Annotated in this window: 57 protein-coding genes (1 of these 57 running past the window's edge); 30 read left to right on the forward strand and 27 right to left on the reverse strand. The window is 42.3% G+C overall.

The features are described 5' to 3' along the window. Positions 1-432: 432 nt before the first annotated feature. The 3 genes from IQ244_RS19895 to radA all read right to left on the reverse strand — a co-directional run bounded on the left by IQ244_RS19895 (position 433) and on the right by radA (position 3,550). Positions 433-1,017 carry an acyltransferase gene (locus IQ244_RS19895; RefSeq protein ID WP_193897281.1) on the reverse strand — a complete coding sequence of 195 codons (585 nt, stop codon included), beginning with the start codon at positions 1,015-1,017 and terminating at the stop codon, positions 433-435. A gap of 154 nt (positions 1,018-1,171) precedes the next feature. Next, on the reverse strand, positions 1,172-1,906 hold the full coding sequence (locus tag IQ244_RS19900; RefSeq protein ID WP_193897283.1) for a Uma2 family endonuclease: 735 nt from the start codon (positions 1,904-1,906) through the stop codon (positions 1,172-1,174). A gap of 63 nt (positions 1,907-1,969) precedes the next feature. Further along, positions 1,970-3,550: a DNA repair protein RadA gene (gene radA / locus IQ244_RS19905; RefSeq protein ID WP_193897285.1), complete on the reverse strand. Its 1,581-nt coding sequence runs from the start codon at positions 3,548-3,550 to the stop codon at positions 1,970-1,972. A gap of 176 nt (positions 3,551-3,726) precedes the next feature. Here radA and rpaB point away from each other — a divergent pair, with 176 nt between their 5' ends. From rpaB to IQ244_RS19930, 5 genes are all read left to right on the forward strand, one after another. Next, positions 3,727-4,455 (forward strand): response regulator transcription factor RpaB, encoded by a 729-nt coding sequence (gene rpaB, locus IQ244_RS19910; protein ID WP_011318678.1) that lies wholly within the window; start codon positions 3,727-3,729, stop codon positions 4,453-4,455. Between the two features lie 114 nt (positions 4,456-4,569). After that, entirely contained in the window at positions 4,570-5,226 is a 657-nt protein-coding gene (locus IQ244_RS19915; protein ID WP_193897287.1) for a cofactor assembly of complex C subunit B, read from the forward strand. An 88-nt stretch (positions 5,227-5,314) separates the two neighbouring features. Continuing rightward, positions 5,315-5,833 (forward strand): DUF456 domain-containing protein, encoded by a 519-nt coding sequence (locus IQ244_RS19920; RefSeq protein WP_193897290.1) that lies wholly within the window; start codon positions 5,315-5,317, stop codon positions 5,831-5,833. Positions 5,834-6,153: 320 nt separating this feature from the next. Continuing rightward, the gene (locus IQ244_RS19925; RefSeq protein WP_193897292.1) at positions 6,154-8,247 is read left to right on the forward strand and encodes a serine/threonine-protein kinase; all 2,094 of its coding nucleotides are present in this window, start codon (positions 6,154-6,156) and stop codon (positions 8,245-8,247) included. A 199-nt stretch (positions 8,248-8,446) separates the two neighbouring features. After that, positions 8,447-9,055, forward strand: coding sequence for a Uma2 family endonuclease (locus IQ244_RS19930; protein WP_193897294.1), 609 nt, complete (start codon positions 8,447-8,449; stop codon positions 9,053-9,055). A gap of 320 nt (positions 9,056-9,375) precedes the next feature. Here the strand turns inward: IQ244_RS19930 and nblB are convergent, their stop codons facing one another. The 7 genes from nblB to IQ244_RS19970 all read right to left on the reverse strand — a co-directional run bounded on the left by nblB (position 9,376) and on the right by IQ244_RS19970 (position 18,276). After that, entirely contained in the window at positions 9,376-10,041 is a 666-nt protein-coding gene (gene nblB / locus IQ244_RS19940; RefSeq protein ID WP_193897296.1) for a phycobilisome degradation protein NblB, read from the reverse strand. A 121-nt stretch (positions 10,042-10,162) separates the two neighbouring features. Continuing rightward, complete coding sequence (locus IQ244_RS19945) at positions 10,163-10,621, reverse strand: CBS domain-containing protein (RefSeq protein ID WP_193897298.1); 459 nt, start codon at positions 10,619-10,621, stop codon at positions 10,163-10,165. A 197-nt stretch (positions 10,622-10,818) separates the two neighbouring features. Next, positions 10,819-11,232, reverse strand: a complete 414-nt coding sequence (gene mutT / locus IQ244_RS19950) for an 8-oxo-dGTP diphosphatase MutT (protein WP_193897300.1) — start codon at positions 11,230-11,232, stop codon at positions 10,819-10,821. Between the two features lie 324 nt (positions 11,233-11,556). Continuing rightward, positions 11,557-11,907: a DUF760 domain-containing protein gene (locus IQ244_RS19955; RefSeq protein WP_193897302.1), complete on the reverse strand. Its 351-nt coding sequence runs from the start codon at positions 11,905-11,907 to the stop codon at positions 11,557-11,559. 248 nt (positions 11,908-12,155) lie between these two features. After that, positions 12,156-13,112, reverse strand: a complete 957-nt coding sequence (locus IQ244_RS19960; RefSeq protein ID WP_193897405.1) for an RNA polymerase sigma factor, RpoD/SigA family — start codon at positions 13,110-13,112, stop codon at positions 12,156-12,158. A 753-nt stretch (positions 13,113-13,865) separates the two neighbouring features. Next, entirely contained in the window at positions 13,866-17,132 is a 3,267-nt protein-coding gene (gene carB / locus IQ244_RS19965) for a carbamoyl-phosphate synthase large subunit (protein ID WP_193897309.1), read from the reverse strand. Positions 17,133-17,721: 589 nt separating this feature from the next. Continuing rightward, positions 17,722-18,276, reverse strand: coding sequence for a Dps family protein (locus tag IQ244_RS19970; RefSeq protein ID WP_193897310.1), 555 nt, complete (start codon positions 18,274-18,276; stop codon positions 17,722-17,724). 542 nt (positions 18,277-18,818) lie between these two features. On the opposite strand from IQ244_RS19970, the gene IQ244_RS19975 reads away from it, so the two are divergent. Together IQ244_RS19975 and IQ244_RS19980 are read left to right on the forward strand one after the other, a co-directional pair. Then, complete coding sequence (locus tag IQ244_RS19975; protein ID WP_193897311.1) at positions 18,819-19,079, forward strand: Asr1405/Asl0597 family protein; 261 nt, start codon at positions 18,819-18,821, stop codon at positions 19,077-19,079. A gap of 73 nt (positions 19,080-19,152) precedes the next feature. Further along, the gene (locus IQ244_RS19980; RefSeq protein WP_193897312.1) at positions 19,153-19,836 is read left to right on the forward strand and encodes a (2Fe-2S) ferredoxin domain-containing protein; all 684 of its coding nucleotides are present in this window, start codon (positions 19,153-19,155) and stop codon (positions 19,834-19,836) included. 339 nt (positions 19,837-20,175) lie between these two features. On the opposite strand, the gene phnE is transcribed toward IQ244_RS19980, so the two are convergent. Then, a complete protein-coding gene (phnE, locus tag IQ244_RS19985; protein WP_193897313.1) occupies positions 20,176-20,961 on the reverse strand; it encodes a phosphonate ABC transporter, permease protein PhnE in 786 nt (261 codons plus the stop codon). Next, entirely contained in the window at positions 20,955-21,680 is a 726-nt protein-coding gene (locus IQ244_RS19990; protein WP_193897314.1) for a phosphonate ABC transporter ATP-binding protein, read from the reverse strand. Before IQ244_RS19990 ends, phnE begins: the two co-directional genes overlap by 7 nt. Positions 21,681-21,795: 115 nt before the next feature. Between IQ244_RS19990 and IQ244_RS19995 the strand changes: the two genes are divergently transcribed. Next, on the forward strand, positions 21,796-22,080 hold the full coding sequence (locus IQ244_RS19995; RefSeq protein ID WP_193897315.1) for a hypothetical protein: 285 nt from the start codon (positions 21,796-21,798) through the stop codon (positions 22,078-22,080). Positions 22,081-22,135: 55 nt separating this feature from the next. On the opposite strand, the gene IQ244_RS20000 is transcribed toward IQ244_RS19995, so the two are convergent. Next, positions 22,136-23,122 carry a phosphate/phosphite/phosphonate ABC transporter substrate-binding protein gene (locus IQ244_RS20000; protein WP_193897316.1) on the reverse strand — a complete coding sequence of 329 codons (987 nt, stop codon included), beginning with the start codon at positions 23,120-23,122 and terminating at the stop codon, positions 22,136-22,138. A 469-nt stretch (positions 23,123-23,591) separates the two neighbouring features. On the opposite strand from IQ244_RS20000, the gene IQ244_RS20005 reads away from it, so the two are divergent. Both IQ244_RS20005 and IQ244_RS20010 read left to right on the forward strand, forming a co-directional pair. After that, entirely contained in the window at positions 23,592-24,371 is a 780-nt protein-coding gene (locus IQ244_RS20005) for a Uma2 family endonuclease (RefSeq protein WP_193897406.1), read from the forward strand. A gap of 78 nt (positions 24,372-24,449) precedes the next feature. Continuing rightward, entirely contained in the window at positions 24,450-25,346 is an 897-nt protein-coding gene (locus tag IQ244_RS20010; RefSeq protein ID WP_193897317.1) for an SDH family Clp fold serine proteinase, read from the forward strand. A gap of 121 nt (positions 25,347-25,467) precedes the next feature. Here IQ244_RS20010 and IQ244_RS20015 read toward each other — a convergent pair whose 3' ends face one another. Continuing rightward, complete coding sequence (locus tag IQ244_RS20015; RefSeq protein WP_193897318.1) at positions 25,468-26,136, reverse strand: peptidoglycan-binding protein; 669 nt, start codon at positions 26,134-26,136, stop codon at positions 25,468-25,470. 239 nt (positions 26,137-26,375) lie between these two features. On the opposite strand from IQ244_RS20015, the gene IQ244_RS20020 reads away from it, so the two are divergent. The 9 genes from IQ244_RS20020 (at position 26,376) to IQ244_RS20060 (ending at position 36,644) form a co-directional block, all read left to right on the forward strand. Next, positions 26,376-27,827: a hypothetical protein gene (locus IQ244_RS20020; protein ID WP_193897319.1), complete on the forward strand. Its 1,452-nt coding sequence runs from the start codon at positions 26,376-26,378 to the stop codon at positions 27,825-27,827. Between the two features lie 182 nt (positions 27,828-28,009). Further along, positions 28,010-28,471 carry a ribosome maturation factor RimP gene (rimP, locus tag IQ244_RS20025; RefSeq protein ID WP_193897320.1) on the forward strand — a complete coding sequence of 154 codons (462 nt, stop codon included), beginning with the start codon at positions 28,010-28,012 and terminating at the stop codon, positions 28,469-28,471. A 150-nt stretch (positions 28,472-28,621) separates the two neighbouring features. Then, positions 28,622-29,932, forward strand: a complete 1,311-nt coding sequence (gene nusA, locus IQ244_RS20030; RefSeq protein ID WP_193897321.1) for a transcription termination factor NusA — start codon at positions 28,622-28,624, stop codon at positions 29,930-29,932. Between the two features lie 223 nt (positions 29,933-30,155). Next, a complete protein-coding gene (locus tag IQ244_RS20035; RefSeq protein WP_193897322.1) occupies positions 30,156-30,431 on the forward strand; it encodes a YlxR family protein in 276 nt (91 codons plus the stop codon). A gap of 465 nt (positions 30,432-30,896) precedes the next feature. Continuing rightward, entirely contained in the window at positions 30,897-34,013 is a 3,117-nt protein-coding gene (gene infB / locus IQ244_RS20040; RefSeq protein ID WP_193897323.1) for a translation initiation factor IF-2, read from the forward strand. Between the two features lie 149 nt (positions 34,014-34,162). Continuing rightward, entirely contained in the window at positions 34,163-34,792 is a 630-nt protein-coding gene (locus IQ244_RS20045; RefSeq protein ID WP_193897324.1) for a low-complexity tail membrane protein, read from the forward strand. Positions 34,793-34,904: 112 nt separating this feature from the next. After that, complete coding sequence (locus tag IQ244_RS20050; protein ID WP_193897325.1) at positions 34,905-35,102, forward strand: hypothetical protein; 198 nt, start codon at positions 34,905-34,907, stop codon at positions 35,100-35,102. Between the two features lie 551 nt (positions 35,103-35,653). After that, positions 35,654-35,851 (forward strand): hypothetical protein, encoded by a 198-nt coding sequence (locus IQ244_RS20055; RefSeq protein WP_193897326.1) that lies wholly within the window; start codon positions 35,654-35,656, stop codon positions 35,849-35,851. A gap of 187 nt (positions 35,852-36,038) precedes the next feature. Next, on the forward strand, positions 36,039-36,644 hold the full coding sequence (locus IQ244_RS20060; RefSeq protein WP_193897327.1) for a hypothetical protein: 606 nt from the start codon (positions 36,039-36,041) through the stop codon (positions 36,642-36,644). An 86-nt stretch (positions 36,645-36,730) separates the two neighbouring features. Here the strand turns inward: IQ244_RS20060 and IQ244_RS20065 are convergent, their stop codons facing one another. Beyond that, positions 36,731-40,309 (reverse strand): NB-ARC domain-containing protein, encoded by a 3,579-nt coding sequence (locus IQ244_RS20065; RefSeq protein WP_193897328.1) that lies wholly within the window; start codon positions 40,307-40,309, stop codon positions 36,731-36,733. 211 nt (positions 40,310-40,520) lie between these two features. On the opposite strand from IQ244_RS20065, the gene IQ244_RS20070 reads away from it, so the two are divergent. Continuing rightward, entirely contained in the window at positions 40,521-41,900 is a 1,380-nt protein-coding gene (locus tag IQ244_RS20070; protein WP_193897329.1) for an S-layer homology domain-containing protein, read from the forward strand. A 211-nt stretch (positions 41,901-42,111) separates the two neighbouring features. Further along, positions 42,112-43,161 carry an SGNH/GDSL hydrolase family protein gene (locus IQ244_RS20075; RefSeq protein WP_193897331.1) on the forward strand — a complete coding sequence of 350 codons (1,050 nt, stop codon included), beginning with the start codon at positions 42,112-42,114 and terminating at the stop codon, positions 43,159-43,161. Here IQ244_RS20075 and IQ244_RS20080 read toward each other — a convergent pair. Next, positions 43,103-43,879 carry a class II aldolase/adducin family protein gene (locus IQ244_RS20080; protein ID WP_193897333.1) on the reverse strand — a complete coding sequence of 259 codons (777 nt, stop codon included), beginning with the start codon at positions 43,877-43,879 and terminating at the stop codon, positions 43,103-43,105. The two genes, IQ244_RS20075 and IQ244_RS20080, sit on opposite strands and share 59 nt — an antisense overlap. 62 nt (positions 43,880-43,941) lie before the next feature. On the opposite strand from IQ244_RS20080, the gene IQ244_RS20085 reads away from it, so the two are divergent. Continuing rightward, positions 43,942-44,985, forward strand: a complete 1,044-nt coding sequence (locus IQ244_RS20085) for a M42 family metallopeptidase (RefSeq protein WP_193897335.1) — start codon at positions 43,942-43,944, stop codon at positions 44,983-44,985. Positions 44,986-45,027: 42 nt separating this feature from the next. Here IQ244_RS20085 and IQ244_RS20090 read toward each other — a convergent pair whose 3' ends face one another. From IQ244_RS20090 to IQ244_RS20130, 9 genes are all read right to left on the reverse strand, one after another. Further along, positions 45,028-46,134: a site-specific integrase gene (locus tag IQ244_RS20090; protein WP_193897337.1), complete on the reverse strand. Its 1,107-nt coding sequence runs from the start codon at positions 46,132-46,134 to the stop codon at positions 45,028-45,030. After that, positions 46,131-46,586, reverse strand: a complete 456-nt coding sequence (locus IQ244_RS20095; RefSeq protein ID WP_193897339.1) for a hypothetical protein — start codon at positions 46,584-46,586, stop codon at positions 46,131-46,133. The genes IQ244_RS20090 and IQ244_RS20095 overlap by 4 nt, the downstream gene beginning before the upstream one ends. A 322-nt stretch (positions 46,587-46,908) precedes the next feature. Continuing rightward, positions 46,909-48,153: a type IV secretory system conjugative DNA transfer family protein gene (locus tag IQ244_RS20100; RefSeq protein WP_193897342.1), complete on the reverse strand. Its 1,245-nt coding sequence runs from the start codon at positions 48,151-48,153 to the stop codon at positions 46,909-46,911. Next, positions 48,150-48,512 carry a hypothetical protein gene (locus IQ244_RS20105; RefSeq protein ID WP_193897344.1) on the reverse strand — a complete coding sequence of 121 codons (363 nt, stop codon included), beginning with the start codon at positions 48,510-48,512 and terminating at the stop codon, positions 48,150-48,152. The genes IQ244_RS20100 and IQ244_RS20105 overlap by 4 nt, the downstream gene beginning before the upstream one ends. Then, complete coding sequence (locus tag IQ244_RS20110; RefSeq protein WP_193897346.1) at positions 48,502-48,687, reverse strand: hypothetical protein; 186 nt, start codon at positions 48,685-48,687, stop codon at positions 48,502-48,504. The genes IQ244_RS20105 and IQ244_RS20110 overlap by 11 nt, the downstream gene beginning before the upstream one ends. A 2-nt stretch (positions 48,688-48,689) precedes the next feature. Continuing rightward, positions 48,690-48,872, reverse strand: coding sequence for a hypothetical protein (locus tag IQ244_RS20115; protein ID WP_193897348.1), 183 nt, complete (start codon positions 48,870-48,872; stop codon positions 48,690-48,692). Positions 48,873-48,897: 25 nt separating this feature from the next. Further along, positions 48,898-49,116 carry a hypothetical protein gene (locus tag IQ244_RS20120; protein WP_193897350.1) on the reverse strand — a complete coding sequence of 73 codons (219 nt, stop codon included), beginning with the start codon at positions 49,114-49,116 and terminating at the stop codon, positions 48,898-48,900. Between the two features lie 76 nt (positions 49,117-49,192). Further along, positions 49,193-49,558: a hypothetical protein gene (locus IQ244_RS20125; RefSeq protein ID WP_193897352.1), complete on the reverse strand. Its 366-nt coding sequence runs from the start codon at positions 49,556-49,558 to the stop codon at positions 49,193-49,195. A 43-nt stretch (positions 49,559-49,601) separates the two neighbouring features. Next, complete coding sequence (locus IQ244_RS20130; RefSeq protein WP_193897354.1) at positions 49,602-49,922, reverse strand: hypothetical protein; 321 nt, start codon at positions 49,920-49,922, stop codon at positions 49,602-49,604. Between the two features lie 227 nt (positions 49,923-50,149). On the opposite strand from IQ244_RS20130, the gene IQ244_RS33400 reads away from it, so the two are divergent. Both IQ244_RS33400 and IQ244_RS33405 read left to right on the forward strand, forming a co-directional pair. Beyond that, positions 50,150-50,353 (forward strand): CopG family transcriptional regulator, encoded by a 204-nt coding sequence (locus tag IQ244_RS33400; RefSeq protein ID WP_193897356.1) that lies wholly within the window; start codon positions 50,150-50,152, stop codon positions 50,351-50,353. Beyond that, a complete protein-coding gene (locus IQ244_RS33405; protein ID WP_193897358.1) occupies positions 50,338-50,481 on the forward strand; it encodes a hypothetical protein in 144 nt (47 codons plus the stop codon). Before IQ244_RS33400 ends, IQ244_RS33405 begins: the two co-directional genes overlap by 16 nt. A gap of 101 nt (positions 50,482-50,582) precedes the next feature. Here IQ244_RS33405 and IQ244_RS20145 read toward each other — a convergent pair whose 3' ends face one another. After that, positions 50,583-50,915, reverse strand: coding sequence for a KGK domain-containing protein (locus IQ244_RS20145; protein WP_193897360.1), 333 nt, complete (start codon positions 50,913-50,915; stop codon positions 50,583-50,585). 83 nt (positions 50,916-50,998) lie between these two features. Here IQ244_RS20145 and IQ244_RS20150 point away from each other — a divergent pair, with 83 nt between their 5' ends. The 6 genes from IQ244_RS20150 (at position 50,999) to IQ244_RS20175 (ending at position 57,624) form a co-directional block, all read left to right on the forward strand. Then, a complete protein-coding gene (locus IQ244_RS20150; RefSeq protein WP_193897362.1) occupies positions 50,999-51,247 on the forward strand; it encodes a hypothetical protein in 249 nt (82 codons plus the stop codon). Next, a complete protein-coding gene (locus IQ244_RS20155) occupies positions 51,244-51,525 on the forward strand; it encodes a hypothetical protein (RefSeq protein ID WP_193897364.1) in 282 nt (93 codons plus the stop codon). Before IQ244_RS20150 ends, IQ244_RS20155 begins: the two co-directional genes overlap by 4 nt. A 142-nt stretch (positions 51,526-51,667) precedes the next feature. Beyond that, positions 51,668-54,202, forward strand: a complete 2,535-nt coding sequence (locus IQ244_RS20160) for a VapE domain-containing protein (protein ID WP_193897366.1) — start codon at positions 51,668-51,670, stop codon at positions 54,200-54,202. An 83-nt stretch (positions 54,203-54,285) separates the two neighbouring features. Beyond that, complete coding sequence (locus IQ244_RS20165; RefSeq protein ID WP_193897368.1) at positions 54,286-55,095, forward strand: hypothetical protein; 810 nt, start codon at positions 54,286-54,288, stop codon at positions 55,093-55,095. Positions 55,096-55,103: 8 nt separating this feature from the next. Beyond that, positions 55,104-55,424: a hypothetical protein gene (locus IQ244_RS20170; RefSeq protein ID WP_193897370.1), complete on the forward strand. Its 321-nt coding sequence runs from the start codon at positions 55,104-55,106 to the stop codon at positions 55,422-55,424. 133 nt (positions 55,425-55,557) lie between these two features. Beyond that, on the forward strand, positions 55,558-57,624 hold the full coding sequence (locus IQ244_RS20175; RefSeq protein ID WP_193897372.1) for a hypothetical protein: 2,067 nt from the start codon (positions 55,558-55,560) through the stop codon (positions 57,622-57,624). Between the two features lie 10 nt (positions 57,625-57,634). On the opposite strand, the gene IQ244_RS20180 is transcribed toward IQ244_RS20175, so the two are convergent. Then, positions 57,635-57,671, reverse strand: the end of a protein-coding gene (locus IQ244_RS20180) for a hypothetical protein (protein WP_193897373.1). Its footprint extends 161 nt past the window's final position; 37 of the gene's 198 nt are visible here — the last part of the coding sequence; the start codon falls outside the window, past its right edge; its stop codon occupies positions 57,635-57,637.

Here is a 57,671-nt window from a genome sequence, read left to right on the forward strand (position 1 = left end):
CAAACGCTTTACAGAAATCATCTACATGACAGAACAAAGCATCTAAACTAAACATAGGACAGGCTGCTGGATTTGTTGTTATTTTCAGCTTACTACCTGTCCTTTTTCTTATCCCGAACTCAGGTTAGATAACCACCTAAATATAAAAGTGATGTAGCCCCGATTAAACTACCTATAATTGCTGCTACATATCCATCTCTGTTGTTTCTAGATAACTGCATATTTTTCTGCAAAAATATAATTAATTTGAAGTTAATAATATTAGTACTTACACAATTATTTGAGTTGCCCTACTCAATTCGTGAATTAGGAAACTTCAAAAATCCAGTTTCTTGGTTTTCGCTAATTATTACTATAGATACAACATTGATAGAGCCGTTTTCGGAATTTATTTATGTATTACCCTTCTACACGGGAATTTATAGATAAAAATTAACTTTGATTTACTTGCTCTTTAGCAAGGCGTTCATAGTGTTCTTTATCTCTATATTTAATGATTCTACTAGGTTGACCACCTACAATTGCTAAAGGTTCCACGTTAGAAGTTACAACTGTACCTGCTGCGATAATTGCTCCGTCTCCAATGACAATACCAGGAATAATTAAGACGTTGGCTCCAATCCAAACATTCTGACCAATTACTACAGGTTTATGAATGTAAACATCATGCTCGTAAGGTAGAGCGTTACTTTGATAATCGTGATTTGCTGATAAGATGACAACGTTAAATCCGATTGTCGTGTTGTCACCAATTGTAATTCCCCCACGACCATCTAATACAACATTCATCCCAATGTAAATTTTATTGCCAAAGGAAACATTTTGCGGATGATCAATCCGAATATCATCTCTAAATCGCACACGAGAACCTACAGATTTTAATTGTTGTTTTAGTTGTTGATGTTTATATTGCTTGATTTTAGTTTGCCAATATTCTTCCCACTTGACAATGTGAGGGATAAAAGATATTAATATTCGCTCTAATTTATTTTTAATTTTATGGCTAATTTGTTTCATGGGTTTTTTGAAAGACTATTTTATTAGTATTCCCTTGAAAGTTAGCGATCGCTTGTAGTTTCAAAAATATTAAAATTGCCAGTACACCCACCCATCCAATAAGAAAGGCGGGATAGTGTAGTTCAATTTAAGCGAAAAGGTATTCATCAGAACTCTAATCTTGTGGTTCAATACCTGCTGCACGTAATTGTGCGGCTAGTCGTTCAGCGCGTTGATGTTCTTGTTCTGCTCGTTCTCGCTCTTGTTCTGCTAACTCAAAACCCCAGAGTAATAGCTTTCCTTGCTCATCCCACCACCGCAACCAATGGCCTGTGCGATTTTCACGAGTACCTTGCCAAACGCTCAGGTAAAGATTTATTTCGCTGATCAAGTAATGTTGATTCTCGTTAGGGGTTTGGATGGTGTATCTGCCTGTATTGTTATCTAGGCGATAAACTTCTAAGTTCCCGCTATCAGGCTCAAATATGGCATAGTTTGGCACTTTTAAGATGCGTTCGTAGAAAAACCATTTGCCTGGCGGATAGGTTGGTTTGGCAGAATACTCTGTTCCTTCTGTATCGGAAATAAATTCCATCACAATTACAGGGATGTCGCCTTGGAGTTGGGGAGTGTAACTGCGGATTACTTCTGTTTTATCAACGGTAATTTTGGGAATATATGCCCAATCAGGGGCTTTAATGACCATTTTTCCATCTAAAGTGGCACAAATCCCATAATTTGTGGATGTAAAGGCATTTTCAGGGATTTTTCCGGTGATTTGTAAGCTTTCGGTAAGGGCTGCGGCTATGGCTGGTTGGTTGATGTTATCCACTGGCTCATCTGGAAGAATGTAATCATCGGGTAGTTTTTCCCAACTGACTTGGTAGTTTTGGGTGATGATGGCTGTCATGTTGAGTAGGGGTGTGGGGGGATAAAGAGTGTAGGGGAGATTTTATAATCTGTCCCCTATTACCTATTCGTCGTCGTCGGACTCGAAATCGCTATCTTCTAGTGTTTGATGTGGTATCGCGGCAATAATGGCATCAATTACTTTGGATACTGGTAAGATTTCCAGATTAAGATCAGGAAATTTTGTTCCTTTTGGGACGATCGCGCGTTTGAATCCCAATTTAGCTGCTTCTTTTAACCGCAGTTCCATTTGGGAAACCGATCGCACTTGTCCCCCTAACCCAACTTCCCCAATCAAAACTGTCCCTGGATCAACAATGCGATCACGGAAACTCGCAACAATGGCGATCGCCACTCCTAAATCTACGGCTGGTTCAACTACACTCAAGCCACCCGCCGAAGCCACATAAGAGTCTAGCTTTGACATAGGAATTCCGACGCGTTTTTCTAAAACAGCGAGAATTTGGACTAAGCGGTTGTAGTCTACACCAGTTCCAGCCCGTCGGGGTGAGGGGTAACTTGTCGGACTAACAAGGGCTTGTAATTCCACCACAATCGGGCGTGTACCTTCGCAGGCGACGACAATGGCTGTACCTGGCGCGGGATCATCACGATTGCCTAAAAATAACTCGGAAGGGTTAGAAACTTCTCGCAGTCCGTGTTCTACCATTTCAAAGATACCGATTTCGTGGGTTGCTCCGAAACGGTTTTTCACGGTTCTTAATAAGCGGTGGGAGGCAAAGCGATCGCCTTCAAAGTACAATACTGTATCTACTAAGTGTTCTAGGACTTTCGGCCCGGCGATCGCTCCTTCTTTGGTGACGTGTCCTACAATTAACATCGTAATGTCTTCGTGTTTCGCCACTTTCATCAAGGCTGCGGTACATTCTCTCACCTGAGCTACTGAACCGGGTGCAGATGTCAGGGCGGGAAAAAATACGGTTTGAATACTATCAATCACCGCTACATTTGGTCTAAGAGAATCTATTTCCCGTAAAATTTCTTCTAAATCAGTTTCTGGTAAGACATATAAATCTGCACCTAGGCGCTCAGATTGATCTATTTCTGTTGCTACTTCTAATACTTCGGCATTTACGGTGACTGCTGCTTCGTCTATATCTAAAGCTGCTTCTGCTGCTTTACCATTCCCATTACCAACCACACTCACCGATTTGGAAACACCCAAACGCAACGCCCGCAATTTGACTTGCTGTCCTGATTCTTCTCCCGAAACATAGAGAATGCGGTATCTCTGCGCTAATTGATTTGATACTTGCAACAATAATGTTGATTTACCAATCCCCGGATCACCGCCAATTAATACCATTGAACCGGGAACAATCCCACCACCTAACACCCGATCTAATTCTCCGTAGCCAGATTCCCAGCGCGTGACTTGGCGATCGCTAATTTGGTCAAATGTCAGCGAAGCCCGTGCTTTGGCTGGTTTAGTATGAGATTTCCCATTATTCTGCTCCTTATGCCAACTGCCTACTCCTCCTCTGGAGGGTACATCAACGGAAGATTGAATGGCAATTTGTTCTTCTAAAGAATTGAAGGTTCCGCAATTAGGACATTTACCAAACCACTGGGGAGATTCTGCACCACATTCGTTACAAATGTAAAAGGTTTTAGGCTTAGGCATTCTTAAATCTTAATTAAGTTAATTAATCTTAATTTTTTCTTAATTCTTACAAAAAACCAAAGTCAAAGAAAACTGGTTTTTCCAGCATTTTTCAAATCAATTGAGGGAATGATATCTTAATATTATGGTATTAAAAATTAATCATGAAAAATTTTAGTTAAGGAGCGTTGAGAAACTTGGAAAGTCATAAAGAAAAAATCCTGGTGGTAGACGATGAAGCCAGCATTCGCCGGATTTTAGAAACGCGCCTTTCTATGATTGGCTACGATGTTGTGACTGCTGGCGACGGCGAGGAAGCGTTGGAAACTTTTCGCAAATCCGATCCTGATTTAGTGGTTTTGGATGTAATGATGCCAAAGCTGGATGGCTACGGCGTGTGTCAAGAATTACGTAAAGAGTCAGATGTTCCTATTATTATGCTAACAGCCTTGGGGGACGTTGCCGATCGCATCACTGGGTTAGAATTGGGTGCTGATGACTACGTAGTTAAGCCATTCTCCCCCAAAGAGCTAGAAGCGCGGATTCGCTCAGTATTACGCCGTGTAGATAAAACCGGTGCTTCGGGAATTCCCAGTTCTGGGGTAATTCACGTAGGAAATATCAAAATCGATACCAACAAGCGACAAGTTTACAAAGGTGATGAGCGTATTCGCTTGACGGGAATGGAATTCAGCTTACTAGAGTTGCTGGTTAGCCGTTCTGGAGAAGCTTTTTCCCGTTCTGAGATTTTGCAGGAAGTTTGGGGATATACACCAGAACGTCATGTAGATACGCGGGTGGTAGATGTGCATATATCTCGGTTAAGGGCAAAATTAGAAGACGATCCCAGTAACCCAGAATTAATCCTAACTGCACGTGGTACGGGTTATTTGTTTCAACGCATAATTGAACCTGGAGAAGAATAAGGGAAAGTATGAAGTGTGAAGTGTGAAGTATGAAATGTTATGACTTTCAAGCCTGTTCCTCATTCTGTACCATATTTTTCAGACTTCAGACTTTAGACTTCAGAATTTAGAAAGATGACTAAACCTGATCCCAATCGAGTTGTGCGCCGTTTACCCATAGTTGTCGGTGGGTTAGGCGCTATACTTTTGCTGATTAACCGTTTATTAACACCAGAACTAACAGAATCTCAATCTCGTGGTGATGTGTTGGGTGTAATTTTGAGTGCCGTGTTAATTTTAACGGGTTTAATTTGGCAGCAAGTACAGCCGCGATCGCCTGATGTTGTCGAACTGATTGGAGAAGAAGGTTTTATACTGTTAGACAATTTACCAGAAGCCGTGAAAACAGAACTAGCCTGGGCATCTCGGATGATATTAACTAACACCGTCACGCGATCGCTGGTAGTTTTATATCAAGGCAAAGTTTTGTTACGTCGCGGTATTCTGGGACTTAAATCTGAAGTCGTACCAGGGGCAATCTTAAAACGAGTACTGGAAAAACAACAGCCCGTTTATTTAGTTAATTTAAATATATATCCCGGCAAAATAGAATTTGATTACTTACCCGAAAATACTCAAGGGGTAATTTGTCAACCTATCGGGGATAAAGGCGTGATGATTTTAGGAGCAAATGCACCGAGAAGTTACACCAAACAAGATGAATATTGGATTGCTGGCATTGCTGACAAATTAGCTGTAACTCTCCAACAATCAATAGTTGATGCTGAATAATTATCCAACTGAAACCCGGTTAAAATCTTGACTGATGACAAACAACACCCTTCACTAATTAGCTTTATTGGCGACGAATTACTGAATTATGCAAATTATCTATTGGTTACTAATTGCCTTAATGGCTGTCGGAGTTATTGGTGCTGTAGTCCCGGCAATTCCTGGTAGCAGTTTAATTTTAATTGCCATTATTATTTGGGGATTTGTGAGTGGTTCTTTTGCCGCAATTAAAATACCCTTAATCATCACAATTCTGGTTTTGCTGTTAAGTGTCGGAGTTGATTTTTTAGCCAGTTATATAGGAGCAAAACAAGCCGGGGCTAGTAAATGGGGGCAAATTGGTGCAGTTGTTGGCTTAGTTTTAGGCATCTTGGGATTTTTACCAGCTTTACCCTTTGGCGGGCCATTGTTAGGAATGTTATTCGGGCCGCTAATAGGCGCAATTATTGGTGAATTTATTTTCCGCCGAGAATTATGGCCAGCAGTAAAAGCAGGTATTGGAATTGTCGTTGGTACATTAGTCGGAAATTTAATTCAGGGATTGTTAGCAGTGACAGCCGTTGCAGTTTTTATAGTCACAACTTGGCCGCAAGTATTTAGTGGATGACTAAGTAGGTATTTGATAACAGTTGGTAGACAAGCACACAGGCTTGTGATTGTTCCTTCGTTGGATTTATCGTCTGTCTCTCAATTTTGAAATAGATAATCATCAGTCCTGCCAGTAGCTTGAATGAAGCGATGTCTTCTCTACGAGACGCTCCGCGAATGACTGGCTTTGCCTACGCATAACCCAACACATGGAATAAGCATAATATTGGCTTGACTTACCTAAACTTAACACTCAATATATTAATTATTTTGCGGTATCTACTCAGATTAGGTCGTGCTTAAGCGATAATAACTACAACCCCAGACAGATGCACAGTTATGACCTGCTGCCTAGATCCGGCTTGCCAAAACCCACCTCATTTTGATGGCGTAGAGTACTGCTCTAGCTGTGGAGCGCCATTAATCGCCTTGAGAAACCGCTATCGTCCAATTCAATCCATAGGTGGCGGGGGATTTGGGAAAACTTATCTAGCAGAAGATATCGACAAACTCAATGAGCCTTGTGTCATTAAGCAATTTGCACCGCAAGTCCAGGGAACAGGCGCACTCAAAAAAGCTACAGAACTATTTGAACAAGAAGCAAAGCGACTGCAACAGTTAGGCAAACATCCGCAAATTCCCACACTGTTAGCGTATTTTAATGAAGATAAACGCCTGTACTTGGTACAGGAATTTATTGAAGGACAGAATTTATTGAAAGAATTACAACAGCAAGGAAATTTCACAGAGGATAAAGTTAGGGAATTATTGCTGGATTTATTAGATATTCTCAAAACAGTTCATCAACAAAAAGTTATTCACCGCGATATTAAGCCAGAGAATATTATTCGCCATAGTAATGGCAAGTTAGTACTGATTGATTTTGGTGCATCCAAGCAACTGACCGCAACAGCAGTGACGCAAGCTGGAACTCAAATTGGTTCTTTTGGTTATGCACCTATGGAACAAATGCAAGGTGGTGAAGCTTTACCCTCCAGTGATTTATATAGTGTTGGTGCAACTTGCTTTCACCTATTGAGTGGAACCCACCCTTGGGAGTTGTGGAAACGACAAGGTTATGGCTGGGTTTTTAGTTGGAGAAATCATTTACGACAAGGGGTGAGTCAAGAATTTGGGCGGATGTTAGATAAATTATTGCAAGAAGAATCTCATCACCGTTATGAGTCGGTGGAAGAATTATTAAAAGATTTAAATCCACAATCACAGCCTTCTATAACCAAAATCCAGCAAGACTTTGCAGACTTACCACCAACACAATTACCAATACATCAACAACTAGTTTCGTTTTCACCAGCCTTAGTATCTTCTCAGGATCAAGTACTCACAAAAGAAAAATTAGTAGAGCCACTAGTAAATTCAGAAGTATCACCACAGCCATCGAGACAATATACTAAGTTAGCAAAATACTTGCTGCTGGGTGTTGCTATTACCTTAGTGGGAATTCAAATATATAGTTATGTTCGTTATGGCTTATTTCCGACTAATCCGATATCTGTAATTACCCGTGAATTAACTGGTAAAACTAGCGAAATGTTCTTAACAGGAACTCTTACAGGTCATGTGAAGTCAGTTCGTTCCGTCGTTTTTAGCCCAGATAGCAAAAGCCTTATTAGTGCTAGTCGTGACAACACCATCAAAGTTTGGGATCTTGCAACAGGAAAAGAAATCCGCACTCTGAAAGGTCATACAAATGGGGTTAGTTCTGTTGTTATCAGTCCAGATGGTCAAACTCTTGTCAGTGCTAGTCGTGATAACACCATCAAAGTTTGGAATTTTGCAACAGGAAAAGAAATCCGCACCCTTGAAGGTCATACAAATGGGGTTAGTTCTGTTGTTATCAGTCCAGATGGTCAAACTCTTGTCAGTGGTAGCCGTGACAAAAGCATCAAGGTGTGGAAACTGGAAACAGGACAGTTAATCCGCAATCTTGAAGGCCATACCGACTCAGTTAGTTCTGTTACCATCAGCCCAGATGGCACAACTTTTGTCAGTGCTAGTGCTGATAAAACCATCAAAGTTTGGAATCTCGCAACAGGACAGCTAATCCGCACCCAGGAAGGTCATTCTGACGGGGTTAGTTCTGTTGCCATCAGCCCAGATGGACAAACCCTTGTCAGTGCTAGTGCTGACAAAACCATCAAAGTTTGGAATCTTTCAACAGGAAAGGAAATCCGTACCCTTACAGGTCATTTAGGATCTGTTAGTTCCATTGCCATCAGCCCAGATGGCAAAAAACTGGCTAGTGCGAGTGGAGACCAAACTATCAAAGTTTGGAATCTTGCAACAGGAAGAGAAATCCGCTCCCTCACATCTTCTTCCGACGGGTTTAGTTCTGTTGCCATCAGCCCAGATGGTAAAACTCTCGCCCGTGGTAGTATAAACAACACCATCAAAATTTGGCGGCTACCGTAGCGATGATTGACCTACGCTAAAATCAAGACAGTTTAACCACGCAGGGTGAGAATTGCAAAATAACAACAGAAACAATTACTCTGCAAATTTCAGAAATACTATATCAGCGTTTAGTCAACACCGCCCACGCTCAACTTCACCTCATTAAAGACTAATATTAGGTTTTATCATAGAAAAAAGCCACGCTATGGTTTAGCTTATGTCTTCCCTTGTCTTGGAACAACCTAGTAATGCTGAGACTTCCTACGTTCTTCTGTACAATGTCAGTTGGGAAAAGTTAGAACAGCTTGATGTTGCCCTTACTGGGACAAGCGCAAGGCTAACTTATTTAGACGGTCTTCTAGAAATTATGTCACCCCTGTCTGATGATCACGAGGATAATAAAAAAACTCTGGCGATGTTACTAGAAGTCTATATGCGGATGAAGAATATCCGGTTTTATGGACGTGGAAGTGCAACTATAGGTAATAAGGAAGACAATACACGACGAGAACCTGATGAGTCTTATAATTTAGGAACAAAAAAACCAATTCCCGATTTAATTTTGGAAATAACTGTTACAAGTGGTGGAATTAATAAGCTAAAAATTTATCAGCGTTTAGGAGTACCTGAAGTTTGGTTTTGGGAAGATGGTTTGTTATCACTTTATTGTTTGCAAGGTGACAGCTATATAAAAGCTACTAAAAGCAATTTATTGCCTGAGTTAAATTTAGATTTATTAGCAAAATATGCGCGAATGACTGACCAATATGATGCTGTGAATGAATATATTCAGATAATAACTAAGGAATATAACAACCCTATTTAATTTATAAAAGAAGGAGTGAAGGTAGGAAATAGGGACTAGGAAGTAATTTTTTGTAACTCCTACTAGTTAGCTCTGATTATTCTTGTATAGCTGGATTTTTTGAGCGATCGCTTCCTCAATTATCGGAATATTATCTTCTATGGGTTGACCATCTTCAGTAAACATTGATGGATAGATAATTGCTTCTGAATCAGGAGTCCGGCGATTAGTGGGATATATATTCTTTCGCTCGATTGTGATACAAATTATCTTCAGACTTTTAGGGTGGGGAAAGCGATCGCACCATAGTTAATTTCAGGTGCGATCTACTTGACGAATAACTAAACAGTCTGCAACGATTTCTGTGCTTCTATGGCGACGGCTTCGACTTCATCATTTACCAAAGTTTCTAATATCGATTTGGCTTCTGCGCCACCTAACCGCGCTAAAGCTTGAACAACTCTATAGCGCATTTGCCAGTCAGGGCTGGTAGAGTATGGAGCTAATAAAGGAATAGCATCGATATTTCCTAATTCTCCAAAGGAACTAATCGCTGCGGTTTGGACTAATTCGTTCTCGGATGAAAGTGCTTTTGTGAGTAATTCAAAAGAACGCGGATCACCTAACTCGCCTAATGTGGCAATAATGCTGAATTGGACTAACCACTCACCAGTAGAGTGATAAAGCTGCTCTAAATCTACAAACGCATCGTGTAGTTTTAGCGCCCCTAAACAGTCGGCGGCGGCGGCTTGCACATCAGCTTCGGGGTCATTGAGCAAGCGATCGCGTAAAATATCCAAAGATAATTGCAAATCCTGTGTACCGAGTGTATCCATTTGACTCACGGCTGAGTAACGCACTCTAGAGTTGCTATCACCTATAGCAATTTGCACCAGTTCCAAACCAATAGCCGGTTCTAAGTCGCGAATTTGATTGACAGCACGCAAGCGATCGCCCAAATCCTCAGAACTGAGCATTTGTCTTACCGACTCAGGAGTAATACTCATTTAATTATCCTAATTTCAAAGATGTTTTAAAAAATAGTCCATAGTTAATAGTCAAATGTCCATAGTCAATAGTCAAGAAACTCTTAACTATTGACCAATGACTATTGATTCTTGACTACTATTAACTCGCTGCCATTTCCCGAATCACATCACCACGGGTAAGAATACCAACTACTTGACCTTCAGTATCTAATACAGGTAAGCGATGCACATTGCGATCGTGCATCATTTGTGCTGCTTCTTTTAATGTTTTATTTGGAGCAATAGTTACGGGATTTTTGCTCATAACTTCCCCAACTGTTTGCCCTAATGCTTTGTGTAAATCGCGATCGTAAGTAGCAGGATTTTTTAAATAGATGACACTATCCAAAAACATGATATAAGCAGGCGGAGTTACACCAGTTTCTTGCCACATCAAATCTGTTTCGGAGATAATTCCCACCAATTTACCGACATCATCCACCACAGGTAGCCCGCTGATGCGTTTCTCTGCCAAAATTTGAATGGCTTCCTTCAGAGGAGTTTCTGCGCGAACAACAATCGGATCGCGACTCATTACGTCGGCAACAGTTTTAGACATTTGCTTGCTGACACCATTTTTTACAGTCCCTGCGATTATTGTAGAAAATTGCTGGACTGAACTGAATTGAGTTAATACATTGTTACTTGTGGACAATGTTTATTTGCCAATTAGCGATCGCAGTTATTCATCCCCGGAAATGGAGAAGACATAATTAAGGAAAACGTGAAAAGTCAAAAAACGGCTTTACTCAGCACTCAGCACTCAGAACTTTTTAAAGCGGCAATAATTTGTCCGTTAGCTTGGGGAAAGGCGTAATTTTCTAGCTCATCTAAGCTAACCCAGCGGATTTCATCACATTCTAAGGGTTGGGGAATACCTGCGAGGAAGTGACAGTGATGCACGGTTAAAGTCACACGCAAATGAGTATAAGTATGGTCAATGGTTATGAGATGGTCTTTGACGGCAATTTCTATACCCAATTCTTCGGCTATTTCCCGTCGGATACATTCTTCAATTGTTTCTCCTGGTTCAATTTTGCCACCAGGAAATTCCCATAAGCCACCCATTGCACCTTGTGGACGACGGCGGTCAATTAAAATTTGCTGCTGGTCGTTCCAAATTACGGCGACACCAATAATTTTATGGGGAATCGAACTAATTTCACTCATAGTTGATCGGGATGATAGATAACTAATCAAAAAACTCGGCAAGCTAATTTAGTGTCTGCCGAGTTTATTAGATTGATAGTCAAAATTACTTTAATTTATTAAATATTTTCCCAGATTTCGTAGAAATTCACAAGTTATGATCAGATTTCTCCGAGAAATCCGATATATATTTTGAATGAGCAAATCCTAACTGCGTTAGCGATGAGTAGTGATATTGAGGATGTCGCTAACGCATTACAGGGATTTGGAGTTTAGATAAGGTACGCTGTCAGGATTCCGCCCAAGACCAATAGAAGTTATGTACCTTGGCTGAGATAAACTCAATTACTCTTCAATTTCTTGATTATTGGTTTCCGTACCTTGTAATGCTATTTCAAAGTCCATGCGTTGTTCAGCGTTACGCAAGAAATAACCACTAATCATTGCGGAAGCCAACAAACGACCAAGACTCTCACGACTGGTAGTAATGGTCATATTGAAATGTTCTGGTGGTAAGTTGCCTAACAAACCTCCAATATTGCGTTCCATTACTTGGAAAACTTCGGGAGATGTTGGTTTAGATAACTGGCTAACCGTTTCTGGACTTAAAGATTTAACATATTGCCACAGAAAGTTGTTGCTTTCCGACGCATCACTGTCAAAAAATTCTGACACTCGATTGGATTGGTTACTCACGTTTTACCTCCTGTACTACCGTTGCTGGCTGCTATGTTTGCAACTGAGATAATAAGTGCCTGCTTTTGTTTGTTTAACTTAGCTGCCGTTTTGATGTTCCTGTTAAATAATTTAACAGGCACAGTCTCACTTGGAAGTCGGTGTAACCGTACCAAAATCAGAGTATTTTCTCGCCCAATAGTCATTAATCAATGGTCAACAGTCAATAGTTGATATTTTGGGGCAAGTTTTTGACCATTGACCATTGACTAACTTGCCAAATACTCATTCATCGCCGCTTTAGATTTGCGAAGTTTGTTTAAGGCTTCTCTTTCGATTTGGCGAACTCGTTCACGGCTGATATTTAAGATTTCACCGATTCTGGCCAGAGTTAAAGCTTGACCATCAATCAACCCAAAGCGTAAGGTGATTACTTCTCGCTGCTGGGGAGTGAGTTCTTCCATGACTCGCTCTAAATCAGATGAAAGAGAGGTTTGCATGACGAATTCTTCGGGAGAAGCGCCGGGATCTTCCAGCATTTCGCCAAGTTCAGTGTCGTAGTTATCTCCCAAGCGCAAATCTAAGGAAAGAGGTAAACGGGCTTTTTCGAGATATTCGCGTACCTGTTTGGGCGTTAGGTCTAGTTCTGTTGCCAATTCTCCGACAGAGGGAGCGCGTCCGAGCTTTTGCGATAACTGACGCTGGGCTTTTTTGATTTTATTGAGTTTTTCGGTAATGTGAATGGGTAGGCGAATGGTACGGGCTTTTTCGGCGATCGCCCGTGTAATTGCTTGGCGAATCCACCAATAAGCATAAGTGGAAAATCGATAACCTTTGGTGGGGTCAAATTTTTCCACACCGCGCTGCATTCCAATGCTTCCTTCTTGAATCAGGTCAAGTAAATCAACGTTACGCTTGATATACTTCTTCGCTACGGATACTACTAAACGCAAATTGGCTTCCACCATTCTCCGTTTCGCAATTTCACCATCGGCGATCGCTTCGTTCAAATCGGCTATGTCTAGTTTCGACTCTTTTGCCCACTCTTCTAAAGTCGGTTCGCGCCCCAACTGACTAGCTAAAGATTCTCTGACTTCTTGTAAAGCGCTGGAACGCTGCACTTGTTTGCCATAACGAATCTCTTCTTCATGAGTTAACAGTGGTACACGGCCGATCTCACGCAGGTAAGTCCGCACGAGGTCTGTGGCTGTCGGAGCGGTCTTCATGGCGCTACTCATTGGTGGTGTTGGGTTGATTGCTTGAGTCATTCAACTAGTAGATAACTGATAAATAGATGTTTGTTGGGCGTGCTGTCCAGTTTGACTGGGAACACATACTAGGTTTACGATTTACGCGTCCGTTGGTGTCGGCTGCTTTTATTAATCAAAAATTACGCTCTTAACTGCTAGACGTTACAGTTTTTTATGAGTTTATACAAGTATCTACGGATAGATAAAGGTAGCTAGAACAACACCTTTTCTCTTTAAGCTTTATTAAAAATTGTAACATTTATGAGAAATATTGAAAAGCCCTACAGCCGGAAAACTATTGGATTTGAGAATGGTTGTGATAGGTTAACCTCCTTGGTTAATAAACCTTTGCGGCTTGTCCAGTAATTATGAGAACTGTAGACTATGGTTAAGGGAGATAGAAAAGTCATTTGTTTACTTTTGCTGTGGTGTTAAGGCGGAAACTCCTACAAATCAAGCTTTTGGCATAAGTATAATTACTTCATATAGCTGAGAGCGATCGCTCCCGATTAATTAATAAATATTCGCAGAGAGAAAAAATAGTTTACTCATATTTGTTAAAATATCGCAATAGTAACTATAATGTTTCTTCTATAATAATTACTTAATTTTCCTTGTAAATACTGCTTAAAGCAGATTCATAAAAAAAGGGTAGGAGACAAGCCAAATCTTTATACTGTCTCCCAACCCCTCATACTCCAGTTAAATTCAGTGCCACGCCGGGCAAAGTTACGACAAACTCTTCATGGAATAATCTTGGAGGGCTTTTACGTCCAAAGTAGTATTTTGCAGAGAACGGATAGCAGCAACGGTAGCCTTAGCGCCAGCAATAGTAGTGATGATGGGGATTTTGTAGGCTAAAGCTGTGCGGCGGATGAGTCTAGCATCAGTTTGTGCTTCTTCGCCAGAAGGGGTGTTGATAATTAGTTGAATCTTCTGGTTTTTAATCGCATCAAGGACGTGGGGACGACCTTCATGGAGTTTCAGCACCAACTCAACACTTAAGTTATTTTCCCGCAGCACCTGGCGAGTCCCAAAGGTCGCCATGACGGTAAAGCCTAAGTCAATAAATTCCTTGACTACAGAAACAGCTGCTGATTTGTCGCGATCGCTCATAGAGACAAATACAGTACCATTTAGGGGTAAACGCTCACCGGCTGCTAATTCTGCCTTGGCAAAGGCGCGGCCAAAGTCGCTATCTATGCCCATCACCTCACCTGTTGAGCGCATCTCCGGGCCTAATATTGTATCTGTACCGGGGAATTTATTAAACGGTAGAACTGCTTCTTTCACGGCAATATGTGAGGGTATGACTTCCTCAGTAAAGCCTAATTCCTCAAGAGTTTTACCCGACATAATTAAGGATGCCAACTTCGCCAATTGCACACCTGTAGCTTTAGAAACAAAAGGTACAGTCCGGGAGGCGCGGGGGTTAGCTTCGAGAATGTAAACTTGGGGAGAGTAGGAACCGACACCCACAACCGCAAACTGAATATTCATTAACCCGATAACTGACAAAGCTTGCGCCAGTTGGACAGTCCAAGTGCGGATTTGATTAAGAACTGCGGGAGGAAGAGAAATTGATGGTAAAGAACAAGCAGAGTCTCCTGAATGGATTCCGGCTTGTTCAATATGTTCCATGATGCCACCAATCACCACCCGTCCAGTATGATCGGCGATCGCATCTACATCAACTTCGATGGCATTTTCTAAGAACTTATCAATTAAAATCGGATGTTCTGGTTCTACCTGTACCGCAAAGGTCATGTAGCGTTCCAGTTCTGTATCAGAGTAGACAATTTCCATTGCCCGTCCACCTAATACATAACTAGGACGCACCACCACTGGATAACCAATGCGTCTAGCCACAATTAACGCATCTTCATAACTCCGCGCAATTCCATTAGGTGGTTGTGCAATATTTAATTGCTTGAGAATCTTCTCAAATCGTTCTCTGTCTTCAGCGGTGTCGATGGAGTCGGGTGATGTACCCCAGATTTTAGTGTTGAAGGCTGAGGGATGAATACTCAGTGCTTGTTGCAGAGGTAGCGATAACTTGAGAGGGGTTTGTCCGCCGAATTGGACGATGATTCCTACGGGATTTTCGGCTTCGATGATGTTGAGAACATCTTCTTTGGTTAATGGTTCAAAGTAGAGGCGATCGCTAGTATCGTAGTCAGTAGAAACTGTCTCTGGGTTGGAGTTGACCATGATGGTTTCATAGCCTGCACCTTTTAAAGCATAAGCAGCATGACAACAACAATAGTCAAACTCAATTCCTTGACCGATCCGGTTCGGCCCACCACCCAAAATCATCACTTTGGGTTTATCTGAGGGTAAAACTTCGGTTTCTAATTCGTAGGTGGAATAGTAGTAGGGAGTGAAGGCCTCAAACTCAGCTGCACAGGTATCAACAGTTTTGTAAGCTGGGACAATCCCCAATTCTTGACGATAGGAGCGAACTTCATCTTCTGTAGTTTTGGTGGCGAAAGCAATTTGGCGATCGCTATAGCCTTCCCGTTTTACTGCATACAGTTGCTCTTTCGTCAACTGTTTTAACGGCGTGCGCTTGATGAATTTTTCAGTTTCCAACAATTGCTGCATTTTATCTAAAAACCAAGGGTCAATCCCTGTCAGTTCATAGATTTCGTCAATAGTTAGCCCGACTTGCATGGCGTGACGCACAGCAAAAATGCGATCGGGATTCGGTGTCCGCAATAAGGCGCGGATTTGTTCACCACTGGGTAATTTTTCGGCTTTGTCACAACCCCAACCCGCGCGTCCGGTTTCTAAAGAACGCAGCGCCTTTTGGAAGGATTCATTAAATGTCCGGCCAATCGCCATTGCTTCCCCAACAGACTTCATCTGTGTTGTCAGCACTGGTTCGGAACCGGGGAATTTTTCAAAAGCAAAGCGGGGAATTTTGGTGACTACATAATCTATCGTTGGTTCAAAGGATGCGGGGGTTTTCTTGGTGATGTCGTTTTTAATTTCATCCAAGGTGTAACCCACAGCTAATTTCGCCGCCATTTTCGCAATTGGGAAACCTGTAGCTTTAGAAGCCAGTGCGGAACTGCGAGAAACGCGGGGGTTCATTTCAATGACAACGACATCCCCAGTCACCGGATTAACGGCAAACTGAATATTAGAACCGCCAGTTTCTACGCCAATCTCGCGGATGATTTTAATGGACATATCCCGCAACCGCTGATATTCTTTGTCGGTGAGGGTTTGGGCGGGTGCAACGGTGATAGAGTCGCCTGTGTGGATACCCATCGGGTCGATATTTTCGATGGAACAGATAATCACCACGTTATCTGCTAAATCGCGCATCACTTCTAATTCATATTCTTTCCAGCCGAGGAGAGATTGGTCAATGAGAATTTGCGATACAGGACTCGCATCAATCCCCACTTGCGCCATCTCTTCAAATTCTTCTTGGTTGTAGGCAATACCACCACCAGTTCCCCCCATTGTAAAGGCGGGACGGATAATGAGGGGATAACTGCCAATTTTGCGGGCGATCGCTTTAGATTCTTCTAAAGATGAAGCTGTACCACTAGGACAGACATGCACGCCTATCTTGGCCATTGCTTCATTAAATAGTTTGCGGTCTTCTGCTTTTTCGATCGCTGCTAACTTTGCGCCAATTAATTCCACATTATATTGATCGAGAACACCGTTTTTGGCTAAAGCCACGGCGAGGTTGAGGGCGGTTTGTCCCCCCATTGTTGGGAGTAAAGCATCTGGGCGTTCTTTGGCGATGACTTTAGCAACTAATTCTGGTGTTAACGGCTCAATGTAAGTGCGATCGGCCGTTTCTGGGTCAGTCATAATTGTGGCTGGATTGGAATTGACTAACACCACTTCATAGCCTTCTTCTCGTAACGCTTTACAGGCTTGGGTTCCAGAATAGTCAAATTCACAGGCTTGCCCAATCACAATGGGGCCAGATCCTAATAGCAGTATTTTTTTGAGGTCTTGACGGCGGGGCATAGTCTTGGGGTTGGAGTAAGAAAATACAAATCCTGATTATTTTAAGGGTCTTTGCCCTCAGTCATCTTGTTTATTATCAAGTTTTCCGGGTGCGATCGCCGCAGCCAGATAACAGGAAGTAGACAAGCCGGCGTGTAGTGAAGATTAACAAAGGACTAATGACCAATGACTATGGGCTAATGACCAACATATATCTTTTACTATCTCATGCTCTTCCCGCTTCTTTACTAACTCAGTATCTCGATTTTTTTGTGTATATAGTTTTAATTAATTCTCAAAACGCAAATTTTCGATTATCTGCAAATAATTTTTATTTATACTGCTAGGTAATTACTATGATTTAAATCTCAGGTTCTAGCTGAGATTACTATTGAACAATATAAGTAATATTTTTTAAATAAGCAGTACTTAATTGCTAATAATTTTTAATATCTAATCATAGAATTATTTCATCGGATATTTTTTATTTATTTAAATAAAAAATGACAGAGATACGGACTACTTCTCTGTCATTTTTTACCTTTTCTTAATATCCTGTACTATCAGATTTACTTCAGCCGTACAATGACTACACTAGATGATGATAGTTCTAGTTTTGAGCAGGTTGTACAAAGCCTAAAGTCAAACTGTCTTTTGCCAAGAAATGAGATAAATGATAAGCTCGTTCTTCTGTTTTTAACAGAATTTTTTCGTACAGATAACGTGTACCACGGTCGCCTAAACTCTCTGCCTGAGCGGCTTGGCGGCGAATAACGGTAATAATGGCTTGTTCTGCCACTAGGTCGTTTTCTACCATTTTGCGGGAAGAATATACACCATCAGATTCTTGCTCAAAACAGGTTAATTCTGCCAATTTGCTAAAAGAAGCAGCAGGTACACCACCTAAACCATTAAGTCTTTCGCCAATTTCATGAACGTGGTCTTGTACTTCATTGTAACTGCTGTTAAAAAACTCATGTAATGAGTAAAATTCTGCACCTTCTACAACAAAATGATGTTTTTGATATTGCAAGTATAATGCCTGAAAACTAGCTAATACAACGTTTAGTCCTTCTGTAACTGGAGCAGTAACACTACGGTCTAACAATACAGGATTGTCATAAACCTGACCGAAATTTTGTAACAAAGTTTGTGTATCAGACATGGTTCTCCTCGCTTTTTTGGCAGTTATAGTTTTTAACTGCTTAGTCTTTACATATTAACATTCTAAAAATAAAAGCAAGTTCAAAGAATATCATAAATTTGAAAATTTTTTTGTTGTTGTAATTGCAAATCTTTACTCTTTATTGAGTCAATCTATACCTATTTCATTAGGTGTATATCTAAAGATTGTAGAAATTTTTACTCACAACAGAATTTGCCAGGTAGGGAACTAGGGAGAGAAGCAAAAGTGTTAGTATCTAGCCCCAGCACATGGAATTTGCCTGTTGCGAGATATCAACCGGAAAATTTTTGGTAAATTTTAGCAACTATCAAATCCGTCAAAACTTGATGACATAAGCTGTTGGGCTAGTTGTCATCACCAAGATTAATGAGAAACTTTAATATTTCTGAGAAAAATAACTGAGAAAAGTTCGCACTTAGGTTATGCTTATTTAAAGATGCTGCAATCCTCAGATTCTCAGAATCCAGGAACTAAAGCACACTACTTACTGCAAATTTGTCGCACTTTTGAGGGTTCGTCTCTTGAAATCGTTTAGTTCAAGTTCAGAAATAGATCAGAAGTACGTAGTTGAAATTAATTGGGCAGACCGCTGGCAAGTCTATCAACGTTTAAATGAGCTAGATATTCCCTGTTGCTGCGAAACTAACCAGCCATTGCAAGTTGAAATTGCTAGTCCTTTGGCAATGGTGCAATTCTGGTGTGTCATGCAGAGATTGATGGCTTGTCGTCCAGAACTAATTCAAATTCTTGAGAATAGCTGGCAAATTCGCTACCAAAAGTAATAACCAAGGACAGATGTCTGGAAATTATTGCGTAATTAAAACAGAATTATTTGGTAAAAAAAGGGGCAAACAGATGAGTATAATCTACAGTGCAGAAATAGCGGGATTTTGCCTGGAAGGCAGATTTATAGATTTTGTTATTAAAGATGGCTATAAGCTAAAAGGCTTAATATTAGATACTTCAGAGGGTGAATGCTACGTAAAACTGGCTAAACCTTTAAGGGCTGCTTTTGATTTGCGTTTACCAAAAGGTACTTGGCTGCAAGTTGTTGGTATAAAAAAATACGATGAAAAGAAAGGTGAGTTTACCCTGAAAGCTGAACGCGTGATGGCCGCAAGTTCTGATTTAGGTAGAGTTGCAACCAGCACAGCAATACAGGAACCGCCCGTTAGCAATGATGTCAAAGTAAAGCCAGCCAAGGCTAAACAGACAATTTTAATGTGTCAAAAATCAGACTGTTGGAAACGCGGTGGTAAAGCAGTTTGTCAGGCATTTGAGGCCGCTTTGAGCGATCGCGGTCTAGAAGACCAAGTTACCATCAAAGGTACAGGCTGTATGAAAAACTGCAAAGCTGGCCCTAATATAGTCATGCCCGACAAAACCCGCTACAGCCGCATTCAAACAAATCAAGTCGCTTCACTGATGGACAAGCATTTTGCTGAAAAGCACGAAGATAAGCAAACTGATAATTCAGAATCATTACCAATAAAAATCTCTAATTTCAATGAAGTTTCTGTAAAAACTTCTGCAATTTAATGAGAAAATATTAGAGTTAGATGATTAGTGTGTTCCTAAAAAACTTGGCTATAACTTTTGCAAAAGATATGCAGAAGTTATAGCTGGGTTTTTTTAATCCCCAATCATAACCCGCGCTGTCTCGCACCCTCTTCTTGCCAAGCTGCGGCGTACAAATAAGTCAAAAATTTTTATGTTGAAACTGTATCCTGCCTAGAACTAAAGTTCCAGGCTCATAGCCAAAGTCCACAAAGCGTGGACTGAAATACATTTTTAGTTGAGTCATCTTGAGATGACTTGCGCTATGAGACTCGGAATGAATTCCGAGGAGGGACTGTAGGCGACTCTGCGTGAGGAAAATTACATCGAATCTAAACGCTGACGTAATTTACTACTAAAGGTATCAATGACAGTCACCACTACCAACAGGACTAACATCATAGTTGTGGCTTTGTTGTATTCAAAACCATCGATGTAACTCTTTAATTGAAAGCCAATTCCGCCAGCACCAACTACACCCAAAACTGAAGCGGCGCGGATATTATATTCAAACATCCATAAGGTGTAGCCTAAACCCAAGGGTAAGACTTGGGGTAAAATGCCGTACTGCATAATCTGAAATCTTGATGCACCCATCACTTGCAAAGATTCTAGAGATTTGGCGTTGACGGCTTCAATCGCTTGTTGATAAAACTTTGCTAAATAACCAATGGTATAAATTGCTAAGGCTAAAGTTCCGGCGGGTGCGCCTAAGCCTGTGGCGGCGACGAAAATCAAACCCAAAATGATGGAAGGAACGGAACGGACAGCGTTTTGGAGTAAGTTGGCTAACCATTGCAACCAACGAGGCGCAACGTTACTAGCACTCGCTACTGCAATGGGTAAGGATAAAATTGCACCAACGGTAGTTCCCCATAAAGACATCTGCACTGTTTCTATGAGTGCTTTAATTGCTATATCTATAACTGTAGTATCAGGAGGAAATAAGCGAGAAATAAAATCGGTGATGTAAGGCCAGCTAGATATCACCAATTCAAAATCGACTTTGATCCCTCGCAAAGCCCAAGCGTAAACTACAACAACAATTAACAGGATGAGTAGGGGACTAATCCAAGGGTAACGACGAAGAGTTTTTGAATTTAACATTTGATAAATTGGGCTTGCAAGTTTTCACAAAGTCCGTCGTAAACAATACGTCCTGCATCTAAGACGATCGCACGTTGTCCGTATTTTGCAGCTATACCTAAATCGTGCAGTACTGTCACAATTGTCATACCTTGCTGGTGCAGTTCCGATAAAGTTTCCATTACCTGTTGACAGGCGACAACATCTAAGCCGGTAATAGGTTCATCAGCTAAGAGTATCTGTGGTGATTGAATTAATGCACGGGCGATCGCTACACGTTGTTGCTGTCCACCACTGAGTTGACTAGTTTTTTGATAGGCTTGTTCTTTTAAACCCAACTGTGCGAGTAAATCCATAGCTAAATTGCGATCGCGCCCTGGAAATCCCAACAATGTCTGCCAAGTTGTCCTGACACCCAATCTGCCACACAATACATTATCAATGGCTGACAACTGGCGAATTAATCCACCGCCCTGAAATAACATCCCCACATTCCGGCGAATTTCGGGAAGTGTGCGGGGAGTCATAGTTACACCGTTGATGTGAATTTCTCCCTTGGTGAAGGGAACTAATCCCACCAGCGATCGCAATAATGTAGACTTACCCGCCCCATTAAGTCCCAGTAAAACAACAAACTCGCCCTGCTTGATTTGACAACTAATGTCATTCAAGATGGGACGATTTAAAGCAGCAGTATACGCTGTTTCTAAGTTATGGCATTCAATTACACAATCATTCATCAATATGCGTCTCCATCACAGTGCTGTGTGCTGAGTTAAAAAGCTGCCGAGTATATAGTGTTTCCAACTCTGGTATGGTACAAAATTACCCCTCCCCAACCCTCAGCAAGCTAAGGTGTACAAACAAGTCGAAAATTTGCAGTCTGAAACCGTATCCCGCCTAGAACTAAAGTTCCAGGCTAATAGCCAAAGTCCACGAAGCGTGGACTGTAAGAAATTTTTGGTTGAGTCATCTTCAGATGACTTGCGCTATGAGACTCGGAATTCATTCCGAGGCGGGACAGATGCACTACACGAATATTTGTGTGACACCGTAGCCTTTGCAAGGGTACGGTGCGCGACAGCGCGGGTGGGGTATATTTTATCTGCTTGGGAATTGCTATATTACAGAATTTATTAAGTATGAAGTACTTTTTCTTCACTCAGCACTAAATACTCAGCACTCAGCACTCAAATTAAGGTGCAATTCCAATTCTTGTTAGGGCATCACGAATTGGGGCAAGATGACGGTTATGATCAACTCTCACCAATTCTGTAGAGTTGTATAAGTTGCGTAATAGTTGGTTATTTTGTGATTGATTTAACTTGAGTAGAGCGTTGATTAATCTTTCTCTATCTTGAACTGGGACATCATCATCAATGGCAATACCGTGGGCGGGGACACCAGAGATTTTATACAGTACGCGCAACTGGCTTTTTTCTTGGGCGGTGATGTACGGAGAGAACATAGCATACTCTGAGACAACCGCTACATCTGCTTGTCCGCGCACTACAGATTGCAAAGCTTTGCTGTAATTACCACCATAAGCCACTTGACCGAAGAAACCATCAAGGCGATCGCGGTTAGGGACAAATCCTTGTTTCACCAACTCACTCACCGGGAAAATAAATCCTGAACCAGAAGTTGGAGAAGTAAAGGCCATTCGCTTACCCCGCAGTTGTCCTAGGGTTGCTTGAGCAGTATTTCTGGTTTTGAGGGAACTATTGCTAGGAACGACAAATATTGAGTTATAGGTGTATCTACCAGAGTAATTATCACGCACTTCCGCTAGATACAACTTAGCATTTGCCAACTGTTCAGCCTTCAACGCCGGACGGCTACTTAAAAAAGCCACATCAGCGCGATTTGCTCTCAACGCTTCCACCGCCGCAGTATCATCACCAATCTGTGCTTTGACGGGAATTTTTAACTCGTTAGAGAGAAACTTTGCTACAGAGTTGGCTTTACTTTGCAAGTCTGTGGAGTCAGAACGACTAGGAAAAATTACTGTTAAACTATTTAGTCTTCTGCCTTGGGCAAGTAAGTGTGGCGTTTGTTGATTAGGAATAGCGTTAGCATTAGCATCAGTTGTCTGCATCGCCCCAAAACTGCCAACAGCCAAACCAGTTATCGCCGCAAAGGCAGCACCAGCACCCAATACACCCTTTTTACTCACACTCATTTCTAACTCCCCATTAGGAACTATTAGCAGTATTTTTGACAATGACTTTCAACTATCTCAACAAAAGAATCTAGAACTTTTGGGAATAAAAGTCAATATGAATTGGGTGATTAAATACGGCAACAGGTTGTTAACTAGCTAGAAAATAGGAACTAGGGGCTAGAAAAAGGTTGTGAGATTTCTGAAAGCAGCGGTTTTTTGAAGAATTTAAATATTTATGATTATCCAAATCTTTGCCAAAAAGATCTTCTGATAAATTCTGCATTTATTAATTACGAATTACGCATGATTAATCATGGCTTTATTTGGCAGATTCGTTACAAGATTGGGGTGTAAACTCTAATACATACAGGGTAACTACTCAGTACGCATTACCCATTACGGATTGAGAAAGACTTAATGCTTGGCAATGCAGCCAGTTGTGCGATCGCAGCGTCAAAATAGTATTATATGTTTAATCATCAAAGATATGACTATATTTCCTCACTACATCCCGCAATCTGATCCGCCGCGTCCTCCTTGGGAAACGCTGCCAACAATGTATGATTTACCCAGCGATAACCCAGAGGAACCAGGTTTGCCAGACGATTTTCATTTTTTACAACCGTTACTTTTATATTTAACTTTTCAACCCATTAATTGGAACCCAGAGTTGGTTTATAGTGCTGCTGACCTCAATCTTTATTATGATTTGCAGCATCCTTTATGGTATAAACGCCCAGATTGGTTTGGGGTTGTGGGAGTAAAAAAACTCTACAAAGGTGAAGATTTGCGGTTAAGTTATGTCACTTGGCAAGAAACTGCAAATCCTTTTGTGATTGTGGAATTATTATCACCCGGCACAGAAGTGGAAGACTTAGGAACCAGCGAAAAAGCAGAAGATAAACCGCCGAGTAAATGGGACGTTTATGAAAAAATTTTGCGGATTCCTTACTATATTGTTTTTAGTGGTTATACCAATCAACTCCAGGCATTTGGGTTAGTTGGTGGTCATTATGAACCAATAAATTTAACTAATGGACGCATACTTATGCCAGAGTTAAGTTTAAGTTTGGGTGTATGGCAAGGTGCATTTCGAGATATTGAAAGATTATGGTTACGGTGGTTCACCCTAGAAGGGGAATTGATACCTGAACCTACAGAAGAAGTTGCGGCGGCTAATGAACGGGTAATGATTGCTGAACAGAAAGCAGAAAAATTAGCTGAACGGTTACGTCAATTGGGTGTAAATCCCGATGAGATGGAATAAACCCCTAGATAGACTTGCGATCGCTCAAAGATTGTCACAATTAATCACAAGAATAGTTATTTTTGGACAATCAAACCTATGGGCTTCGGTATTGGTGATTTATTCTGGATTTTTCTGCTGCTTTCTTCTCTACAACCCCTCTGGCAAAAACGCCAAGTAGAATATCGGCGTGTTCGCAGCCTCCAAGAATTCCAGCAGCAACGCAAAAGCCGGGTGATTTTGCTGATACATCGGCAAGAATCCATCAGCTTACTGGGTATTCCTATCTCCCGCTACATCACAATTGAAGACTCAGAACAAATCCTGCGGGCAATTCGCCTCACCCCGCCAGATGTTCCGATTGATTTAATCCTGCACACTCCCGGTGGTTTGGTACTCGCTACCGAACAAATAGCTAGGGCATTAATTCGTCACCCTGCAAAAGTCACCGTTTTTGTCCCCCATTACGCCATGAGTGGCGGCACAATGCTGGCCTTAGCTGCTGATGAAATTGTGATGGATGCTAATGCTGTATTGGGGCCAGTTGATCCCCAGTTAGGAAATTTCCCCGCAGCCAGTATTTTAAAAGTAGTTAAAGATAAACCTATCGGTGAAATTGATGATCAAACTTTGATCATGGCAGACTTGTCAGAGAAGGCTATTCAACAAGTACAACGCTTTGTGCGGACTCTGCTGAAAGATAATATTCCTCAACAAAAAGTTCAGCCAGAAAATATTGAACCGATTATCGAAGCTTTGACAACCGGACGAGTTACTCACGATTATCCCATCACAGTGGAAGAAGCCACAGAAATGGGGTTGCCCATCACCGTCGGACTACCCCGTTCCATTTACGATCTGATGGATTTATATCCCCAACCCCAGGGAGGACGGCCAAGCGTACAGTACATTCCCATGCCTTACGATGACCGTCGTCCAATTTTACCAACGCCCAAAGGTAGACCTTTAGAAGAAACTAATCAAAGACTACAGTGAACAGTGAACAGTAAAAAGTGAACAGTAAACAGTTAAATCCTTGGGTCTAAGTCCCCCAGATGTTACTGAGCTTGTCGAAGTATACGCTGTCTGGACTGATAACTGATAACTGATAACTGATTTAAGGTGTTGGTGTCGCTGTTGGTGTTGGTGTTTCTGTTGATGTCGTCGTTGGTGTTGGTGTTGGTGTTGGTGTAGTTTGTGGTTTAGCTGTTGGTGTCGCTGTTGGTATCGCTGTTGGCGTAGTTTGTGGTTTAGACGTTGGTTTAGCTGTTGGTTTAACCGTCGGCTGGGGTGACGATGGAGATTGAGGCTTACCTACAATTTCCTTTGCGTCTGCATTTAGCTTCTGACGGAGTGCTAAATTAGCAATTCCCGTTTCTTGAAGCTGATTTTTTTTCTGATATTCCTTAATTAACTGTTCTGTACGCGGGCCAAAGAATTGATCACGCGGGAGAGGGGGATTTGCTTTAAGTACTAAATTTAAATTAGCTTGCAGGATTTGCACGATGTCGGCAGCTAAATCTTGGGTTTTGGGGCCTGCTATACCGTCAACACTAAGCTTGTAGCCTTTTTGAAAATCTCGGATGGCCTTTTTCGTTTCCTCGTCTGTTAGAGGTGTATTCGAAACTTTCACTTTGTAACCTAGCCCATGCAACACAGCACGTAATTCTTGAGGCGTATAGTTACGTTGACGAGCAGCAAAGGAACTGCCAGCAATTAGTACACTGGTACTTACTAAGCAAGTAGCGGCAATAATTGCGCTGGTTTTATTAAACCCACACCACATATCTCAAACTCCTTGCAGTTAAATCAGCATTATATGATTAACAGGTGCATTTTACGTTTCTTGAAGACTGTTGTCTCAATGTTTAATCATTTGTGATTAATTAAAATTAACTAATCTATATTGATATAAAATTTTTGCAATTTTGCTTAAGAAGTATTGAGATTTTCTATTTCCTCTGCTCAACTCTCTAGTTGGGTTATAACTAAATACTTAAAGCTTGTATAATCTAAAACAAAAAAATGGTTAATCAAACATTGCCAAAACAAAAGAACCTTTGGTTTGAAAGATTGATGGCATTGCTTGCCACAGTCAACTTAGGCTTAGTTATGTTTGATTTGACTTATGTACAATGGCGTGATTTCTACTTGCGGAGATTACCTAAAGTTACCCAAATATATGATCCAATTAAAGGCATCGCTGCCCATAGAGAAACCCAAAGTTATTTACAAGCCGTAGATGCACTCAAAGAACAGATAAGTCAGACAGGTTTAACATCACCACAGGCAAAGGCAAAGCTAGACGAACTCAGTCGCCTGAGTGTCGAGATGATTGATACCAACCCGTTTGCTGGGGTTGGCAAAAGTGGTACTCTAGAAAAAATTAAAAACCGGATGCGCGATCGCATCGGTAAAGATTCCGCCAAGCAGTCCTTTAACACTTTCTGGAGTCAAGCTTATCTCTCCGAAAAAGGCTGGAATCAAGAATTTACTTTTTTTAATCAAAAAATTAGTCCGTTAATTGGTAGCAACTACTACCGCCAAATTGGGGAAAATAGCGAATATTTCGATGATTTTTGGCTGATAGACCTACCATTTATCACGATATTTGCTATTGAGTTTCTGGCACGTATATTTTATATCAAACGTCGTCATCCTGGTTCCGGCTGGTTAAATGCCATATCTTACCGCTGGTATGACTTATTTTTGCTCATCCCATTTTGCCGTTGGTTGCGAGTTATACCTGTAGTCGTCCGGCTTGACCAAGCCAAACTATTAGATCTCCAACCATTACAGCACCAAATTAATCAATCAGTTGTCGCAAATTTTGCCGAAGAACTCACAGAAATTGTCATCGTGAGGGTAATCAACCAAATTCAAATCTCGATTAAACAAGGGGATTTCACCCGGTGGATATCGCAACAAGAGAACTTACGCCCTTATGTCGATATCAATAATGTCAATGAAATAGAAGCGATCGCCAGCCTTCTCGTGCAAACCGTTGTCTACCAAGTTTTACCCAAAATTCAGCCTGACTTAGCGGCGATTTTGCGCCACAACATCGACATGGTGTTAAATCAAGTTCCCATGTACCGCAACCTCCAAGCCTTCCCCGGAATTGGACAAGCCCAAACCCAACTCAGCGAACAACTAGCAACTCAAATCACCAGCAGCTTATACAGTGCTTTAGTCAGCGCCATCCAAGATCCTGAAGGTGCAAAACTCACAAATCAACTTGTGCAAAGTTTCACCACCGCCTTAGGCGCAGAAGTGCAGCAAAAAAAAGTAATTGCCGAAATTCAAAGCTTATTATTTGATTTCCTTGAAGAAGTCAAGCTCAACTACGTACAACGCCTCTCCCAAGAAGATATCGAGACAATCGTCGAGCAAACCAGACAGCTAAGAACACAACCATACATTCAGCCAATAGTAGAGCAAAGTTCTGCGATCGTGGAAAAAAAGTATGAAGTATGAAATTTCATTCTTTTGCCTCCTGCCCCCTGCCTCCTGCCTTTTGACCATTGACTATTGACTCTTAGAGAAATGCGCTACACTCAATTTAGGGCGAACTATCATCAGTTCGTTACAAGACTTCTTGGAAGATATCCCTATCGCAGGAAGTGGGTCGAAGCCCACTTTTTTTATTGAAATTTCGCATGACTCATCCGTTAGTCCCACAAATTATAGATTTGGCGACACCAGTAGCAACAGAACTGGGATTAGAAGTCGTTGGCGCAGTTTTTCACACTAACCAACGTCCACCCGTATTGCGGATCGATATCCGCAATCCCCAGCAGGATACTGGTTTGCAGGATTGTGAAAGGATGAGCCGCGCTTTAGAACCCTGCTTAGATGCGGCGGAGATCATTCCAGATGCCTATGTTTTGGAGGTGTCTAGTCCAGGTATTTCGCGGCAATTGGTAACTGACAGAGAATTTATTTCCTTCAAAGGATTTCCTGTAATTGTCACCACTTCGCCACCCCACGACGGACAACCAGAGTGGAATGGTCAGTTGATTCGCCGGGATGAAACCAACATTTATTTAAATCAAAAAGGTCGGGTAGTAGAGATTCCTCGTTCTCTTATTACTAGGGTGCAACTAGACGAACGTCGATAAACGAGGGTTTAGGGTCTAGAAGAGATTAGCGGCTAGAGACTAGGGAGTAGAGTCAAACTTATCTCTAATCCCTATTCGTTAATGCTCAATTTTAGCTTTCTATTTTCTCAACCCTAGCCCCTATTCCCTATTTTCTAAAGGAGATTGCTTATGTCAATGGTTAGTCTACCAGGATTAAAAGAATTAATTGAAAGCATTAGTCGTGAACGAAATTTGCCTCGTTTGGCAGTTCAATCAGCAATTAGAGAAGCACTGCTAAAAGGTTATGAGCGTTATCGTCGCGCTCAAAATTTAGAACGCAAGCAGTTTGATGAAGATTACTTTGATAATTTTGAAGTCGAACTCGATATCGATGACGAAGGATTTCGCGTTCTCTCCACAAAAACCATCGTTGAAGAAGTTAGTAACACCGACCATCAAATTTCCTTAGACGAAGTGCAACAAGTCGCCCCAGAAGCTCAATTAGGAGATTCTGTCGTTTTGGATGTCACCCCCGACCAAGGAGAATTTGGTCGGATGGCAGCTATGCAAACCAAGCAAGTGCTGGCGCAAAAATTACGGGATCAACAACGCCAAATGGTGCAGGAAGAGTTCCAAGATTTAGAAGGAACTGTACTGCAAGCCAGAGTTCTGCGATTTGAAAGACAATCGGTAATTTTAGCTGTCAGCAGTACTTTTGGTCAGCCAGAAGTCGAAGCCGAATTACCCAAGAGAGAACAGCTACCAAACGATAATTATCGAGCTAATGCCACCTTTAAGGTGTACCTGAAGAAAGTTTCTCAAGGGCAGCAACGAGGGCCACAACTTCTCGTATCCCGTGCTGATGCTGGGTTAGTCGTTTATTTATTTGCCAACGAAGTCCCAGAAATCGAGGACGAAGTAGTACGAATAGTCGCCGTAGCGCGAGAAGCTAATCCGCCATCTCGTTACGTCGGCCCCCGAACTAAAATCGCTGTAGATACCTTAGATCGCGATGTTGACCCTGTAGGTGCTTGTATTGGCGCACGGGGATCAAGAATTCAAGTAGTAGTGAATGAGCTACGCGGCGAAAAAATTGACGTGATTCGCTGGTCTCCAGACCCAGCAACATATATTGCCAACGCCTTGAGTCCCGCTAGAGTCGATGAAGTCCGGCTGATGGATCCAGAAACGCGGCAAACTCACGTATTAGTAGCCGAAGACCAGCTGAGTTTGGCAATTGGCAAAGAAGGACAAAACGTTCGCCTCGCAGCCCGCCTGACTGGTTGGAAAATAGATATTAAAGATAAAGCCAAATATGACTATGTGGGCGAAGACACCAGATTTGCCGCTGCGCGTGCTAAAGCTCAACTAGAGCAAGAAGAAATGGATCTAGAGGACGATGACGAACTAGAAGATGATGATATGGAATTAGACGAATTTGATGAGCAAAATCAACAAGATTTAGACGATGAATCTTTTGCTACGGGTGAAGACGATTAATTTCTTAGTTAGGGACAGTTCTGGTAATATTTACCTCAGTAAGAGTTTTAATAATTACTTGTGAAAAGATGAGGTATAAGTCAAAAGTTAGCTATACTAGCTGGACTTTCCTATAAAAATAATGACTGGTAATTTCTTGATGAAATCAATAAAAAATCCAAAATTGCTCAATGGGGTAAATCAAAAATCCAAAATTATTTGACCCCATGCCGATCAAAAACTGATGAAACCGAATTATCGGCGTTGTATTAGTTGCCGCAAAGTCGGCTTGAAGCAAGACTTTTGGCGGATTATCCGCGTCTTTCCGTCTGGAAAGGTACAATTAGATCAGGGCATGGGGCGTTCTGCCTATATTTGTCCGCAAGCAAGTTGTTTGCAAGCGGCAAACAAAAAGAATAGATTAGGGCGATCGCTACAAGCTTCAGTGCCAGAAACACTGTATCAAACATTGTGGCAACGTCTAGCCCCAAGTCATCAACAAAATCAAATATCAGGTTGAAAAACTTTGTGGCGGTAATCCCCAGAGGATTGTAACGAAAGCCGAACTGTTCGCGCTGAAGATACACCCTCTGCAATTGTTGAGGTTAGTGCCAAAATAGTAAATGGGTGTAGTCAGCACGCGGCTCTTTAATTTAAAAAGGAACGAAGCAATACTCCCAAAAAGTTTTACTCGATTGTGTTGTGGAAGACTCAGAATCAGCAAAACAAAAAACTAAAGAATGGCAACCTGGTAGCGCTCAGGCGCAGTTCGGCATCATCAGTTCGCATAAAAAGTTTTTATGCGAACCAGTCAACCGCCATTTTTGGCGCAGATGCCAACGTTAACCCGAAACATCTCTCTTTCCTGATTGGAGGCACCGGCAAAATTACCAAGGGCAACCGAAAAACAGTGATCTAAGGATGGAGATGTCGCACTCCCAGGCAACCATCCGCCAAAAAACTGTAAATTAAAGGGGAAGAGTGGATGAACAACGGCAAAGTTAGAATCTATGAATTATCAAAGGAATTGAATTTGGATAACAAAGAGCTATTAGCAATTTGCGACCAGCTCAATATTGCGGTCAAAAGCCATAGCAGCACAATTTCAGAATCAGAGGCAGAACGAATCCGGACGGCTGCCGAAAAATTGGCAGTAACGAATGGAACAGCTAAAAGAGAACTAGGAACTACCACCCAAAAACCAAATTCACCCCAAACTGGCTCTCATAGCCGGCCTGCACCACCACACAAACAACAAATTTTGGAAATTCGTAAACCCAAAATATTGAGAAATCCTAACACCAATGCCCCAGAGGCATCAGTTGCTACTGATAATCAATTTGCTTCTTCTGAAGGCAATTCTCCAGCACCTCCACGGCCCTTCGCTACACCAGTCTCATCAATGAAGCCGACGGCACCAACCCGACCTGTACCCCGGAATCAGTCTGAGAACTCACAAGCACCTGCTGTCACAGACGCAACCCCAAAACCGAATACGCAAGTATCAGAAAATATAGCTGCGGAAAAACCAGAAAAAGCGCCATCGCACAAGCAAAGGCCAGAAAAACCACAAAAACCGCAACTATCTGCTCCACCTGCCAGACCAGAGGCAGAAACAGCCTCAATTAGTGGGCTGTCAATTTCAGCAGATAAACCGATCCTCAAACGCGAGCGCGACCAGGTGAAACCGACTAAGGCTGGTAAACCTTCTCAGGCTCCAACAGAAGCAGGACAAGCGCCAGCGCCCAAACAAAGTCGTCCGACCCCTGGGCCTGTTAAACCAGAGCAGCGAACGAACCGACCACCAGGGTCAGGATCATCAGACGGGCCACGTCCTCAAAGACCAGTGCGTCCATCAGAACCCACAGCAGCCCCACTTGCTACTCCACCTAGCAGGCCAGCAGCTGGAGCAACAGCGAAAATGGGAGTCGATGATGATGCTGTAGTTCCAGATATCTTAGACTTGAAACGGCCAACACCGCCTCGTCTAGCCAAAGGTGGGAAAAAATGGCAAGAAGAGGAAATAATTGACGAAGTTAAAGAAAAAGCAGGCAAGGGAGGCCCCAAAGGTAAGCGGGTCAAACCAATCCTGGAGGATGACTTTGAAGATGATGATCTTCTAGATGAAGAAGGTCTAGATATCCCGGCTACTATCCAGGCCAGTCTTTCTATCGCTCGTCCACCCAAACCAAAAGCAGCGCGACCGGCACAACCTGTAATGGCAGCGGCGATCGCAGCGCCAACTTCTAGAGCTAATAAAAAAGCTAATAATTCTCATCGTGGTGAGCAAAATCGTCGTCAAGAAGCAGAGCCAAAACGCGATCGCCCAGAAAAAATCGTGGTCACAGGCCCGTTGACAGTGCAAGAACTCGCCAACGAATTAGGCGTTGCGGATACAGAGATTGTAAAAATCCTGTTCCTCAAAGGGATGGCGGTGAGTATTACGCAAAATCTAGATATCCCAACCATTACCTTGGTGGGTAAAGAGCTAGAAATAGAAGTAGAAACTGCCGAACCAGAGGCAGAGGCACGTAAGGTCACAGAAATGATCGACGTGGCAGATTTAGAACACCTCATTCGTCGTCCGCCTGTTGTGACCATCATGGGTCACGTAGACCACGGTAAAACTACCCTACTTGACTCGATTCGCAAAACCAAAGTTGCAGCGGGAGAAGCTGGTGGTATTACTCAACATATCGGTGCATACCATGTGGACATCGAACATGACAGTAAGCTGCATCAGATAGTATTTTTAGATACTCCTGGTCACGAAGCCTTTACTGCTATGCGGGCGCGGGGTGCGAGAGTAACAGACATCGCCATTTTAGTAGTGGCAGCAGATGATGGTGTCCGTCCCCAAACAGTGGAAGCCATCAGTCACGCACAAGCCGCAGAAGTGCCAATTGTTGTCGCCATTAACAAAATCGACAAAGAAGGCGCACAGCCAGACAGAGTTAAACAAGAACTCACTCATTATGGTTTAACCCCAGAAGAATGGGGTGGTGAAACCATCATGGTTCCAGTCAGTGCAATTAAGGGTGAAAACCTAGATACACTTCTGGAGATGATTCTGTTAGTCGCAGAAGTTGGAGAACTATCTGCTAACCCCGATCGCCTTGCTAGAGGCACAGTCATTGAAGCGCACCTAGATAAAGCCAAGGGAGCAGTTGCTACCTTGCTAATCCAGAACGGTACTCTCCGTGTAGGAGATATACTGGTAGCTGGTTCCGCCTTTGGTAAAGTCAGGGCAATGGTCGATGACCGCAGCCGCAGAGTTGATGCAGCTTCACCTTCTTTTGCCGTTGAGGTACTAGGATTAAGTGATGTACCCGCAGCCGGGGATGAATTCGAGGTTTTCAACAACGAAAAAGAAGCCCGTTCCATTGCCAGCGATCGCGCCGACAAACAACGTCTGTCACGATTGTTACAGGGACGTGTTACCCTCACAACCATATCGGCTCAAGCACAAGAAGGCGAGTTGAAAGAACTCAACTTAATCTTGAAAGGCGACGTGCAAGGTTCTGTCGAAGCGATCGTTGGTTCGCTGAAGCAAATCCCCCAAAACGAAGTACAGATCAGGATGCTGTTAGCATCCGCTGGGGAAATCACCCAAACAGACATTGACTTAGCTGCTGCCAGTGGCGCAGTTATCATTGGCTTTAACACCACCTACGCTAGTGGTGCAAGACAAGCCGCTGATGAGGCTGGTGTAGATGTCCGGGAGTATAACATTATCTATAAACTCCTCGAAGATATCCAAGGAGCCTTGGAAGGTCTGTTGGAACCAGAATTGGTCGAAGAACCCCTCGGTCAGTGCGAAGTTCGGGCTGTCTTCCCAGTTGGCAAGGGAGCCGTTGCCGGTTGTTATGTGCAGTCTGGCAAGCTAGTGCGGAACTGCAAACTGCGTGTGCGTCGTGGCGGTAAGGTAATTTACGAAGGTGTTCTTGACTCCCTCAAACGGATCAAAGAAGATGCTCGTGAAGTCAATGCTGGTTACGAATGCGGTATTAACGTAGACAAATTCCATGACTGGGTGGAAGGCGACATTATTGAAGCCTACCAGATGGTTACTAAACGCCGTACTCTCACATTGACAAGATAGTGGTCAACACTAAGTGCTGAGTTCAAGTCAAAGTTTAAGTGTGTTGAACTGAAAATAAGTTAGTTCCACACTCAAAACTTTAAATTTAAACTCAGCACTCAGCAACTGCTAAACACCCTACGATCGCTAACAGCACTCCAGACTTTAATATGTCCTCGTTTCGCTCTGAACCTATATTGTGGATTCACATTGCCGGATTAGCAACACTGCCAATTTTTTTGGTGTTGTGCTTATTATTCTTAGCTATAGGTGAGCCACTCTTACCCGTGTGGGGAGAGCTATTATTAGTAGCCACTATTGGCGTTGCCCCACTGTTATGGATGCAGCTACGCCGTCCATTTTATATATATTCTCTTTTAGGAATAGCGCTCAAACCCGAAAATCTGACTGAGCAACAGCGTAAAATACTTTGTTTAATTAATACTAAGTTAAACCGAGTGCTGTCTTTGGTAACAGCAATAATATTAACTGTGGTACTGTGGCAGCTTTACAAGGTTGTTCCCCAAGTACAACATTTAGTCCGCTTTTTGCCCCAGTGGCGTGGCTTAGGTCTAGTGTTGGCGGCTTTAGCTTTTTTAGCCAGTAATTTATTTTTACAAGTTCCCGTGAGTGTGGCACGAATTTTAGTGACAAATGACACAGAATTTGCAGCCATAGAACCGTTATCTTTAGAAAAGATTAAACATGAGTTCACTATTTTAGGGGTGCAAGTTAATCAAATTTTACCCAGGTTGTTTCAATCCTTAATCAGGATCAATAGAAACTCGCAGCAGCCCTAAACATCGGAACCTAATCAATATTTCGCCGAGTATACACTGTCTCATAGAGGCAGGTTTGTATTTGCTCAAAACGAAAACTGCCATAACTGTTAAAGTTGAGGAATAAGGGACTATGACTCCAACTCCTGCTGCAAGTAATCTCCCATATCCTGCTGATACCGAAATTTGGTATAGCCTTAAATGTGCGATCGCTACCAGTTCCGGTTTTCAACGTTGGCAACTAGAACGTGATTCCCAGTTACATGGGTTGCGCCTGGAACAGCAAGTACAAAAATATTTAAGAGAAACTTTAGAAACTTTGGCTTACTAAAACAATCAAATTAATCTGGGCTACTTGCTCTCAAGCAGCAAGTTTCAAGGGAAGCATTCTTATAGTGCTTCCCTTTAGTATTAACTAGCAAAATTACAAAAATTTTTGTTCATCATTCTTTGTGCGATCGCACTCTGAGCAACTGTGTCAAATTAGTGATCGCACTTTTGGTGATGGGGTTGATGTAGGTGATCGCTCTCTGAGCAACTGTTTCAAATCAGCGATCGCACTTCTGATAATGGGATTAATGTGGGCGACCGCTTTGGTCTGTTTCTGAAACGCTTAAGTTGAAAATAAGTTGAAAATAACTTGCTAAAGTTGCCTGGTGTCATTAGAGGAAAGTAGGCAAACTGGAATATGTAACTACTACATCGCACCTTACAAGTAAATCAGAATATACCTCAATGGAAAAATTATTTGAGGTTTTCAATCTCAATATGTTTTTCCATATTTTGTGGAAGTAGAAACCACACCCGTAGAAGACTTAAATATTGCATTTGTAAGGATAAACCACAAAAAAAGCATATACACAAATAAAAGGTAACAGAGAAATGTCTAATACAGATAACAGAGAGAAGTCTAAAAAAAGTTTTCCTTGGCTTTATTGGCTGATAGGATTACTTACTTTGAAATTTGTTTTTCCTGCGGTTGCAAATATGATGAAGCCAAATCAGGAAAAAAATCAACAAATAGAACAGCAAATACAGCAAGAACGACGAGAACAACTGCAACGATCACAATACAGATAACTACACTATATAAAACGTTCATGACTTACGTAATTTGCACAGTGCGATCGCCTCCTTAGCAACTATCTCAAAGAAGCAATCGCTCTTTGAGCAACTATATCTAATGAGTAATGTCTAGCGACAAGAAGCAGAGCTTATACACACTTGTGATGACGGTGCCACTTCAAATACTAAAGAAGCAGATAATATGGAAGATTTACTACTTGGACAAGCAAAAAAACTGGTACAAGCTATGGATAAAACTGTAGATGATAATCTGCCTCAACATATTGCGGACATTGTAAAGTTTCATTCCAAGGGTGCTGCAATAGCAGCCCTCGCTTCTGCTTGGGTTCCAGGTGCTGGAGGAATTGCAGCCACCGCTATTTGTGCAGGTTTTATATGGACTATGTATGGGAAAATAGGTGCAGAGATAGATTTACCAATTTCTAAAAACATTTTAAAGTCCCTCGCATCTGGGGTGGTGACTAACATTGCTTCAGGCATTGTTGGTGTGATTGCTTTATCAACAGCATTTTCAATTTTTCCTGGATTAGGAAATATCGGAGCATCGGTGATTATGGGAGGAACTTCCTATGCACTGACATTAGCATCAGGTTATGTCTATCTAAAGATTATGACTCAACTTTTTAGTAAAGGAATTGATCCAACAACGCTTAGTGAACAGGAATTAAAGAACATTGCTAAAACCGTTGCCAGCGATAGTGATGTGAAGGATGTAATCAAAGAGGCAAAAGAGGAGTTCAGGTCTAAAAACGAGCAAGGTGAATTCAAATACTCACAAAAACTCTAGAAGAAATTTTCTAATCAGGTTAAATACTTTTTCGGCGATCGCTCTCTTACCAACTGTCTTAAACAAGCGATCGCCTACAATAAAACCTACCTTACACCATCCACCGCCCCTAAAGCCAAAAGTGCAGATCGCTGCGCTGTTGTTAACCCAGTCACCCCCCTGATGTTCATCCCTTCATAAAGGCGATCTACCTTCAGGGTTTTAATGCACTCAAGAGTTTCCACATCCCACAGCTTAATTCCCTCATCTTGACTAGTATGAACCAAGATATTACCAACAGAATTAAAGCTAACAGAAGATTCTCCACTACTATGACTATGCAAGACTTTAACACACATAAAGTTATTGATATCCCACAGGCAAATTGTTTGGTCAGAACTGGCAGATGCCAAGGTGGAACCATCAGGGCTAAAACTGACTGACCATACAGTAGAAGTATGTGCTTGCAACACTTTTACGCAAGTAAAGTTACTGGTATCCCACAATCTAATTGAGTTATCAACACTGCTACTAGCGAGCATTTTACCATCAGGACTAAAACTTAATGACCAGACTCCATCAGTGTGACCTAGCAAAGTTGTTATAGATTTACCTTCATTCACATCCCACAACTTAACCAAGCAATCCTGACTAGCTGTAGCTAAAGTATTGCCATCTGGACTAAAGCTAACTGACCAGATGTCAGCAGTGTGACCTTCTAAGGTTTTTACACATCTATGCTCATGAATATCCCACAGCTTCACACTTGCGTCCCTACTGGCACTAGCCAAGGTTTGACCATCGGGACTAAAAGTAACATCAGTTACTCCACCGCTATGACCGTTAATGGTTGTAATACAATCACCAGAAATAACATCCCACAACTTAATGCTGTCGTCCTCACTGCCACTCGCTAGTAAAGAATCATTAGGACTAAAGCTAATTGACCATACCCGCTCTGTGTGACCTTGTAAAATTTTACTAGAGTATCCAGACGCAACATCCCATAGCCGAACTAAACCATCTAAACTACCTGTCGCCAACATACTATCATCAGGGTTAAAGCTGACCAAATGCGCCCCGTTAGTATGACCCTGCAAAGTTCTCACGCACACACCTTTACTTACATCCCATAAACGCACGGTGGAATCGTGAGCAGTACTAACTAAGGTTTGACCATCTAAACTAAAAGTGATTGAGAACACTTCACTGGTATGTCCGTGTAAAATTTTAGCGCACGTGCCTTGCTGCACATTCCACAACCTCACACTAGAGTCAAAACTACCCGTGGCTATGGTTTGACCATCTGAACTAAAGCAAACTGACCATACTTCATTTTTATGACCGTGAAATGTTTGGATGCAAGTACCTTTACTCACATTCCATAACCGGAGAGAGTGGTCACTACTGCCACTGGCAAGAGTTTTACCATCTGGACTGAAGCAAACCGAGCATACCTTAGCAACATGACCTTGCAAAGTTTTTATACAGATACCCGTACTGACATTCCACAAGCGAATGTCGGAATCATTACTACCACTGGCTAGGATAGAACCATCTGGATTAAACCTGACTGAACACACCCAAGCAGTATGACCATGCAATACATTGAGACACTTACCTCGAGCGACATCCCACAACCGAATTGAAGTGTCTTGACCACCACTTGCTAGAGTTTGACCATCGGGACTAAAACTGACAGACCAAACAATACCTGTGTGTTTCTCTAAAGTTTTGAGACAATTTCCTGTTTGTGTATCCCATAGTTTGACGAATCCATGATGACCACCACTGGCCAGGGTTTGCCCATCTGGACTAAAAGCAACTGTCCAAACCCAACTATCATGTGCCTTAAATGTCAACAAGTTTTTTCCATCTGCCATTTGCCACAAATGAATTTGCCCATCTATATCACCCGTAGCCAACAGTTTTCCATCTGGACTCAAGGCAAGTGAAAAAATACTCTTTAAGCTTGTAGCAAATACAGATTGATCAAAGGCTGTATTTTGGAAATTAACTCCGGCTAAATTTACACCCTGTAAGTCAGCTTGCCTAATGCTCAAATTGGAGAAATCATAACCGTGTAAATTTATTTGCAAATGCGTTAACAAATTGAAGACATTGCCCGCCGCATACCCAGTTAATATTGCAGCTTGATGTCTTTGCTGCTCTAATACATCCTGCAACAAAATTACCAACTTTTGTTGACTGCTTATCTCTAGCAACAATTGCTCCAGCAAAGGTTGCACAATTAATTGCTTTTGTGTCTCCCGGATGTAGTCTTTGCTTGTTGCTTTGATTAAAGCATGGGTTTGAAATAAGCCTAAACGGTCAGACTTTTCCCCTAATAATTGTTGACAAAGTTGTTTCACCAATCGCTGAGTACTATATTCCATCACGACTGGTTGTAGGAAAAAATGCTCGCCGCTTTTTTCAATTAATGACCGTTGCAATAGAGATTTAATTGCTGAAGGTACGAGACGTTGGGAAGAAGATGTCGCTATATCAGCAACTAACTCGGCGAGGGTTACTGGCTCTCGATTAATAGCCAGCCAATACATGAATTCCGCTTCTACTGCTGACAAATGGTAGAACTGCCGTTCTAACAAGTCACCAATGTCCTCAAAAATGAGTATCCCATGTTCCACATACTCTAAAACTGGGGCAATTCTACCGTCGAAAAGCTCTTGGGTTCCGGCGGCTACGATCTTGAGCGCTAAGGGATTACCTCCATAATGCTCGATGAGTACTTGCCATTCTCGTTCTGAACCCGTGAATTGTCCTTTTTGCTCGAATAACTGTTGTCCCTCGGTGGGATTTAATCCTTTTAATGGGAGCGATCGCACTCCTGTTCTGTCTCCTTCTAAGGGTACAATTTCTCTGGGTTTTTCTCTAGAAGTGAACAGAACACAACTATTATGAGGTACTTCGCCAACGCGCTTGAATAATTGACCATATCCCTCGTAACCAGGACGACATTGCCCTGCTTGACCACCAGAGAGAATTGTCTCAACATTGTCTAAAATCAGCAGACATCGGTTTGATTGCAAACATTCCATCAGCTTTGCTAGTTTGCTATCAAAGCTTTCGGGAATTACAATCTCCTTTTGCAACGCCAACAGCAAAGATTGCAGTATGTTGGTTATTTGCTCCTCTACTGGCGGTGCATTTTGCAGGCTGCGCCACACAACTACCTCAAATTCGCTTTGAATTTGCAGCCCCAACTTCACCGCTAAAGTGCTTTTGCCAATACCACCAATTCCCAGCAGTCCAACTAAACGACACTGTTCTTCTAATATCCATTGTCGTAGCTGCCATAATTCTTCACTGCGACCAAAAAATACAGATACATCTGGTGCTTCTGCCCAATCATATTGTGGATTTGCTTGTCGAGTTTCTAGTTCTTCTAAGGTTGGGGTAGGCCGGGTATAATCGCTTTGAGATAACTCCAGCCCAAAGGCTGCGAAGGCAGACTGCAAGGAACTTTTATCTACAGGTTCCAAACGTGCCAAAATTCTAGATATAGTGTGTAGAGCTAAACGGGTGCGATCGCTTAATTCTTCTAAAGAAAAGCTATCTCCAGCATTCTGCTCCCATTCTGCTTCAGCTTTGGCAGCTTGCAGTTTATCCCAGCCGTTACGAGTCAAAATTACCCCTCGGCTACGTCTAGCTTTTTGCTGTTTCATCTGGTTTAATCTGTTGAATTAACACTACTAGCCAACTTCAATTCACAGAAAGCTCTCAAGTTACAGAACAGCATTTAAATAGATATTATCCATATCAGTAAATTTACGATAGTAGTTAGGTTTAAGCAAATCTCATTTCTCTAATCAAACGTGAACTTTCGCCAGTCTGCGCTAGGGTAGAAATGGACACGTTACTAATAAATTCCTGCCTGTGCTTCCTTGTAAACGTCCAGCCGCCTTATTAAGTTTGGCTGTTTTACTTACCTCCCTAACAGCTTGTAACAACACTCCAGCCGCCAAAAATCTGGAAAAATCTTTGGCGGCTGATCCCCGATTGCAAGACAAACCAGTTGTCTTTGGAGAAGCGAGTCAAGGCGAACCACAATCAGCACAGAATGAAGCAACAGTCCAGCTTCCTGCGGATTTTCCCAGAGAGATTCCCTTATATCCCAATGCCAAACTTCAGGAAATTACACCTGCTAGTGGCTCAGAAAATAAAGTATCAACTCGCTGGTTGAGTTCCGATCCCAGCAATTTTATTACTAATTTTTATCGCAGCCAGTTGCAGGATAATGGTTGGCAAATCGTCCAACAGCCAGCCGATGATATTGGTACTTTTGAAGCGCGTCGCAATAATTTGCTAGTCAAAGTGTCCATTCAAGCTCAATCAGTCACAAATGCTGCACCTAATCAGCCACAAACAGCTACTAGTTTAGTAATTGATTATGCGCCTAATAGTTCTGAGACGGCGCAATCTACACCAACAACTAATAATAATGCACCTCAACCTGGCAATCCGCAGTTTATTGGCCCAGTAGCACCTAATACTGCAACCACCCAACCCAGCACTATACCTAATAATCCCACCACCACAGCCACTACACCCACACCAGGAGAATTTTCTGACCTCAACAAAGCACCACAAGAATTACGTCAACATATCCAAGACTTAGCTGCATTGGGTGTTTTATCTGTTGAATCGCCAGCCAATAAGGCTAATTCTAACAATCCAAACTTATTTGAACCAGGTAAAATCATCACCCGGCGAATGTATGCGCGTTGGTTAGTGGCGGCTAACAATGCAATGTATCCGAATAATCCCGCCAAGCAGATACGGTTAGCTGCGGAAACTACGCAGCCAGCTTTTAGTGATGTAGCAAAAACAGACCTGGATTTTGGTGCAATTCAGGGACTGGCTGAGGCTGGCTTGATTCCCAGTTCCTTATCAGGAGATGCAACTACGGTTTTATTTCGTCCCGATGCGCCTTTAACACGGGAGCAATTGATTTTATGGAAAGTACCTTTAGATACTCGCCAAGCTTTACCCACTGCCAATTTAGATGCAGTTAAACAAACTTGGGGTTTCCAAGATGTGGGGAAAATTGACCCGAAGGCATTACGAGCAATTTTGGCTGATTTCCAAAGTGCTGAACAATCAAATATTCGCCGAGTTTTTGGCTATACGACGCTATTTCAACCGAAAAAACCTGTGACTCGTGCCGAGGCTGCGGCGGCTTTGTGGTATTTCGGCACTGTAGGCGATGGAGTATCAGCGAGTGATGCTTTGAAGTTGAAGCGATCGCCCACATAATCACCTAATCTTACTTTTTCTTTGTACAACATTGGTACATCATAAATATTAAGTAAATATATTCAGTTGTCGCTGAATATTGCCATATTTATTCAGTAAGATTACATAAAATCTCTAATTCTAGCTACGGGGTTTTGCCATACCCCCAAAATACAGTCAGTACATTTACCAATCTCTTAACTAGATACGCAGCAATTAATATATCAAAAGCATGAAAAAACGACTGGTAGCAGCAGGCTTTGTGTTTTTATCCTTCATGTTGCCGCAGAAAGCTTCGGCTGCAAATTTTAGCCAGCTTTATGTATTTGGCGATAGCTTATCTGATACAGGTAATGTTTTTAATGCTACGGGTGGTGTCTTTCCACCAACTACCAGTTACTTTAATGGACGTTTATCTAACGGCCCTTTATGGGTGGAATATTTTGGCAATCAATTAGGATTACAGCCGACTTTAGCCACTACATTAAATACTACTATTCCCACCCAAGGCATTAACTTTGCCTTTGGCGGTGCTGCTTCTGGTGTGGGTAATGCGGTTGTACGTGATGCACCATTACCAGGAGTGTTAGAACAAGTAGGTTTGTTTGCCCAACCTCTCTTGGCTAATAACCAGACTGCTGATCCAAATGCGCTATATGTTGTGTGGGGTGGAGCGAATGACTTTTTATTCCCCAATCCCGAAGACTTAACAACACCAGTAAATAATATTGGTTTGGCATTAACTACTCTGGCTAGTGTGGGTGCAAGAAATATTTTGGTGTTTAACTTGCCAGATTTAGGGAAGCTTCCAGGATCGACAGTAGACAATCGAGACCCGGTAACTCTCACTCAATCAACCAATAATTTTAATTTTGGCTTACAAACAACTGTCGCGGCTTTAAACCAAAATCTCAATCTGAATATTATTCCTGTGGATGTAAATTCCCTGTTTAATCGAGCGATCGCCTCCCCATCAGAATTCGGTTTAAATAATGTTACGAAAGCTTGTCTATTAACGGTGAATTGTCTAAACAACCAAAATCAGTTTTTATTTTGGGATAATTTTCACCCTACTACCACTGCTCATAGATTTATCGCCGAGACTGCACTTGCCGCAATTCGCTCACAGCAAGTTCCCGAACCATCTGATGCGTTAGGACTGTTGGCGCTTGGTGCTTTAGGTGTAGCCGGAATGCTCAAACGCCAACAACAAAAGTCAGCGTTCAATCCAACAAATCAGGTTCTTGACGCACAATCATCTCGTATAAAGGTTGAAAGCTAAACCAACCTAAATTGTGTGAACCTACTTGGGAGTGTGCTAACTCCGCATATTCATGTTTGATTGGGCTAGGTTTGCCAGCAGCTTCAGCCAATAACTGCGCTTGACAAGAACGTTCCATTGTGATGAACCACCAAGCAGCTTCATCAACTGAATGCCCAACTGTAAGTAAACCGTGGTTCTTGAGGATAATAGCTTTGTTTTGTCCAAGGGTTTGGGCAATCCGCTGTCCTTCCTGCGGGTCAAGAACTACACCTGTATAGTCATCAAATAAGCTGTGGTCTTGGTAAAAACTACAAGCATCTTGAGTGAGGGGATCAAGCAGACGACCAAGACTCGACCAGCTTTTACCATAGATAGAATGAGCATGGGCGGCGGCAACTACATCCGGTCTGGCTGCATGAATTTGGGAATGAATGGCAAAAGCTGCACGATTAACTGGGCGATCGCCTATAATAACCTCACCTTCTTGGTTGACTAAAATCAGATCACTGACGCGAATTAAACCAAAGTGCATCCCAAAAGGGTTAACCCAAAAGTGTTCTAGATTTTCTGGGTCGCGTGCTGTGATATGTCCAGCTATTCCCTCATCAAAACCATAGCGGGAAAATAGGCGTAATGCTGCGGCTAATCGCTGTTTCCGGTGCAGACGTTCTTCTGGAATAGAGGTAAAGGTTGGTGGTTGCGGTGCGTTTGGTTGTTGTACAGATATTGCTTGCATAATTTAAGTCAGTGTGAATATTTATCGTTAGGATAAGGCAGAAGACAGAATAATTTTAATGAATGTGGGATTACGAGCAGTTATTTAAAATAATTGAAGAACTGGTTATGCACCATTCGCCTAGTGGTGCAGAGGATGAGATTAACCAATTTTTGCTTCAGGAATTTGCTGCGCTGGGAGTAGAAGTTTGGCGCGATCGCGCTGACAATATTATTGCTAAAATTACCGGTAAAGATTCTACTAGAGCGATCGCCATTACCGCCCACAAAGATGAAATTGGCGCAATTGTCAAAACTATCGGTGATGCAGGTCGAGTAGAAGTCCGCAAACTTGGCGGTGCTTATCCTTGGGTTTACGGTGAAGGTGTTGTCGATTTATTAGGAGACAATGAAACTATCTCCGGTATTCTCAGCTTTGGTTCTCGCCATGTCTCTCACGAATCACCGCAAAAAATCCAGCAAGAAGATACACCAGTAAAATGGGAAAATGCCTGGATTGAAACCAAGCGCACCACCGCCGAACTAGAAGCCGCAGGTATTCGCCCAGGAACCAGAATGGTAGTGGGGAAGCATCGCAAACATCCCCTTCTCTTAAATAATCACATCGCCAGTTATACCTTAGATAATAAAGCTTCGGTGGCGATTATTTTAGCTTTAGCCCAAACACTGAAGCAGCCAGCTTGTGATGTGTATCTAGTCGCCTCAGCCAAAGAAGAAGTCGGCGCAATTGGGGCATTATTTTTCACTCAAAATCAGCAATTAGATGCTTTGATTGCTTTAGAAATTTGCCCCTTATCCCCTGAATATCCCATTAAAGACGGGGAAAGCCCGGTACTGCTGTCTCAAGATGCCTATGGCATATATGATGAACCCTTGAATCAGCAATTATGTCGGGTGGCGAAACAATTAGATATACCTATACAATTAGCCATCATCAGCGGTTTTGGGAGTGATGCCTCAATTGCCATGAAATTTGGTCATGTTGGTCGTGCAGCTTGTTTAGCATTTCCCACACAAAATACCCACGGATATGAAATTGCTCATTTAGGTGCGATCGCTAACTGTATTAATCTATTAAAAGACTTTTGTGAAAATTTCACAGAATAAAGCCGATGACGGGATTTGAACCCGTGGCCTGCTGATTACGAATCATGTCGGAGGTAATGGGCGATCGCGGTTGTTTATGGCCGCATCAAAAGCCCGTTGTTGTGCCTGCTCGTCAATCCAAGAATGATACAAGCGGCTGTGAACTTGTAAACCATGCCCCATCTGCTTGGCTGCCAATGAAATGTCAATTCCATACTCTAAAGAGCGAATCGCCCAGGCGTGGCGCAAGTCGTAAGGTGAAAATGGCATATTCGCCCGCCGAAAATACCTTGTTACCGTTTCGCCTATATCTCTATTTGGGCGGTTAAGCTTTATGTTTGGGCATTGAGGCTGACCCAACCCAAACACTTCAAACCATTCTGGATGCAATGGCCATACAATTCTCGATCCGGTTTTTCCATCAGTTATTTTTATTCCTTTGCCTGCCTCCAATGTTGCTAAGTCAACATGAAAAATCTCATGGTTTCTTAATCCATAGGCAGCCATCATCCCATACGCCCACCGCCAAGCATCATTTTTAATCAAGTAAAAACTATCCTGAATTTGCTTGTCATTGGGAATATCGCGCGGTCGTCTCTTGGAAAGAGAATAGCTACCTGATAGAGATGACAAGTCAACCTCTAGTCCTGAAAATTTCGCAAAAATAGTTAAAGTTGCAACAAATCTTTTTCGGCTACGGGTGTCTGGTTTTGATTTTTCAATAATTATATTTTTTAATGTTTCATTATTTAGATATTCATCTTTTGGTAGAGTTCTCAGGACTGAAAAATATTCAACCTTCCAGGTTGTTACTGTTTTAAATGTTCTATTCCTTCTATCAAAATAATCTTTCTCAAATCCTTCTATTAATTCTCCTATTGTTTTTTTATTATCGGTTATTTCAAGGGTTAAATAATCAGACCAATCAAAGGTTTTAGCGTCAATTTGTACACTGATTTTCTTGGCTAATCTTTCTGCTATCTTTACCCCATCAGCATTAGCATTTGCGGCTGATATTCTCTGCTGATATGGTTTATCTTTGCCGGAACAAGGCTTAGGTGGCAGTGTTCCACGAAGAAAAAGCCGTCCCCCTAGCTGTTCAATTTTTAAACCACAATAGTTATTTTTAAGTCGTCCGTTAGCCTCCTTAATTCGCTGTTCAATTGTCATTCTTCCGTCCCAAAGACATAAAAATCTCCGTCTTCATCGCGGTCAATCTGTACGTAAATTGTGCGGAGGTCAGGTGACACGGTTTCGTCCACTTCTTCATCTTCATTGCCAGAACTAACAGCAACCCAGACTTCAACTTCGACACAATACTCCCCGCTTTCGTCGTTACGGTCGGACACTTCACTACTATGAATTTCGGAGGAAATTACTTCCCACCAAGAGTAACTGTCTGCATCGCTAGGGAGGCATTCGCCGCAAACTACTACATCACCATCTAAATCGTCGCTGCGATAGTCTTCTTCTGTCCAGACATAGCTACGACTGCCTGCGCGGTAGCAATGATTGATTACATGGCTTTCTGCAATTTCTTTGAGCTTTTCGGTTACAGCCCTTTTGTGAACTTGCTTTGCAACCTCTACTGCTTTTGTTTGCAGTGCTTCATCTTCTGTCAATGGTTCTCTCCGTTTTAATTTTCAATTTGGTAGATACACCCTATTAGATGCGATCGCCCTTGGCGTTGGCGCAGCCATCGCTTTTGGCTGTTTTTGGCATCCCCAAAATTTTGTCTACAATCGCTAAAAGCCTTGTTTGACGGTATTTTTAGCGTCTACAGCCAATTTTTTTTGGGCAGTTTTTTTGTAGACGCTGTAGACAGATCATCGACCTACACTTGGTTAACTGTTGGCGGGGAACAGGCATAGTCGCAGTATTAGCAACTTGCACAGTAAATCGGCTGCAAACCACTGTGGGCAAGGTGTAGACAGCCTGTAGACATTACTGTGACCACTTCCAGCCCAACTGATTACCTTCCCCAACCACTTCGCCAATCCCCTTATCTGCCAGAGATGCCAAGATGATTCTGATTTCATCTGGCTGCATCCCCTCAAACAGTCGGCTAACTTGCAGCAGTATTCTGGCCTTCAAAATTTCATTTGGGTTCTGTTGTCCCCAATTCACAATAAATTGTTCATATTCATTGAGGGAGGGTAACAGCACTTTCACTGCATCATTTCCCCCGCCGGAGATTTGCACTGGTGCGGCTGATCCACCTCCCCAACTGCTCAAATCTAGTTCGCAGGGAACATCATCAACCATGAACCGTTTTTTACCACCTGCTTTTAGCCACTGCTCAAGCTGTGGATTTTTGAGAACTGTTCGGGCATAGTCACGGGCGAACTGTCCCAACCGAACTAAGCAGCAGCAGCTGTACAATGTTTCCTTATCCCCTTGCAAGCCATAGTTTTCAGCGGTGTCGTTCTGGGCGATCGCGCAAACAAATTGCTTGTAACGTCGTCCCCGCTTGAGGTGTTTCTTAAACCAGAGGGACGCGTTATCGCATTCATCCACTAGTAAGGGGAATTCCTCAGCAATGAGAAAGCGATCGCGCCCAACAATCGCGTTATCTCCCCCATCACCACGTAACTCTACTAGTTCTTCTAATGTGGTTAGGTCGTTGCCCATTGCGGTGTCGATGGCTTTAAAGTTGCCTTTTCTGCCAATGACATCTTTTTGATCTAGCCAATTCCAATCATCTGGTTTAGCGTCAGAATCGTAAACTACGACTCGACCGCCGATTTTTGATGATAGGTACTGGGTGAAAGTTGACTTACCGTCGCCCGTGCCACCAACCAAAGCAACGTGTTTCTGTTTTTTCTGGATGTACTCTACCGGGTCGGTGATGAGGTTTGGCGGTTGCCAGTTGGCATCAGCGGCAATGTTTAAGGTTAGTTGTGCTGTTGGTTGAGTCTGAGTTCGGGCCAGAGTTTGAAAGTTGAGCCGTGATGCTCGGTCGATGTCGCCTAGCGATTCTTGAAGTAGTTTTGCTGTTTGGCGGTGTTTTCGCCCTACTTCCAATGTCACGACTGATGCACCAATCAACCAAGGCTTATTCTGTGCCGGCTGGGTTGCCCCAAAGGACAGTAACCCCAGAGTAAGAACCAAACTACTATAACTAGACCATTTGGCACGGCTGTACATCTGCAAATGTTGGTGCAGCTGTGAAGGGTGTAACTCGGTCATGTTCCTAGTATTACCCCCACTGCCACCAGACCGACACGGATTAACAGCACGTCTTTGACTTCTGGTACTGCTTGCCGCAGATATAACAGACAGCCACCGACAATTATTAACATTACCAAAAATCCTAACCGCAGAAAATCAGGTAAGGGAATTGTCACCCAGCAGCTGCTAATTAAGGCTGGAATTGTTACACAGGCTGTTATGTCAAAGGCTAGGTCAGGTAAGTTGTCGGGGAGTGCGATCGCGTTTATCCATCCTTTTTTGAATTTATCTAAATTAGATGGTTCGTTTGTACTAGGTACTGGTAGATAGCCGCGATCGTCGGGAATCTCAACTACTATTTTTTGTTCATCTGCCATTATTGTTTGCTCCTGGAACAAAACAACGGGCGTTAACAACTTCTACTGTTGCTTTTAGACAGATGGCCGCAAATGGCAGCATCAAAAATAAGATAATTAACGCTGTCATTGCTTCAGCCAAATTTGAACTTAATTTCGATGGTTCTTTGGGAACGGATTCCTTTGTTACAGGCATACTCAAGCCTCAAATGCATCAAGAATATCGTTGAGGTTGTAAATCGAATTAGCTTGCTGTTGGGCTTGTGTTTCCGGTTCCGGCATCGGCTCAAAAGTTACTGATATGCCACTTTTGATTTCGTATTCACAGGCAGCAAGATGCAGAGCAAAATCTAGTTCTTTACCTGCAAGTTCGGATTGCATTTGGTACCAATCAGGAGGGATGCTGCTATTTTGCATTGCTTACCTCGCTGTACTGCCCATAACCACTGGTTTGTTCCAGTCGTGCTGTTATGCGGTCGATAGCGGGGTTGTCGGTGACTGGCATTGGTTTTCCCTGGTGATATGCTGCGGAAATTTCGGCGCATTCTTCGACAGATGCACCATTTCCTAACAATTGCCCTTCTGGGAAGCCGACTCGGTTGATTTCGTTTTGTGGATAGTTCATAATCTTTGTTGAATGTATTGGATATGCGTTCAACGTGAGTAGGGGCGATCGCACTGAGGTTAGTGTGGTTGCCCTTCTAAAAATCTGGGGACTTAGCTGTAATTGAGTTAAAGCTAGTGACCAACCAAACTTGCTGGGTTTGGCGGATAGTAGGTCTGAATTCAATCGCTTGGCGAGTATCTAAGCTGACAGCCCGTGCATCGTTGAGTTTTACATAAAGGTTTTTACCTGTTTTGCTGCGGCTGAATAATTGCCCGACTTCCAATGTTGCCCATGTCACGGGTGACTTACCAACAACGTATTCGGCCGCATGACTATCAAAACCTTCCGCTAGTGGGTCAGCAGATAATTCTTTCCACTTCCTTTCTTTACCTTTTCGGTTACTAATGTGGGATGATTTACCGTTTGTTGATGCTTTAGCGATGGTGTCTTGTTCGTTCATAGTTGATGAGTAGTTTGGGAATACTAGGTTTGTTTACACTGAATCAATTACCAGAAGCGTGATTAGGCTGGTCGCCGAAACCTTGCTCAGAAGGGGTTTCGGCGTTTTTGTCGTCTGCGGCTGCGCTCTCAGTGTGGATGGTAATACTGGAGGAGCGCATCAACCGCCAAAGCTTAAGCCCCATTTCTTCGGGTAATTCCATTGGTATTGGTGTCCCCGCAAAGCAAACGTAGAAAATGCGTCCTGTTTTGTGAATGAAGTTGATTTTGGTTACGTCCAGAACTATCTCTGAATCAGGATGTTGTAAGTGGACGAGTAGGAATGGTGGCTTGAGACTAAGGTTTTTCTCGATTTTGTCTGTCATGACTGTTAACTGTTGACTGTTGACTGTTCCCCTAGCAGGTCTTTGCTATTCGCTCAGTGCTGGCAGGCTGCTATCTCTACTTGGTTGACGCTGACAATTACTATCTTTTCACGTTACTCTTGTGTAAGATTTAAACACATCCTATCATCTTGTGTAAGAAATGCAAGTCAGTCTTGTGTAAGAAGCGGTGTTAATATTTTGTGTAAGAACCATGAATAGAGAACCAGATGGGCAAGAAGAAGCACGGCAAATACGAAGAACCGAAGATTCGAGTCAACATCTCCTTGACTCAGACATCGATCCAGACACTAGACCGCAAGGCGACACAGATGGGATTGAGCCGATCAGAGTTAATAGAAACAATGGCTCGACAAGAGTCGGAGTTATCGGTCGCGGAGAAAGAGCTACTGGGGAAATGCTGCGCCAGCTGATTAGTGAGTATCGTAATCAGCTGGCTATTAAAAGACAGGAAATCGAAAGCCTTGCAACTAGAGTTCAAGAACTGGAATCACTCCAGGAAGAACTGGGGCAGGACGTAGAAACCAAGGACTCAGAATAAAGCCGTCAACCTTTCATGAAGGTAGACGGCTTTATTTGTGGCGATTGCGTTGGTGCGATCGCCAACGAAATCAAATCAAGAGGAAGTTATATGTTTAAATTTCAACTAAATTCAGATGGCTGGGAATTTGAAACCGGATAAATCGAGTGCGTGATTGCTGAAGTGGTTTTCTCGGTTTGTTTTGGCTCATAAGGAATAAATTCCAGTCGAGTCACTAGTCTAATTTTGCCTTTCTGCCAGCCCCCACCTTGTTTAGCTTGCAAAACCTCACATTCTATTCCGTCTAACCATTCATCGATCGGCAAGTCGGAGCTATTAAATAAATCACGAATTGCGTCCATCATATCTTCAGTTTTAGATGTCTTGGAATCAGTAAAGCTCAGTTGTGCATTCATTGAAATGACATCATCATTACTCAAATCAAATCCACTCATTTAAATTTTTCCTCGTTCTTAGCCAACACGGCGGATCAAGTTCGCAGCTTAGATCCGCCTTCCCTAATAATTCCCGTCAACAAATGAACAGCAACCAAGACCACTTACTAGAACTGTGCCGCCGCTACCTACTGGATTTGGTTTCAGCACTGAGCGAATCACTGAAATATCCTGGAGAGCCGCTTTCAGAGCTACTGGAAGGGACAGAAAACCGCCTTGAGGTTGAAGACTACGAGAAACTTTATAAACTCACCGAAATCGAGAAAGTCAGAGTTCTCGCCGAGATTGCCACTTGGATGGAGCAAGGCGAAAGACCAACCAAAAACCTATGACCATCAAGAAACTGCTGTTATTCCTCCGCCTGTGGCAATACGCCGCCATGCACTCAAAGCTGTTCTACGCTTGCGAAATCCGATTTCTCCAAGCACCAATCAGCGTCTCTGCCACCGCTTGGGGATGTCCCAGAGTCGAGTTTCTGTTTCGGCTATCGCTTTCACGTCCCCGGCTGCTTTGTAGATTCCCCTATCCCATCATCAAATCATTCATTGATGATGCTAATTCCAGAGGTGAATCTATGAGCTATTTAGATGTTGATAGCGTGTTGTTTTAATCCCAAAAAAAAACTCCAGTCGCCAAACTGGAGAGTCATAAAAGGAATCTAAATATGAATAAACACTTGTTTAATTTCTCTTTCAGAGTAATTAATTGCTCTGAATTACCAACAATTATAACATTATTTGGAGGGCTGACAAATGTCTAAAACAGTCCTTCAAGAAATAATCACAATTGATTCTCATCATTATCAAGAGTGGAAAGATAGCGGAGTTTCGGATAAAATCATTACTCTAAATATCAGTACAATTCATGATTCCAGAGAAGTAGATAAGCTTCTCAATAGAAATACGAAAAGAAGAAATAAACACTCTGATAGCCTTGTACCTGCTTGGTGCGTTAGTGGTGTGAATCCGCTTACTGGAGAGAATACTTTAGAGGGTGTACAAATCAAACCCGATACATCACCAATAGATAAAAAAGGCAAAGTTCAAAAATACTTAAATGCCAGTGATGTTAATGCAGCGCCCTTGTTTTTAAATGTAGGAATTGAGGATTACTGGTTATCTATTATCGAAGACAAATCTATACCAGTGATTATCACAGAAGGAGCGAAAAAAGCTGGTGCTGGTCTGACTCTGGGCATTCCAACAATCAGTATCCCTGGTGTTGGGACTTGTAAAAAAGGAGGTCGCCTACATTATTGGTTAGAAAGTTTTACAGGGTTTGGGCGAAATATATACCTGTGTTTCGATGCAGATGTAATGACAAAACGCCCTGTTCAAAACGAGCTTCTATCATTAGCCAGAGAACTAAGCGCGACCGGAACGAAGGTATTTGTAATTAATCTTCCATCATTGGCATTAAAAGGAATGGATGATTTTATCGCCAAAGAAGGCGGCGATAAGTTCAGACAATTAATAGAGGATGCCAGCACAATTCAAGAGTGGAAACAGGCATTAGACGAACAGCGAAAGCATCAAGAATTAGATCAGGATGAGGAAGAAAGAACCTCAAGACTTTACAGGGCTTACCGCAAAGTAAAAGCGGGTTGGGGTGATTCTCTGAGGCTAAATACTCTTAAGAAAATTGTTGAGTTAGAGGAGGAATGGCTTGATTTAGATTTATTGAAATTACATATCGCAATTGAGTTTGATATGGATATAAGCAAGGACGATGCTCAGAGTGTCGTTTTTGCGATCGCAAAAAACAATGCTTATAACCCCGTGGTTGAGTATCTAGATTCCTTAGCCGCCCAATACCCAAATCCTGACACCTCAATCATTGACAACTTAGCAACACGATACTTTGGAACCCCCGACCCGCTACACAATATATATATGAGAAAAATCCTCATTGCAGCTGTCGCAAGGGCAAGAATGCCGGGTTGCCAAGCGGAAGATGTGCCGATACTTGTTGGCGCTCAGGGTCTTTTCAAGTCAACATTTTGGAAACAGTTAATCGGTGCGGATTGGTTCACCGACGAACTCAGCGACAGCAACGATAAAGACGAACTCATGAAACTGCATAAATTTTGGGGGCTTGAGATTCCCGAAATTGAGCATATATATAAGAGGAAGGACATCGGAACGATGAAAAAATTCCTCAGCAGTACAATTGATGCCTTCCGAACTCCTTACGACCGGGAAATCAAAGAACATCCTCGCAGTTGCATTTTATTTGGAACTTCAAACGAACAGGAATTACTCAACGACCCCACGGGCAACCGTCGTTACTGGATTATTCCAGTACTTCAGCCTATTCCTATTGAAGACTTGATCCGCGAACGTGATCTAATTTGGGCGGCAGCTAATCATCTTTACCAAACTGGCCATAAATGGTATTTGAACTCGGCTGAACGAATTTTGCAAGAACAGGCAAATAAGGAATACCAAACTTTTGACCCGTGGGAAGAAACGATCGCGTCTTTTGTTGAGAATAGAGAACTGGTCACGACTTCCGAGCTTTTAACTGGTGCTTTAGCCATTGAACCAGGCCGCCAAGACAAAATGGCAGAACGCCGAATTAGCTCGATCATGCGTCAAGCTGGCTGGGAGCAAAAACGAAAATGGGTCAACGGTCACGCGTTACGTGCTTGGTTCCGAAAAGTTTCAAAATTTGATGGATCATCTGGATCATCTGGATCAAGTCTTACACAGCAAGCCTTTCAATATGATCCAGATATTTTTCCACATCTGGATCATCTGGATCAGTATTCCGAACCCATTCAGCAAGAATTAATACAATCCCCTATCTGTGATCCAGATGATCCAGATATCCAAATTTCAATGGATCATCCAGAACCCTTACACAGCAAGCTTGATCCAGATGATCCAGATGATCCATTGAAATTTGAAAAAAAATCAGAAAATAAAAATGCACAACAAACAGAGCCGCCGCCAAAATTGCTCACGGTCGGAAGAATTGAAGTCGGTCAGGTGTACTGGTCACTGTCCCAGCAGTCGAAAGTCAAAGTTAAACAGCTATTTCCATCTGTGAATAAAGCAGATGTCTTGTTACCTAAAGCTTTTGAAGTGCCAAGGGTGCGGTATAGTGACCTGTTCCATCTGCCTAGCGATGATTGGTCATTAAATATTGGTCAACTGGCTGATTATGCGGGTCAAGTGGTGGCGGTCGTTGGCTACAACCGCGACAAGCGAGAATATCAACTTGAGTCAAAGCCAGGACATTTTATCTACGCCAAAGCCAAGCAACTGAGTAAACCGCAGCTATGAAGAGAATGCGATCGCCCTCCTGGATACAACTTTCCGTGGGCGATCGATTAGGGAATAATCAACTATGAATTAGACTTCATCTCATGACAATTTCGACAATAAATCAAGTCAAGCCCATTATTCTTCACCTGAATAGTGCTTCGACCGCTGAAGTGTACCAAATCTTCGACGATGAACCTTTCACCATCGAAAACGGCACAATCATCAGCGAAAATATCTTTATCAAAAACCTCAAAGCTTATGCCAAAATCAGCAGCCTAGCACCAGCCCAATTACCAGATATCAGCATTGAAGACAGCCAAATACAAGCAACCTACAAAACGCTTGACGCTGAGTGGAATTCAGAGAGGAAGCAACTCAATCTATTAATCAGTGCTGGCAATAATCAATGGTTTCCAGTTGGTTCAATCAGCCTATTAAACCCTTCTGGTTATCCCTACCGGATACATAACCTAATGGATTTATATACAGATAACTTGGCTGTTGAGCTAGGGCTAAGTGGGCGGGTAGGAGTTCAGTTACAGAATGTCGGCACAGGCTTGTTAGTTGCTAGTGATGAAATCACAATTCATGGTAGTTACGTTAAGGAAATCGTGATTGATGATTCACCTCAAACCATCACCAATTCAAATGATTTTGCTGTTTCTATTAGCGGTGATAATTCGCCAATATTAGCAGCCAATCCTAATAGAAAATATGTAGCTTTAACTAATACATCACCAGAAGATATTTATTTAAATCTCAGCGAAACTTCCCAAGCTGGGCAGGGAATACTATTAAAAGCCGATGGCGGAAGCTATGAATTTTACACCTCAATTATCAATTACAAAGGTGTAATAACAGCTTCTACATTCGGGAATACAGCAGCAATTACAGGAATTGAAGCAATCTAGGAGTACTAATGCCCTTAACTAATCCCAGCAGCAATGTAACAGTAACAGACCAGTTAGCAAGTACTAGTACAAGAATTACAGGTGCAACTTCTACCACGGCTGCACAAATTATTCCATCTAATACGAGCCGATTAGGGCTAACAATTTATAACCCAACTTCTATTACTGTTTACATTGACACAGTAGCCAGCCCTACTGCCTCACAGCATCAATTTCCTTTAAGTGCAAAAGGCTTTTATGAAATGCCAGATAATAAAATATACACTGGTGCATTTTACGCTATTGCAGCCAGTGGAACCCCAACATTAGAAATCAGAGAATTTACTTGATGAATGATTTAGATGATTTTAAAATTCCCTACAAAAATGTAGGGAAGACTGATTATGAAGTCATCCAAAATAAATACTTGAAACTTCATAACTTATCAAAAGGTGCAATTATTCGGCATATTAAAACTTTCTAATGGTACGCCAATCAAACCGAACTCCCCCACAACCCAAAAACAATAGACAACGCAACCGCCCAGAGTGGACACCACCGGACGAACCAGAACCACCAGCACCAGGACTAACCCCTCTGGGCGGTGGTTTTTATTCTACTGGCGGCGGCGCTGCTTCACCCTTTGATTGTGGGCGTTGGCCAGATTCTCCATTTTGCGGCGGGAATCCATTTACTAGGGAGCCGATTGGCTTTGATTTTTCCAGGGTGCAGGATGAATGCTCAGTAGGAATTCAAATAAACCCAACGTTTGGATTCGTAAAACTGCCAATTACCCAATTCGTTTATCGCTATCCCGGTGAATGCCGGATGCCTACACCCAAACCCAAGCCAAACCCAGAAATTGAAAACTACGATGATCAGCAAGATTTAGAAGCGGGTTTGTATGTAACTATAAAATCCCTTCAATATAGCTATAACGATGGGAAAGGTGGAGTTTTCATTCTTCCCATCGGGTTAGCTTCTGAAACTTACAGTGTAGGGATTAGCCAAATACAATTTCCCATCCAATCTAATATTTTATTGGATAATAATGTTAACGCTAATGCTTGCGTAACGTTTGAATTTCAATATGATTTTAGAATGAATATTGCCTATGCTATAGAATATTGGAGCATTCCAATAATTGAGACTCACGTTAATAGTTTAGGCGGTAAACTACCGACTGATTACACAGATAATACTGACGAGTTTAGCGCCACAGCGTCAGGCAGTTTCAAGGTATATTATGCAGTTGGTTTTTCTTTGTATCCACATATAGAAATAGAAAGTAGTGGTTACTATTTCGCTGAAATGGCATCTACATATATTAGGCAATATGCAAGAATCATCAATACCTCTGAAACTTTAGTACTTGATAGTAGACGAACTACTTTAAAGCCTGAATTCACTTTTTTTAGTTATGATAGCTCCACATTTCCTATAGATATACCTTCAGATTTTGAAGGCAGAACAATTTCTATTGATGGAACCGCCGAAGATTTTTCTGGAACTGCCTACTATGGCGCAGGCTATTCAATTGAGATAGATGAATATCAAACCTCAGCCCAAAAACTGGAAGACTACAACCCACCCCCACCACCACCCGATGATAAGGATTGTGAATGTATGTGCTGTGATGATTCATTATTAAGGGCTTTATATGCCAAAGTCAGCAGGCTTTACAATGCCGTTGGGGTGGACGATTACCCAGTATCAGCCCCACAGTGGATAACTAAAAATAATTCCCCTCAAATATCAATTGCAAATCTTACGCGATTTATTTCTTATACAGTCAAACAATTAGATGCAATATCGGGGAACTATCCCATAAAAATTAAAATTCAAGATGCCGATTTAACCCAAGAAGGGAATCAAGAAAAAACAGTAACTCTACCAAATGCAGCCGAGGCATTAGCTGAAATTGTGGGGATGCTCTTGGCGATCAGGGCTGAAACTAACGCGACGTTGATCGCATCCGTTAACGGTATGGTTGAAGCTGGGAGTAGTAAACAAACAGCATTTTTAGCTTATGAGTATGCCAAAGCCAACGCTGAATTTTTGGCATACAAGGGTAAACAGGTAGAGCGCGAAATGCCTTTTACCTTCAAGCCTAACGAGTCACGCCTTGATCAAATGATGAAACCTTCAACAGTGAAGGTTAAAGGGTTTGAAAACGACGACAAAGACGATTTTACTGATACCCTCGCACCATTACTAGAATTCGCGGCAATGTGGAAGGCGCAAAACTTCCGCAATCTGGGAGCCGCAGACCCAATCGAAAAACTCAGAACAATCCTCAAAGGTGCTAATGAAATTTCTGGTGAGATGAGCAAATTTAGAAAAGATCCACCTTACAAGATTGACCCAGAAAACCCAGACGCAAAACCTGAACCTAAAAAGAACGAGTGGGACATATTTGTAGAAGAAGCAGAACAGGGATTTATCGCCAAACCTGGAATTACTGATAACACCCATCCTTACAGCAGACCCCTGGAGCAACGCCCTAGAATCCGTGAAATTGGCGATGATACTAGCGATACCAATGAATGAGGCTTTTGATCTACACCTGACCTTCCCCAATTGCAGCTTCGCCCCAT

The sequence above is a fragment of the Nostoc sp. LEGE 06077 genome (assembly GCF_015207705.1).
GTDB lineage: Bacteria > Cyanobacteriota > Cyanobacteriia > Cyanobacteriales > Nostocaceae > Nostoc_B.

What these genes read in the sequence shown, in the direction of transcription:
- nblB (WP_193897296.1), bottom strand. Translation starts at nt 10,041, where the DNA reads ATGAGTATTACTCCTGAGTCGGTAAGACAAATGCTCAGTTCTGAGGAT.
- IQ244_RS20125 (WP_193897352.1), bottom strand. Translation starts at nt 49,558, where the DNA reads ATGAACGAACAAGACACCATCGCTAAAGCATCAACAAACGGTAAATCA.
- IQ244_RS20145 (WP_193897360.1), bottom strand. Translation starts at nt 50,915, where the DNA reads ATGAGTGGATTTGATTTGAGTAATGATGATGTCATTTCAATGAATGCA.
- IQ244_RS20035 (WP_193897322.1), top strand. Translation starts at nt 30,156, where the DNA reads ATGAAACCGAATTATCGGCGTTGTATTAGTTGCCGCAAAGTCGGCTTG.
- IQ244_RS33400 (WP_193897356.1), top strand. Translation starts at nt 50,150, where the DNA reads ATGGGCAAGAAGAAGCACGGCAAATACGAAGAACCGAAGATTCGAGTC.
- IQ244_RS20150 (WP_193897362.1), top strand. Translation starts at nt 50,999, where the DNA reads ATGAACAGCAACCAAGACCACTTACTAGAACTGTGCCGCCGCTACCTA.
- IQ244_RS20020 (WP_193897319.1), top strand. Translation starts at nt 26,376, where the DNA reads ATGGTTAATCAAACATTGCCAAAACAAAAGAACCTTTGGTTTGAAAGA.
- IQ244_RS20115 (WP_193897348.1), bottom strand. Translation starts at nt 48,872, where the DNA reads ATGCAATCCGAACTTGCAGGTAAAGAACTAGATTTTGCTCTGCATCTT.
- rimP (WP_193897320.1), top strand. Translation starts at nt 28,010, where the DNA reads ATGACTCATCCGTTAGTCCCACAAATTATAGATTTGGCGACACCAGTA.
- IQ244_RS20080 (WP_193897333.1), bottom strand. Translation starts at nt 43,879, where the DNA reads ATGCAAGCAATATCTGTACAACAACCAAACGCACCGCAACCACCAACC.
- IQ244_RS20160 (WP_193897366.1), top strand. Translation starts at nt 51,668, where the DNA reads ATGTCTAAAACAGTCCTTCAAGAAATAATCACAATTGATTCTCATCAT.
- IQ244_RS19970 (WP_193897310.1), bottom strand. Translation starts at nt 18,276, where the DNA reads ATGTCTGATACACAAACTTTGTTACAAAATTTCGGTCAGGTTTATGAC.
- IQ244_RS20170 (WP_193897370.1), top strand. Translation starts at nt 55,104, where the DNA reads ATGCCCTTAACTAATCCCAGCAGCAATGTAACAGTAACAGACCAGTTA.
- IQ244_RS20045 (WP_193897324.1), top strand. Translation starts at nt 34,163, where the DNA reads ATGTCCTCGTTTCGCTCTGAACCTATATTGTGGATTCACATTGCCGGA.
- IQ244_RS20005 (WP_193897406.1), top strand. Translation starts at nt 23,592, where the DNA reads ATGACTATATTTCCTCACTACATCCCGCAATCTGATCCGCCGCGTCCT.
- IQ244_RS19900 (WP_193897283.1), bottom strand. Translation starts at nt 1,906, where the DNA reads ATGACAGCCATCATCACCCAAAACTACCAAGTCAGTTGGGAAAAACTA.
- IQ244_RS19960 (WP_193897405.1), bottom strand. Translation starts at nt 13,112, where the DNA reads ATGAAGACCGCTCCGACAGCCACAGACCTCGTGCGGACTTACCTGCGT.
- IQ244_RS19945 (WP_193897298.1), bottom strand. Translation starts at nt 10,621, where the DNA reads ATGTCTAAAACTGTTGCCGACGTAATGAGTCGCGATCCGATTGTTGTT.
- IQ244_RS20165 (WP_193897368.1), top strand. Translation starts at nt 54,286, where the DNA reads ATGACAATTTCGACAATAAATCAAGTCAAGCCCATTATTCTTCACCTG.
- IQ244_RS33405 (WP_193897358.1), top strand. Translation starts at nt 50,338, where the DNA reads ATGCTGCGCCAGCTGATTAGTGAGTATCGTAATCAGCTGGCTATTAAA.
- IQ244_RS19930 (WP_193897294.1), top strand. Translation starts at nt 8,447, where the DNA reads ATGTCTTCCCTTGTCTTGGAACAACCTAGTAATGCTGAGACTTCCTAC.
- IQ244_RS20120 (WP_193897350.1), bottom strand. Translation starts at nt 49,116, where the DNA reads ATGAACTATCCACAAAACGAAATCAACCGAGTCGGCTTCCCAGAAGGG.
- IQ244_RS20015 (WP_193897318.1), bottom strand. Translation starts at nt 26,136, where the DNA reads ATGTGGTGTGGGTTTAATAAAACCAGCGCAATTATTGCCGCTACTTGC.
- IQ244_RS20175 (WP_193897372.1), top strand. Translation starts at nt 55,558, where the DNA reads ATGGTACGCCAATCAAACCGAACTCCCCCACAACCCAAAAACAATAGA.
- IQ244_RS20000 (WP_193897316.1), bottom strand. Translation starts at nt 23,122, where the DNA reads ATGAGTGTGAGTAAAAAGGGTGTATTGGGTGCTGGTGCTGCCTTTGCG.
- IQ244_RS19920 (WP_193897290.1), top strand. Translation starts at nt 5,315, where the DNA reads ATGCAAATTATCTATTGGTTACTAATTGCCTTAATGGCTGTCGGAGTT.
- radA (WP_193897285.1), bottom strand. Translation starts at nt 3,550, where the DNA reads ATGCCTAAGCCTAAAACCTTTTACATTTGTAACGAATGTGGTGCAGAA.
- IQ244_RS20010 (WP_193897317.1), top strand. Translation starts at nt 24,450, where the DNA reads ATGGGCTTCGGTATTGGTGATTTATTCTGGATTTTTCTGCTGCTTTCT.
- IQ244_RS20085 (WP_193897335.1), top strand. Translation starts at nt 43,942, where the DNA reads ATGTGGGATTACGAGCAGTTATTTAAAATAATTGAAGAACTGGTTATG.
- carB (WP_193897309.1), bottom strand. Translation starts at nt 17,132, where the DNA reads ATGCCCCGCCGTCAAGACCTCAAAAAAATACTGCTATTAGGATCTGGC.
- IQ244_RS20055 (WP_193897326.1), top strand. Translation starts at nt 35,654, where the DNA reads ATGTCTAATACAGATAACAGAGAGAAGTCTAAAAAAAGTTTTCCTTGG.
- IQ244_RS20155 (WP_193897364.1), top strand. Translation starts at nt 51,244, where the DNA reads ATGACCATCAAGAAACTGCTGTTATTCCTCCGCCTGTGGCAATACGCC.
- IQ244_RS20100 (WP_193897342.1), bottom strand. Translation starts at nt 48,153, where the DNA reads ATGACCGAGTTACACCCTTCACAGCTGCACCAACATTTGCAGATGTAC.
- IQ244_RS20090 (WP_193897337.1), bottom strand. Translation starts at nt 46,134, where the DNA reads ATGACAATTGAACAGCGAATTAAGGAGGCTAACGGACGACTTAAAAAT.
- IQ244_RS19990 (WP_193897314.1), bottom strand. Translation starts at nt 21,680, where the DNA reads ATGAATGATTGTGTAATTGAATGCCATAACTTAGAAACAGCGTATACT.
- mutT (WP_193897300.1), bottom strand. Translation starts at nt 11,232, where the DNA reads ATGAGTGAAATTAGTTCGATTCCCCATAAAATTATTGGTGTCGCCGTA.
- IQ244_RS19915 (WP_193897287.1), top strand. Translation starts at nt 4,570, where the DNA reads ATGACTAAACCTGATCCCAATCGAGTTGTGCGCCGTTTACCCATAGTT.
- infB (WP_193897323.1), top strand. Translation starts at nt 30,897, where the DNA reads ATGAACAACGGCAAAGTTAGAATCTATGAATTATCAAAGGAATTGAAT.
- IQ244_RS19980 (WP_193897312.1), top strand. Translation starts at nt 19,153, where the DNA reads ATGAGTATAATCTACAGTGCAGAAATAGCGGGATTTTGCCTGGAAGGC.
- IQ244_RS19895 (WP_193897281.1), bottom strand. Translation starts at nt 1,017, where the DNA reads ATGAAACAAATTAGCCATAAAATTAAAAATAAATTAGAGCGAATATTA.
- IQ244_RS20130 (WP_193897354.1), bottom strand. Translation starts at nt 49,922, where the DNA reads ATGACAGACAAAATCGAGAAAAACCTTAGTCTCAAGCCACCATTCCTA.
- IQ244_RS20075 (WP_193897331.1), top strand. Translation starts at nt 42,112, where the DNA reads ATGAAAAAACGACTGGTAGCAGCAGGCTTTGTGTTTTTATCCTTCATG.
- phnE (WP_193897313.1), bottom strand. Translation starts at nt 20,961, where the DNA reads ATGTTAAATTCAAAAACTCTTCGTCGTTACCCTTGGATTAGTCCCCTA.
- IQ244_RS20110 (WP_193897346.1), bottom strand. Translation starts at nt 48,687, where the DNA reads ATGCCTGTAACAAAGGAATCCGTTCCCAAAGAACCATCGAAATTAAGT.
- IQ244_RS19925 (WP_193897292.1), top strand. Translation starts at nt 6,154, where the DNA reads ATGACCTGCTGCCTAGATCCGGCTTGCCAAAACCCACCTCATTTTGAT.
- IQ244_RS20065 (WP_193897328.1), bottom strand. Translation starts at nt 40,309, where the DNA reads ATGAAACAGCAAAAAGCTAGACGTAGCCGAGGGGTAATTTTGACTCGT.
- nusA (WP_193897321.1), top strand. Translation starts at nt 28,622, where the DNA reads ATGTCAATGGTTAGTCTACCAGGATTAAAAGAATTAATTGAAAGCATT.
- IQ244_RS20050 (WP_193897325.1), top strand. Translation starts at nt 34,905, where the DNA reads ATGACTCCAACTCCTGCTGCAAGTAATCTCCCATATCCTGCTGATACC.
- IQ244_RS20105 (WP_193897344.1), bottom strand. Translation starts at nt 48,512, where the DNA reads ATGGCAGATGAACAAAAAATAGTAGTTGAGATTCCCGACGATCGCGGC.
- IQ244_RS20060 (WP_193897327.1), top strand. Translation starts at nt 36,039, where the DNA reads ATGGAAGATTTACTACTTGGACAAGCAAAAAAACTGGTACAAGCTATG.